Consider the following 57,671-nt stretch of genomic DNA (forward strand, 5'->3'; position numbering starts at 1 on the left):
CCCTAGATGTACCCTCTATTTGGGCAGATATTTGCACAAGATTAAGAATTAGCAAACATGCTAGGCAATTTATATTTACAACTCATAATTCTAGCATTTCTGTTTCTTCTGACTCCGATCAATATATAGTATTAGAGGCTGATGGTAAAAATGGATATATAGCTTCATCAGGTTCCATTGATCAAAAAGTAATCAAAGACAACGTTGTTGGACATTTAGAAGGCGGATATGAAGCGTATAAACTTAAGAGAAAAAAATATGGACTTTAATAAAAGTGCTGCCCGAAGTGCTGCCCAACGAATTTACAAACGAAAAGTAAGTCCCTTAAGAAATTAATCTTAAAGGACTTATTTAGTGCACCCTCAAGGATTCGAACCTTGGACCCACTGATTAAGAGTCAGTTGCTCTACCAACTGAGCTAAGGGTGCGTTCTATAATGGAATGCAAAGATATTAATTTTGTAGATATTTAACAATTCTCTAAAATGGAACATTTTCTCTCAAATTTGTCATATTCTTTTAGAATCGTATGGAAATCGTATGGAAGAAAATAAAGTTCCTGAGTTCCTGTGTTAAGTTGGTGAAGCCGACAGACTCAAACCGAGACCTCCTGAGTGACAGTCTTAATATACCGCCCTATTTTCTACTTGATTTGAATAATTCGTAGCAAAATCGTTGCCAAGTGAAATCAGGAATTGCAATCTACAAAATCAATGAGACTTTTGATTTTATGTTATGACTTTGTGGAAATTGGATGGTGAACACCATATTTGCCATATAGTACTCATCTAAGCAATCTTTATGCATTATAGCTTGAGCCCACTAAATAATCTTGAGTTTTTTTATATTTCTCAAAATTAAATTAAACATATTTAATTCAACTGTATCGGCTTGCTATATAATTGTTTTATCAAACATTATATTAAAATATTAAAAGGTTAATTTTATTAATATTTCGTATATTTATTAATATATTTTCATATTATATTCTTGGCAATAAAGCTTTATCATATAGTTTAAAATTACCGATGAAAAAAACTCTAAAAAAAATTGTCAACTTGCATTAAATGGGGTGAAGAACGGCAGCATGAATGTGTTGCAACCGAAGATCAAGGTTATAGTGAATGCGCTGCTAGCGAAGATCAAGGTTATAACAAATGTGCAGCAACAGCTGACCAAGGCTACAAAAAATGTTGTACTTGGAAACCTTGTTCATGGTTATGTTCAGCTTGGGTATGGGTATCAAACATTGTTTGTGTTGCATGGACCTGGGTATCGAATATTGTTTGTATTGCCTGGACCTGGGTATCGAATATTGTTTGTATTGCCTGGACTTGGATAACGACCTCTATATGTGTTTTATGGGATATTGGAACTTCTGCTATAAATGCGGTTATAGTAACTCTTGAATCTGTTTTAGGTTGGGTCTTATCTGCGATTGGTTTTGTTATTGAATTAATAGAATCTATTCCAGTTATTGGAACCATAATTAAATATATATTTAATTTCATATCAACCGTAGTATCTGTAGTTTTTTCAATAGGTGATACTATCTTAGGTGCAATAGGCATAAGACCAGAAAAGATATTGAGAGTATGTACAATAATTCTTAGAGACGAAAATGGTAATCTGGTCTCTTCAACTGAAGTTGCAAAACAATTATTACAAGTTGCATGTGACATTTATAAAAGAGATTGTAATGTCAGAGTAATACCATCGAAACCATTTCAGTATTTCAGCGGTTTTTCTGAAGCAGAGACAGTTTCTGATGACTGGATTATATTAGACTCTAATAGTAGTGACTCGGATATTTTGGATGTTCGTTGCGATTCATTTAATTCTGCATTTGGAACACCTACATCTTCCTTCCAATTAAAGTCGAGCATTTTATGTTTTTTTGGATCTTGGAGAAGAATATTAGGTTATGGTGCACCAGTAACTTGTTTTATAATTCGAAACATCCCCGATGCTATAGGCTGTCACATTGCTTTTACGGATTATGCAACCATTGAAGGCAGTTTTATTTTCCCGTATTCAAGTCCTCGCACATTAGGACACGAAGTAGGGCACGCATGTATGCTTCCACATTCTTGCGTTAATAATGATAATTCGAATATGATGGCAACACAAGATCAATGCAATCCCTTTTCAACTATACCGCCTGATAGAGTCAACCCAAGAATTAATAATATTCAAGCTTTAGCTATTAGAGCATCAAAGCATGTTACTTATTTTTAAAAAAAATAATTATGGAGAAGGAATACTTAATTAGTCATCCATCGCAATTAAACAACCTTTCTGTATTCCCTTTGAAGCGCAATCAATCAATTGGAAAGATTCGATTAGGTGGAAATATGTTGAACAATCCTAAAGTAGAATTCTTTGAAAACTTATTAAACAAAAACTATTATTCCTGTGGGTGTAGCGAAGGAGCCAAGGGCTTAGTAGTAGGCCTAATATTAGGATTTGGATTTATTATCTATAAGTACATTGAATCTCACATTTCTATAATAAATGCAATTGTTATAATTTTAGTTTCATTTCTAGGTTTTTCTATAATAGGAAAGTCTATTGGATTAATTATTGCGAATAAACGGTTAAAAAACTCAATTTCTGAAATCAAAAGTGTTTGGCCACCTGAAAAAGAACATTATGAAAATATTCACTGTGGATAATTTACTAAAGGCATTCAATGCAAGAATCAAAAACTGGACCTGGTTGGTCTTTAAATAAACGAGATCCAAATATTATTAAGAAGATCCTGCCTCTTCTTGAATTGCAGTATAAATACTATTTTTGTGTTAAAAGTGATGGCTGGGAAAACATACCTAATGGGAAAGTTTTACTAGCAGGCTCTCACAATGGTGGCTTAGGTTCTCCCGATCTTGGTATGTTCATGTATGATTGGTTTTCCCATTTTGGAGTAGAACGTGAATTATATGGATTAATGCACAAAATGGTTTGGAAATTTATGCCATCAGTAGCAGAATCGTTAGAAAAATTTGGAGCAATAGTTGCACATCCTATAGTTGCCAATAAAGCATTTAAGAGGGGAGCATCAGTGCTTGTATACCCCGGTGGTGGAAAAGACGTGTTTCGTCCTTTTCATTTATGGAATAAAATTTTTTTTAACGGTCATAAAGGATTTATAAAACTTGCTTTAAAAGAAGATGTACCTATTATACCAGTAATTTCTGTAGGCGCTCATCATACCTTAATAGTTTTAGGTGATATACTACCTTTATTAAAAGAACTCCATAAAATGGGGATGCCCTGGCCTTTCGGAATAGAACCGGAAGTTGCACCAATCTTTCTTGGTTCACCGTGGGGAGTAGGAATTGGTCCTATGCCAAATATTCCTTGGCCAACAAAAATCTATATTAGAATTTGTAAACCGATTGAGTTACCTAAACCCAAGAAAGGGCAAAAAAACCTCTCATCTGAGAGAGAATATGTGAATGAATGTTATGATCATATCACTACAATTATGCAAAAAGAGCTTGATAAATTGATTGAAGAATCTTCGTATTAGTAATAAAATAATAAGTTATTTATTTGAAATTTTAGTTGCTATTTTAATTTAACTTAATTAATTTTAAAAAAAGAAAAAAATGGGAAGCTTACCCGACCTCTCCGATTTAAAAGATATCCTGAAAGACATTAAATTACGAACAGATTCAGAGATTGATGCTGTTGTTGATGCAAATGCTGACATAAATGCGAACGTTAATGGAACGTTAAACCTTAATACCAGTATGACAGGTGATATCAATAAACCTGTTTCTGTATTGATCTTAGGTGACGAGAAAAAACCGGTATCAGCTTTTATCAAAGGTGACCCCAACAATCCTGTGGCCTTTTCAATGGAATTAATGAATTTGCCTAGGTTTACGGTACAGGACATTAAAGATATGATGAAAGTCAGACTGCATCTTCCCATGTATCAACAAGCATGTTTCAAATTTTTGGGACATGAATTGTTTTCAATTTGTCTTGGTGGAGAAGCTCAAGCAATTACTGAGCCCTATGTTCCTAATTCACATGAACGATGCGAAGTTACGTGTTGTGAGGTTGATACTACTCCCTTCCCTGGTGATAATAAAGAAGTGAAATATAAAGAAGCCGAATGAGGAAAGTAATTTCAAATAATTTAAAAGATAATCTTCGCATTGAAAATGATGTTATAACAATATCTGGAATACCCCCTTATATGAACGGAAATATGATGATATCTAATGAGCAAGATGAAATCTTATTCATTAAGGAAGTTCCCCTCAGCAATAGTACTGATGTAAAAAAAGGATTACAGTTAGATAAAATAGTCTTAAACCGTTCTATCCGCCCCGGGGTAAAAAAAGATTTAAACATACATTTGCCATTACCATCCCAAACCTTACCTGGAGAATATGAAACTTTTATTGATCTAGAAACAACCAAGAAAAAAATAATTATTAAAGTTGAAAAATATTTGAATTATAAGGTTGAACCTTCAAGTTTTTTATTCCAGGGTTTTTCTGCAGGCAAAACATTTACACAAACTTGTACAATTTTTAACGATGGAAATATTCCATTTACTCTACCAACCCTAAATAAAAGCTTGGCTTTTGATATTGATTTCCTTTGTAAAAGTCTTTCTCTGGCATTAGAAGAAAAAGCTGACGAAGGGTTCTCTTCATTAGTAGATGATGCGATTAAAAATGTTCGTAATCATAATTCTATGTTTATTGGCGTTTCCTTAGCGGAAGCAGGTAAAGTGATTGAACCTGGGCAAGAACTTAAAATTAATATTACATTTTCCATTCCCAAGGATTGTAAAATAAATGGTTGTATCAAAGGAAGAGTTCGATTTATTGATCAAATGTTGAATTATAAATTTATTCAATAACTACATTAATTTTTTTCAAAATGGAAAGCACTAAAAATAGCTTTGAAGGTTTATTTTCTCTAGCATCTGATTTGTCTCGTTCAACATTTAATTTTATAATGGATTTCAATGAAAAATCTTTAAATGCAATTAAAGGTACTTCGAATGAAATAATTGAGGAGTTTCCAAATCTTCTGAATTTTCATCGAAATGATGATTGCTCTTGTTGTCCCCCTAAGCATGAGTGCCCACCTCAGTGCTTAGCGGCAATTACCCGTAATGCATACAAAGGAGAAAGAATTGTTGTTCCATTCAAAATAAAAAATGTTCAAAAAGTTAACAAACATTATAGAGTAGGAGTTAGAACTTTAAAAGATGATACAGGAAATACTGCTCCAAGCCAACCAGCCTTAAACAGATCAGAAGTGACCCTCCAACCAGGTGAGTCAGAAATGATTTTTGTCTCAATTGACTTAGTAAAATTTGAGACGGGACACACCTATAATACAAATATTGTAATTAGAGAAAAGGATATAAATCAAAATGTTTGCCTTCACTTAAATGTATTACCCTATTCAAATATTCCTGAGTCAAAACCTTGGAGCGAAAAAAGATTGACTACACATTTTCAAGGTTGGCAATCGCACTTTTATTGTGACTCACCAATAAAAAAAGGGTAAATTAATATGTATAATGAAACAAATTTTATTTCTAAAGAATTAGAAACCTTATTTGAGGAAGTCTCGAGGGCAAATACTGAGATAATTTCCGAAACTACAAAGTTTCTTGGAAATATTGGGAAGATAGATTTTAAGCAACAGGATTTTTCAATCATTCAACAAAAACTAATTTCAGATACTATAAAATCAATTGTAGATCTAAGCGTCAAAAATACAACTAATCTTATTAAAGTCTTTGTCACATTTAGTAAAAATATTAATGAAGCAATCTACACTCCAAATGGGAAGGTAAATTATAATCCAAATACTAGCTCCGCTGATATACCGGCATTTGAAGTTCCAACAACTGCGCCGGCTGGCGGAAAAACAACTATTTCTGTATTAATTACAAATAATGAGGAAAAAGATATACAATGTGTGATAGAAAATTCTAAGTTTGTTAATGAAGTTAACAAATCTTCATTTAATACAAAAATCTCTTTTAAACCGAGTTCATTTATCATAAATAGGGATAATCCCAAGAAAATTGAAGCTGAAATTTCAGTGCCCAAAAATGTGCTTCCAGGAATCTATAGATCTCACGTAAATATAAAAGGATTTGAGAAAACCTATTTTGATATTGTTTTGGAAGTTACTCCTCTTGAGAAAAGCAAAACTGCGAGTAAAAAATCATCTACTAAAGCAAAAAGTTCTTCATCAAAAAATAATACTTCCTCTAAAAAATAATTATTAAGTTATTTTGGGGTAATTAAATAATCAAAGACGGGTTTTTGTTTTTCTAAAGGTTGTAAACTAAGTGACGGTTCTTGGCAATTCCAGTTTTCATTAAAATCCTCCCATAATTCTCTTAATCTATGATTCAGTGGTCCTTCTGTAAGTAAAGTAATCATCAATTGATAAACTTCGTTCAATTCTTTAAATGATCCTTTTATGTTTATTTCATTTTGAGCAATAGCGCCATCGATAGTTATCATACCATTCATTATTTTTTTTAACGTTAGTGAAGAACAAATAAATTCAGTATTTGCTTTACCTTTTTTTTCCTTCGCAACTAATATATAATCATCATCTTTTCTTGCCTTTAAATAAACTTTACAGTTGTCAATATCGATAGTGGTATGTTTTCCTGAAGTAACCTTACATAGTAGTTCAAAGGCATATTGATTTTCATATTTTATGATGTCTACTAATTTACAAATCATTTCAATAAGGATATCTGCATTATTTCTTTTATGTAATTGGACTTCTGGTTGTATCATGTCTATTGATTATTAATGTACATATTCTGCATAAAAAAAAGCATTTTCGAATAATTCTGCTTTCTTACGAAGATTTTGCTTTATTAAGGCATGACCACTTAGCTCTTTTAAAAAAGTAAAATTTTTTGTCTGATTATCAGGTACTATCAATTCTGTTTGAGTTTCAGTATCCATGACTATAAGTATATTGTCTACCTCATCTTTTGCTCTAACAATTAATTGATATGGCGTTTTGATAGTTCTATCGCTGAAGACAGAAGCCATTGCTCCCGGTAAGATCGGATGAAGTTCAGTACTAGTTGACCATTTAATTTGAATATCTATTGTTGCTCCCAAAAATACTTTATTTAAAGTTTTATTATTATAAATAAACAATATTGGAGAGCCTATTCTTGAAAAATCATTATTATTGCTTCTATGCAATACAAAAGTCCAGCTCGCACCTTTAGCATCTGTAGTATTAATTACAAACCACGTCCAGCCAATGTTACCCCAATTGAATCTCCCAAAATTCCTATCGTGGTACCCATACCATTGGTCCGTTACACTGATTCTCTTATTTCCAATCCCAATAATTCCAGCCATTTTATAATCAGGAATAACTCCCCAGCCCATAAATCCTTTACCAAAAGGAGCTAGCTCAGGTATATAAATTGGATCAGAATTGGTTTTTCCTACCAACTTAAATTCAATTTCAGATTGTTTATTGCTTACGTCAAGCTTTGATACATTATGATGAATAGCAAAATTAATATTTTTGCAAATATACTGGAAAGGGAACAGGTTTAAATCCAACTTATCCCATTTTGTATTTCGAGCAAATCCATAAGTCTCCATTATGTTCGGATTAGAAATATTCCCATGAATAAATCCTTTAGGGACTGTTAGAAAAAATGTATCTGTTATATATCCTGTTTCGGGTTTTCCATTAAAACATATATTATATAAAAATCTTACCTTAGTTTTAGGATCGTAAAGGATATAGTGATACCAATCTTTCCAATCATTTGGACAATATGGATCTTTAAATGGTATCTTAAATTCCTCAAGTAAGTATAAAATTTGATTTTCAACGATCATCTTTGAATTGAACCCAGTTCATTTAAAACGTTGCTTGTGGTCTTTGGTTTAGTTGGAGTTCCTTTTACTTTTTTTTTCAAATTTTTCTTACACAACTGATGTATAATATCATTTATTCTAGGAGAAACTTCCATCAACCCCAAAAGAAAAAACAAAAACCAACGTTCGGGTTCATTTCCAATAAAGGAAATGATTTCATCAAAATTCTTATTGTTATGCAACTGGACTTCATTTTCAAATGCAATATCCTCAATGTCGTTTTCGACTAAGTTTAATAGCCACCGCTCCCAAGTTTCCAATATCATAGTTTGGTTACTTTGATTTCCTATCACGTTGCGAATACCTTTATGAATGCCCGCATTAGTAGTAATCCAATGGACAATCTGTGATCCTGACACTATTAAAACTCCATTTTTAAAAAACTTAGTTGTACATAATTTAGTAATGACTGTTTTTGTCTTTTTCTGATCCGCAACATGTATTCCTTTTTCGCAAAGAATAAAAATTAATTCCAAAATCAACCATTTAGCTGGAATAATTTCAATACCAGATAGGCTGGACAAGATTCTACTGACTTGTTCAGAATTATTAGGATAAATGCTTTTATTTGAATTTGATTTAAATAAAGGCAAATCTAGTTGAATAATTTTTTCTATAATTTCTGGTGAGTTAGAAACCCTATCGATTGCAATCTTGACTCTTACCGAACAATTCTGGAAACCTGAAAAAAGAATTGTTGTATAAAAAGATTTTTTTTTAGTAGATATAGCCGGTACAGTGATGCTAAAATTCATTGATGAGGTTGAGCCCGATGCCAAATAAAGATACTGAGGCTGGACTTTGCAATGAATCGGATACAGAACTCCTTTCTCGTCAATCCAATCCTCAACCTTGGGTTGTATTACAGCTGGGGCTACAAACTTACTTTTTATAGAAATCCTCAATAATATTATTGATTGTGTAGAAACAGAAAGCACAATTTCTTTAGCAGGTTGTTCAATTGGAATGAATTTGATCATCAACAGTTGTATCTATTTTAATAATTAGAGGTTTCTATACACAACATAGTTGACCAATTCAGCTATGAAGCGTCTATCTGCAAATTCACATTCCCATTGCTCTTCTGGTTGTATCGAAGATGATCTTAAAAATGTCATTTCATCTAATAATACCTGAGCCTTATGAGCATACTTTTGGGCAAGTTTTTTACCATGCTCGATACTGCCACAACGTTTCATCTCATTTAAAATAAATTCCACATCTTTTTCAGTTTTTTCAGATCTCGGTTTCCTAAGAATATCTTTTATTAACTTGGAATGTATGCCCGAATTAGAGATCACATGATTAAGCATTATTGTTCTTTTTCCCTCGAAAATATCCCCACCAATTTCCTTTCCGTATTTTTCTATTTCCCCAGTTAGATTTAGCAGGTCGTCTTGGATTTGGAACGCAATACCTAATGACATTCCAAATTCAGTTAGAATATGTAAGCTTTTATTAACTTCCATTTCATTCCATAACTTATTTCCAATAATATATCCAATACGACAAGGTTCAGCAATTGTATAATAACAAGTTTTAAATTTACACATCATTATATAATCCGTATCTTTTAGATTAAAGGTGTTATTGGCAATCCAATCTAATTCCATTGCTTGTCCCTCGACACTCTTTCTAGCCATTTGCTCAATTTCATGCATTATATATAAAGCTTTAGAAACACCAATTGATTTCAAGTTTTCAAGCAAAAATCCAAGTGCTAATACATTTGTAGCATTTCCAATATTAATAGCTCTGGGTAAATCAAGCATTCTATGCATAGTCTCCTTACCACGCCTTTTTTCACTATAGTCCTGGCAATCGTCAATCACTAAAAAGGCATTATGATACATTTCGAGTGCAGCACTTGAAATTAGTGCGGATTGTGCCATTCCACCAACCGCGCGGGCAACACTAATACAAATGGCAGGTCTTAAAGCCTTTCCTTTTCTAAAAGGATAATCCAATAAATATTGATATAGAGTGGAGTAGGCATCCTTAATCTTACTTTTTTTAATAGTGAGTTCATGTATTTTTTCAATTACAATATCTCGTGTATAATCTAATGTCTCATTTATTATTGATTCATTATACATAAGAACCTTACTTTGAAATTATGCTTAACCCAATCCCAGGTAATATCTCTTTCCAGTAAAAATCTGAAAACCCAATACGCAAGAAAGTATCTTTTAATTCATTACTAGTGTAGAGACGCAAAAAAAACGGATTTGCAGCTTTCGCATAGTGGATGCTATATGAATTATAAAAATTAGGAAATGGTTCAATTAAAAAAATAAAACCTTTTTTTCCTAAAGCCATATACACATTCTTTGCAAATAAATCTAGATTAGTAAAATAACTACAACTCAATTGGCAGTGTACAATATCAAACTTTCCAAATAATTCAGAGGGTAAATTCTGTACATCGGCTTGAAAGAATGTCATATTAGTCATATGATGTTCTTTTGCATTATTGTAAGCTAAGGTTATCATCTCTTGAGATAAATCCACACATACAACTTCATCTTGCGGGACACTTTTCGCTATAGTTATAGCTTCATATCCAGGGCCACATGCACAATCGAGCAATCGTATGTTTGGTGATAAATATTTCTTCAGTATCTCGAAAGATTTTTTGAATATGTATGATTTATACTCATGTGTCGCCATTTCATATTCTTCGGCACAATAATCAAAATATTTTACTTTTTCATAATCATCCGGAATCTTTTCCATTGGATAATACTTTATGCCCTTCTTAGTAAACTGGCTTTTTTTCTTTTTGAATATTAATCCATGCGGGGTACTCCCAAACTCTTCTAACTTAATTTGTCCATTTTCAGTAAAGATTGTAGCAGGATTTAATACTTTTTTTCCCCATTGGTTTAAGCTTAAAGTAAATATTGGACCCCAAACATCTCTATGTTTATCAAAATTTAACTTCATATTATGAGTATATTTTTTCTTATTATTAAGACTAGTTCAAGAAATATAATATATTATTATAAATAAAAAACGCCATTGAAAACGTATCTTTTATTTAATAAAAATGCAGACCAATCAGTGGACTGAGTTTAGTGTTTCTGGCACACTTCTCAAATCTCTTTCCTGTGTTAGTCTGCAAAACCTTAACGATGACTTTTGTAGAGAAGATAAAATATAACTTATCTGTATAACACGTTCATCAGCGTAAAATCCACTAATTTTATGTGACAGGAATCTGCGCTTCTTAAAAGAAACACATACATAAATTGTAACTATCACTAAAATTACTATAACTTTTATATATCATTTATATCAACATAATCATACTTAACTCTAGCCACTTCCTTAGTATCGTCTAATCCAATTGAAACATTTCCTAGAAAAATTGCTTTATGCCCTTTCTGTAGATAAGCTACTACAACTTTGTCAACTTGAACATTTACATTTGGTGCCGTAGTATAATCATTATCTAGATGTTCTACTAAAATACCCTTTTTATTGGGTGCAGTAGGAATCTCATATAAATTTGTGGGATCTTTAGTCCTAGGTAAAAAAAAGATGTTTTCAGAACAATTTTCCTTTTCCATATTATATAGATAACCTATTTTAAAAAACTAATTTTCTCATGCGCTTCACGTATACTTCAATATAATGTTCGTAGATAGCTGTAAGTGTGAATAGAGAAGAAATGTTATCCCATACACCCTTATTATTTCTATAACTCAGTTTACTAATTGTATTCCCATCAAGCATACGCTCATATTGACTATTCTCATAACCTAGCCATTTGTATGGGACGGTAGGCACTACGTCATTTCTGCTGAAAATATGAAATGGATTTTCTAAACTTTCTATTGCTTGTTTATTACCATATCTAGGCATTCCAAAAGTATAACAACTATGTGTAACGATTGATTTTGGTTTATTGATTAGTGCAAATTCAGAATGTAGGATAGCGGACATAGCACCACCTAATGAGTGACCTGTTACATAAATAGGCACATTATTAAATCCCGAACTATTAATATTTGCAATAATTTTAGAATAACAATCTGAAATAGCTTTATAAAAACCTTTATGAAATTTTATGTCTCTTCCATGAAGTTTTCGGGTAATTCGTAAATTTACTAACCAATCTTGATAATAAAGTTTTTTTGTCCCCCTAATTGCGAGTATTACGAATTTCGGATTTCTAATTCCAACGATTATGACCCATTCAGTTTCTATAATGAAAACATCATTTATTCTCTGCATTGATTAATTCTACAATCCTTAGAAAAAAAATTCGCCATTTCTCAGTAGCAATACCTGCCAGGTTGCTTTTTGTTCCAAACCAGACATAATAGGCAATGGCAGTTGATCTATTAATAAATAGATTAATTCTTTCTTTTTCAGGCATGATGCTAATTTCTTTACTCTTAGTTTGGTTAAACCAAATTGTCTTCAATATTACTGTTCTAAGGGTAGCTAATAATTCAAGTGTATCTTTTTTTACTTGTTGACTAGCTTGATAATCACTGGTACTAAATTTTTTAGTCCATTTAAAAGTGGCTATTGCAACTCCGATACTTATAAATAGTGAAAACGAAGAAATAATAATAGTCACTATATCTTTTGGTTCCATTTTTTATAATTACATTGATTTTTTAAAATTTAAATAATAAAAAAATATATAATAATCAAGTAAATAAATTAATTTCAATGGATTAAGGTCTAAAAGTAAAAAGAACTGAATATTATTGAGTTATGGGGACCCCCAACTAGTAATTTTATATTTTAAACATCTGATATTTTGTATTGATTCAAATTTCGAAAATCACTAATCTTACATTTGTATCTGATTAATCTGAATTATTGTTCAACTCCCCTCGTTTCCATTTGTGAAATTGTTCGGATTATTCAGCTTAATTTTATTAACAAATCATTTTGAAAGGAGAATGAAATGTCTAAAAATCACGCGAAGTTCAGTTCAGTGGCTACAATGGATCATCGTGGTCAACTTGTCATTAATAAAGAAACCCGCAAAGAGGCAAAGATTGAAGGGGGTGAAAAATTTGCAGTATTTACTGCTCCTAGTAATTCACCAGGAAGTTCAAAACTTGTTTTAGTAAAATTGGGAGATGTAATTGATCAAACTCAAGTGGCAAAGTTTGCTGGCTAATTGACCGCAATGAATTTCGTAAAAAGGAGAGTATTTATCAAACTCTCCTTTTTTTATATACAATATTAACTTGACTTTTTATTTCTGTCTATTTACATTAATTTCAGATGGCACTGATAAATCCTATATATCTTGAGAAAATGTTCTTTTTAAAATAGGGGGTCGATTGATGACCCCCGGATTTATAGTTATCGGATTAAGTTGATGAACCCCCGATAATTCGCACCTCATATTTAGTCATAAAGTGCGAGTTATAAACCTGATTTCATTGTAAGGTAAACTCCTACTATTCGTCAACCATCCATGAAACAATTCTCTAATCTGTCAAGAGAGCTTCTGCTAATTTACGTTAGGGTAAGTTATTTGGCGATTCAAGTTACGATTTTTAGTAAACAATAAAAATTAAAACTTTTAGAGGAGGTTACCTTTATGGCACATAGTTTCACTTACTCACATCCTGACAAAATTTTCATTTCAATCCATGAGAACTTACATTTCTTAGTTGATTTAACCAACGGCAAAATTTTATCGAGCCGAAGAAAGGCCGAAATTGCTTTAAAGTCATTTACTTCTAAATTAAAAAGCAATATTCATATTTTAACAGAAAAGCTAATTCTGTATAATAAGTTTCTTTTTATCAAAGTACCTGGTACGGGATATGTTATAGGAGATATCATCAAAAGAAGAGTATTATTTAAAGGTATTGAATTTTCCAAGGCATACGAACACTGGGTAAGGCGAGTTTCGTCAAGACGTAGTAGAAGAACGAGAGAGGAAAGTATTGTGTTAAAACCTTGGGATTTGAATGCATCCCAAAAGATTGCTATGACCTTTACCGAAAAAGAATCTCAAAAGGTAGCAAAAAGATTTAAAGGCCGATATTTATGGGGAGAATATTATGAAGAGAATGACATATATAGTATGTCTTCCTTGAGTGGTAGTGATAATGCAGATTGGAATAACTTATGTGAGCATAATATTTTTCCACGGAAGAACGAGTAGGTGTTGTGCCGTAAATTCAACCGATTTGCTATGTACCGAGCTAGATCATAAATGGAGATTAATGTACATTCATTGCATTTAAGGAAAAATCGTATGCAAATCGTATGCGATAAGATAAAAAGGGTTAGCTATACATGCTAACCTTTTTTATCTTATATGGGTTAATACTCTAGTGAAGGGATGGGATTATATTATTAAGAGTCAGTTGCTCTACCAACTGAGCTAAGGGTGCAAATTAAAGTTATCAAAATAAGAATTGCAGGTTTCTAAAACAATGAATATATATTATTAATATTTGACTTATAACATGCAATCCAAGACTCCATTCAAATTCATTCAAATTTAACCGGTTGTGCTATTAGTTATTACAGTTTTTCGGAACTCATTAATTTGGAATATAAAAAAATAATACTATATTATGTATATGCTAACTTTTAAAACTTAGCAAGAAATAACAAAATTATTATTAGTGATATCTTTTGATAGTCTATAAGTGTTTTTTCCTTTGTTATTTTACTATCCACTTAAAAAATTAAAGAAAGGAGTTAAATTACAAAAAAATAACAATCTTAAATGAGTCATTCACCACACTACTACAATTCCACTCAGAACGGGAATGTTAATCTGGCGCTTAACATTTTAAAAACTTTAATTGTAAAACAATGAAAACCAAAATTATCCAAATTAGTTTTGTTGTTTTCTTTATTTCAGGTTTTGTATTTAGTGTAAATGAGAATTCTTCCGGTTCAAAAATCAACAACGACAATTCTATTAATACTGTATCATCTCCTGCTCATACAGAATTAACGGTTTATGTATCTAGTATACCCGATAAAAATATAAGAGTTTGGACATGTCCAATTATTGGTGGAGAGTTTACTGAGTGTGCTTTCCAAGAAGAAGGTGTATATACGGTCGGTTCAATAGCAAATGGTTTATATAAAATCGTAGCTTGTTGTGATGATTACATCGGTTGTGATACTATTAATATATACGGGCCTAATTTGAAATTCGAATCTTATATTTCATTGACCTCTGCATCTGGATTAGAGTGCGATTCTTTATGTCCTTGTGCATTAGTGTGTGATGTTAGTTCAAGTGGTCCGGATGAAAATTCTTTAAAACTTGAATCTGACTTATCACTGGAGTCCTTTGAATTGTACCAAAACTATCCAAATCCATTTAATCCAAGTACTAGAATTAGATTCACCATTCCGACTGCTGGATATACCTCACTAAAAATTTATGACTCAATGGGAAGGGAAATAGCGACACTAATCTCAGGAAATTTGAAGTCAGGTAATTTTAATTTAGAATTTAATGGGGAAAATTTGCCAAGTGGGGTATATTATTACAAGTTAATTAGCAGCAATTACTCTTCTATTAAAAAAATGATTCTTCTTAAGTAGGAATTGTTAGATTTAAAAATAGATTTATGGAGTAGTCTTTTCGATACTCCTTTTTCAATATATCAAATCCAACGATGGATTGCATTATCGGAGAAAAAGAAACCTTCTTGTCCTGAAAAAGGAATTAATTTATATACTCACTAAAGTTATAACAATACAATTAGATGAATCTAATCCTGCTTTACGATAGATTCTTCGTGCTGTTTTGGCTTTCCATTAGTATGATATTGCGTATTGGACAATTTAAATAGCTCCAAATAAGGTTCACTGAACATTCTATCAAGTTTTCTTGGTTCTCTAAGATCCATCCACAAACCCATATTAGCCTGTTCGATGTATTTATTCCTGTCTACACTGTCGAGATTTTTGTGTGAGGTTATCGCCCAGCAGGTGGAGCTTCCCTGCGCACCAATATCTACACTCCATTTAAGGAATAACTGCCAGAGTCTAAACCAGAACTGGCCGTAATGCTCCGTTATGTATTCCTCATTGCCGAGCCAATTATAATACCATTTTTGTATAGTATGAGAGTAGTGAATGCCAATATTTTCTATATGTGCTGCTTCAAAATTTGCGCTCTGCAAGGAATCAACAAGAAATTTCAATGGAAGTGAAGCATCCGCACCGCTGAAAATATATTCGTTCATAAATAATCCCCAGACAAGGTCCTGCTTATGTTCTCCTTTCGTGAAAGCTCCCGGGTTTGCTCTCAAGCCTGCCTGCTGTAAATAGAATCTCCCGTCGTCTTCGAGCATGTCGTATATCATTTTTATGAAGCCCTTGAACTTCCTTATTCCCACGTGTTCTCCCATCTCGAGACATGAGATACAATCCCATTTCTTTCCTTTCGGAATATCCCTGTAGTCTTTGCGGAGGATCCTAGCCTGGTCATTGTTGATTCCATGATCCTTTATCTGTTTCATTCCCCAGTCATGTCCTTCCTGTGCGATCGTTACACCAGTCGAGTCGGTCCCAAAATATTTTGAAGCGTATGTAACAAGCGTTCCCCAGCCGCATCCGATGTCAAGATATTTCTTACCCGGTTCCATGAAGAGCTTTCTGCAAACCATTTCCATCTTTCTGTCCTGTGCCGTTTCCAGCGATTCTGTTTTGGGATCCATCCAGAATCCGCTTGTATACACCATACGTGGTCCAAGAAATGATGCGAAGAAGTCATTTCCTCTATCATAGTGCTCACGTACAATGCGCTCATCTTGTTTCTTCGAATGGATCGCTACTTCAGGAATAAATCTTGTTACAAAAAATTTTACGTGGTGAGGTGTATAAGTATAATCAAAGTAATTTCCTCTGCATGCCATGAACTCTTCAAAATCTCCGTTTATATCTATCTTGCCGTTTATATAATCTTCTATGAAATGTCCAAAGGAAGGGTTTTTACCAGGTTTATACCGGGAGCGTGTTGATTCTGTTTTGGGAACAATAAAATCTAAAGGGCTTCTTTCCATACTCTTGAATTGATTATGAATCGGACATTATTGTCCCGAACCGTAAGTTTATATTTATATCTCTACTTTTCTACCCAATTCGTACTTCGAAAGCAATTCTTAATTATAAGTTATCAATTGCTTAACATAGCCCGAAAAAAGTGTCCATTAGTGAATTATGTAGAAAGGACACTTCTTTGTTAAAAATTAATATTTATTACACAATCAATTTCTTTCCAGCCAATCAATTATATAATCGGCATCTTCTTTCCATGTGGGCAGAACGAGCACCGAATGGTTTCTCCCCTTAAATTCCTTATAGTCAGTGACAGAACCGTTCTCTTTATTATATTTTTTGTAGTTAGAGTAACTAATAGAAACCGGCAATATTTGATCGGTATCACCGGAGGTTATCAATAATGGTCCATGTGGTTTTTTCCAATCAACTTTTGCTGTTTTTGTAACTGCGTCGCGGTTTATACGTTTTGATTCCGGTACAGCATACTCTTCGTAGGATTCTTTCTGATCTTCGGGTGATTGACCGTTTGCAAAAGCAAAATTCCATTGCTTCTGTGTAAATAGAAAAGTTTTGTTTGCATCGGTGAAATATCCAAGCGGTCCCCATGTGGCTTTATAGAACGAAAGAGCCGTTGGAATTACACCCTGAGGAGGAACTGAATGAATTCCTACCCCGGCAACAACCAGGTCTCTATTAAGAAGGATCTGTGTCAAAAGTCCGCCGTATGAATGTCCGATTGCAATAGGCTTTTCCTCTTGCTCGCTTACTATCTTTGTAAAATGATCTATTAAGTCCTGCATTCTGAGCTTTGCTACGTCCGGGTCGGGCTGACGCTTACGGAGTTCAGCCGGGGATGCGTCTTTAAAAGGCCATGCGGGCACAACCGATTTATATCCCCTACTTTCGAAGTAGGCGGGCCATTCACCCCAGGAATTTTTGGTGACAAAGGCGCCGTGAATGAACACGACCGTTTTTGAGTTGATCTTACCCATTTTTGTTTTCTCCAAGGTTTTAGATTTGATCACTACCTCAGATAATTTAGCTGATTTGGATTTTATTTACCCAGATTTTTTAGGTAACCTGGAAGGGTTTTACAATTCCTTTACATATAGCATAAGGTCCTCCGGGTCATCCGGCAGACGGATAGTTTTCTCGAATTTCATACCCAGTTTCTCGAGTATCTTTATCGACCCGGTGTTGTATTCAACTGTAATAGCCACGATCTTTTTTAATCCCAATTGGTCCGCATGATCCATGGTTGCGATGGCCGCCTCGCTTGCGTACCCATTGCCCTCGTATTCGGGCAGTACCGCAAAACCTATATCTACATCTTCCATAGTATCCCGTTTTATTAATCCGCACATACCGACACACACACCATCGTCTTTCCTCACCATCATATACAGCCCAAACCCGTACTTTTCGTATGGTGGTATCAAAAGTGTCTCTATATATTTCTGTGCCTCTTCAAGACCTGAAATTCCCCTCGAGCCTATATATTTCAGCCATCCCGGGGAATTAACCAGCTTATAAATAAACTCTGAATCACCCGGCTTGAATTTGCGTAATATTAAACGTGTGGTTTCAAGCACAGACATGGTTTTTTGAATTTGATTAAAGGTCATAATAAGTAATATTAATTTTAATAACACTACCCATTAAAAGGAAATGAAAAAAAATAAGAATTTCATTTACAGAGAACTTCCTATTCATAGTGATTTTGAAGGTATAATAGAAAAGGTGTGGGAATTTTCCGTAAAAGAAGATATGCCTGAAAGACCGTTTAAATTAATGTCCGACTTCTTGCCATCTATTATCATTCGATCAAACAACAACGAAGTCTCACTTTTTTTAAAAGGAGCATTCACCAAAAAAACCTTGTTTCCTTCAGAGGGCGGAACTCTTATAAGGTGTATAAGGCTTTATTCACCTCTTATATACCCATTGTTCGGAATAAAATGTTCTGGCCTTAAAAATTCATTTCTACCTGTGTCGGAGCTTTGCGATAATGTAATAGATCCAGTAGAATACTTTCTTCCGGTAAAAAGTAATTTTGATGATCAAATTCGCAATTTCGGGAATGCTATCCTTAAAAAAGAGATCGAACCCGCTGACAAGGTTATTTATAAAGCAGTCCGTGAATTTCTCGACTCTAAGGGGAATATAGATTACTCGGAATATATAAAGAATACCGGGATAGGAGAGAGACAATTCCAGCGACGATTTAAAAATGAGACAGGGCTTACTGCAAGAGAATTCCTAAAAACAATGAAGATAATTAATCTGGCATCAGAGATGGTAAAGAACGATTTTGCAGATAAAGGACTCATTTTCGATTTCGGTTACTTTGACCAGCCTCATTTTAATAAGGCATTTAAGGATATTTTTGGTGACGCCCCCCTTAGATTCCTTGAACGCCAAAAATCTGTTCAATACGAAAGACAATTCTGACAATTTCCTCCCTGACGGAATTTTACAATAGATATTTTACCTGTCTTATTATCTTATATGGTATTATGAATCTTAATTTTTAAGTGATAATGAGCCATTTTCAAAAGATAATTCTTATTTTAATCATGTCATTCACAATGTCAAACCTTATGAAGGATTCTATTGCAAGATCGGGTGATGATGTCTTGTTTAGTACTTTGTATTCCTTATATGAGAATGAGGAGTTCTTCAGATTCAGGAATATGCTCGAAGCTTCAGGATCCGGACTTGAGGACTGGCAGGCTTTGTATTTTGAAACGCTGTATCAGAGTATTAATAACAAACCGGAACTTTCCAATAAATATGCCGAAACTCTTCTTAATACTCACGCAGATGCTGTCCATGATTCTTTGAAAAAAGATATTTACGGGGCAATGATAACAAACTACGTTCATTTGAGGAATTACAAACGCGCAATGGAAGTTACCCAGACCATAATGTCTAAATATGGTAATGATCTGAAACCCGAGGAAAAAGAAGATTATTCCAACACCGGTACAATTTGGGAGATATTAAAAGACGTTCCTCCGCAATCCTCCGAAATAAACGGCGACACTCAGCTTGAATTTGGTAGCAGCTTTGCCGGAAAGACCATTCCTGTTGGTATAAACGGTGTGGAAAATGACTTCATCTTTGATACAGGCGCGAATTTTTCGGTGGTAATGAGGTCCTATGCTGAGAAAGTAGGTATCAAGATCCTTAAAGGTACCTTTAAGGTAAACTCCGTTACGGGCACAAAGATTGATTCGGAAATGGGATATGCTGAGGAAGTGAAGATAGGTAATATAACTTTCCATAATGTGGTTTTCCTTGTATTCCCGGATGAGGCTCTTACATTTTCCGTCGGGCTCAGCATTGAGGCAATAATCGGATTCCCTGTGATCAGGGATATGAGGGAGATTAGGATGTCTGAAAATGGAATGTTCGTTCCGAATAATCCCGGCGCAAAAGCTTACAATAACTTCCTGCTTAATGGTTTCACTCCTGCAATTGAGATGATAAATGGTAATGACTCTCTTACATTTGCTTTTGATACAGGAGCAAAAAGAACAATGTTGTACTACCCATATTATAATTTTTATAAAAAGGAGATAGATGGGAAGTATGAACTTGAAGATATAAAAATTGAAGGCGCAGGTGGTGCTGTAACTTTTAAAGGATTTATAATCGATAAGATGGATCTAAAAACTGCAAATGTATCTTATACTCTCGATGAGGTCAATCTGATCTCAGAACCTATTCATGGCAGAGACACGAAATATTTCGGAAATCTTGGAAGGGATTTTATATGGCAATATTCGTCATACACCATAAACTTTGAAAGTATGTTCATAGACTTTAATTAAGTAATAATCATTTTTCCTGTCTAGTAAAGCCTGGAGTCATCATCCGCGATGGTTCCAGGCTTTTTGCTTCTCAAATCCATTTCTATTATTTTTAAATAAAAAATCATGAAGGGCATTTTAGCTTTTGCGGTCTATAAACCCAAAGAGGGTAAAACAGACGAACTTCTCCCCATCCTTGATAGGCATATCGAGATACTTCGGCAAAAAGATTACATTACTGAAAAAGACGATTATTTGGTTAGAGCTTCCAATGGCTATCTCGTAGAGATATTTGCATGGAAATCTCAGGAATCTATCGACGCAGTACATAAAGATCCTGATATACTGCAGATCTGGAATGAAATGATGGCTCTCGGTGAGTTTGGTTGTATGGAAGACCTCCCTGAGTCGGAAAAAATATTTCCTAATTTTGATATTCTTAAATAATACAAATAACCTTACAATGAAAAACTTATCGATATTTGTGATCATTGCGATGCTGGCACTCGGCATTTCCTCCTGTGGTAATAAAAAAGATGACCCTAATAGCAAGATGGATGATACCGCTCGCAATGAAGCGCCTTCAAATACTGACAACGGTAATACCACCGGTGATAACAATACCGGAAGTCAGGACGCCAAAGAAGAAAAAACAGAAAATACCTCCGATAATAAACCTCTTACTGAAAAAATAGCCGGGGGCTATAAGATTAATTTTCCTAAAGGCGCTACCGAAGTTGAAATAAAAGGAAATATCGACGGATTCAACGGTGTTACCTATTTCATGGATGTTTCAAAGGGGCAAAAGCTGACCGGAAGTATCGAAGCTATCAGCAAAGAGGGAAAAGAACAGAATAATATCCGTTTTTCTCAGATCATCAGTCCTAATGGTGATGGTGACGGTCCTTTCGGACCTACTATTTCCTATGACCTCAATGAAGCAGGTCAATGGCAGCTCATCGTAAGCGAGAACCAGATGTCCGGTGATCCATGGAAAGGGGAGTTCAAAATGAGCATTGGGATTAAATAGTTTGATTGTTGATTTAAAACTTAAAAAGCCCGGGGAAAATAAACTCCTCCGGGCTTTAGTTTATCATGATGTGGGGGAATACAGAAAAAACATTTCTTAATGGTCTGTCTGTATTATAAAGTTACATCATTGGTCATTCCAAATCAAACGGAATATTCTCATAATCATAGTAATTGTATCGTGACTAAATTATGAGCTTCGTTACAATTCCTTAAAAACATTTTTCCCTTTTATTCCCGGACGCGACTTCCACTCAAATTCTTCGATAATAATATACTCACCGTCTGTACCTGTTGAAACTTCGCAAACTGATATTCCTTGATCTATTTTCCCGTCTGTTTGTTTTTGGCAGTAAGCAAACTCCAACTTGCTACCCGATACTGTCCCAACAAGAAAGCCCTTCTCTATTTTACCTCCGCAATACACGGCATATACGGTCTCACCGTCCTGTGAAAAATCAAATATCGTGTCCGAATTGACTACACCGTCCGGATCCGTCTCTACGACGTTCATTCTTTTTCCATCTAGATTATAGCTCATGCTATTATTTACTTGCTATTATTGTATTTTGTTACATATGGGAATAAAAAAACCCGGGGTTTTCCGGGTTTTAAAAGACTTATATATATGATGATTTATTTCCCGTCTGTTGGGGCATCATCATTGTTATTTATTTTCTTGTCGTTTCCTTTTCCTTGATCGTGGTCGTCTGGTGAATCATTATTTTTATCTTTATTACCCTTTGATTCACTCTTGCCATTCTCTTCATCCTTTATTTTCTCTTTTATCTTTTCCCTTATGGTTCCGTTATTAGTCTCTGCGTCTTCTTTTTTCTCCTCACCATTTACCTGGGAATTCTCTTCTTCTTTTTTCTCCATCTCTTCCTTGATCTCTTGTTCCTTGGTCTTGATCTCTGTCTTTATGTCTGTGCCGTCATCTGATTTTACTTTGTCATCGACCGGCGCGGGCTTGTCATCTTCCTGTTTGATCGTACCATCGTCGGACTTAACTTCCTTCACTGTGCCCTCATCTGAGGTTCCGTCTTGTGAATATCCGTTTACTGCCGTGCATAATAGTAATGCAAATACTGCCACGAATGAATATTTAATAAGTTTCATTCTGTTTTCTCCCTTAGTTAATTGTATTTTTTATTTTACTTTTACTGCTTCTACCCAAAATCGGTATTGATTCCAGAAAAACCTTATCTTAGTATCGCCCTCATTCCATTCCCGGTAAACATACGTATGACCCTGGTTTATAGATTCTTCGTGAACTTTGGCGGAGATGTTTTTTCGCCCGAATGGTATGGTTGGGTCTATATAGTCCTTATTAAGATCTTCCGTACCGAATTTCTCTACCAGCTCGTTATAGACTTTGTGATAATCATCTATTGTGGCATCCTCTATATAAAATACAAACCCTGCTTCAGGTATATATGATATACCCGTAAATCCTGCCGCTGAGGCATCTGAACTATTCATATAAATACCTTCATCGTATTGCCATGACTTTGCCGCTTCTACATCCTGCACGTCCACGTTCCAGAGAGTCTGCGCGTTCAATGATCCCGATAGCAGTATAAGCGTTACTATTGCCTGTGTAAATAGTAGTGTTTTCATCTTCCCTAAAGTTATACTTTTATATACGTCTATTTTCTGAAACTTGCTATGACAATTTCTTGTTCCAATTTTAGCGACAGACATTTTAATGTACTGATAATTTACTTGTTTTTGATAGCTGGAATGTCTAGTTTTACATGATTTAATGATTAATTTATGAGTGGGTCTTTGACCCACTTTTTTTTTCCTGAATGGAATCAGAAATAATTGATATTACAAATAGTTGTCTCGCCAACACAGGCTACGAACTCGTTGATATAACCATTAAAGGCGAGAAAAAGAATAGGATCGTTGAGCTCTTTTTAGATAGTGTTGAACCGGTTTCTCTTGATGACCTGGCAAAGATCAGCCGGGACTTAAATGAGACACTTTCCGGTAAAGACGTAAATTCTTTCATATCGAAGCTTATAGTATCTTCTCCGGGTGTTGATAAGCCGTTTAGATTTCCATGGCAAATGAAAAAACACATCGGAAGGACGCTCGATATTGTGATGAATGACGGTACGAAGATGGAGGCGGTACTTAGGGATGTCGGTGATGATGGTGTTCTGGTCCTTGAAAAGGAAATTAAGAAAAGTAAAAAGAAGGATAAGAAATTATCCTCCGAAAATAACGAAGAAGTAAAAATTAAATTCACGGACGTTAAAGAGTCTAAAGTGAAAATCAAATTTTAAATTAAACAGGTAATGAATAAGTCAGATCTAATAGAAGCCTTTTCTATGATGGCTAAAGAAAAGAATATCGATAGGGATATTCTTGAAAGCGTGGTTAAGGATTCTTTCCGCAAAATGATGGAAAAGAAATACGGACCTGAAGCCAATTTTGATGTAATTGTTAATATGGAAAAGGGTAACATTGAGATTTTCCTCTATAAGACGGTCGTAGAAGAGATCGTTGACCCAAATACAGAAATAGATCCCGCAGGCGCGAAAGAGCAGTCGGGTGAAGATTTCGATGTGGGTGATGATTATGTAGAGGAAATGCCTATCGATGATTTCGGCAGAAGGCTCGTGCTCAATCTTAAACAGAATCTCAACCAGAAGATAAGGGAAATCGAAAAGGAAGTTACGTTTAATCAATATAAGGATGTCGTTGGTGAGATTATTGTCGGCGAGGTTTACCAGATAAAGCCGACCTCGATACTGCTTATTCATAACGGAAACGAAATAATCTTCCCGAAATCCGAACAGATTCAGAAAGAGCGTTACAGAAAAGGGGACACAGTTAGGGCTGTTATAAAGAGTGTTGAAAAAAGACAGTCCGGTCCGCCGCTTATTATTGCGTCGCGTACAGACGACCAGTTCCTTGTAAAACTATTTGAACTCGAAATACCTGAGATATATGACGGTATCATTGAAATTAAAGCTATTGCACGCGCTCCGGGTGAAAGAGCAAAGATCGCGGTTATTTCTAATGACGATAGGATCGACGCGGTCGGTGCGTGCGTGGGTATGAAGGGTATGCGTATACACTCTATAGTTAGAGAGCTGAGCAATGAGAACATCGACGTGATAAACTTTACCGATGATCCCGCTCTCTACATCGCAAGAGCTCTGTCACCTGCTAAGCTCCAGGATATTTATCTTGATACAGAAAACAAGGTCGCTAAAATCTATGCGGATGATGACCAGATGAGCCTTATTATTGGTAGGAACGGGCAGAACATAAAGCTTGCCTCCAGACTTACCGGTTATCAAATAGACGTTATCAAAGAGGAAGAAGATGAGGAAGAGGAAGAATCTGATGAGACAGGAGATGATGAAGTAGCGAATGAGGCAGGTGATGAGTCCGAAGAAGAAGTCGAAGAAACCGAAACGGTTGAGGACAGCGCGGAAGAGTCCGACGAAGACGCTGAGGAAAGTGAAGAAGACGAATCAGATGGGGATGAAGAGGAAGAAGAAAGTGATGAAGAGGCCGAAGAGTCCGACGAAGACGACGAAGAGGAAAACGAAGATGAATCGGAAAGCGAAGATGAAGAAGATGAGGATGAAGAGGAAGAAGAAGAAGAAAGTGAAGACGGAGATGATGAAGAAGAAAGCGTAGATGAAGAAGAACAAAAGAAAGAAACTTCAGAAGAGACTGAATAAACACGTTTTTTTGAGATTTGCTTATTATTTTATTATATTATTAGGAATTAAACAAGGATTTTTCATTTAAATGGTCAATACAAAGACACCGGTTGCAAAAAAGAAAAAGCTGATTTCGCTTGTTAAAGAGATTAACAGGTCGAAAGAGGATATTATTAAGTATCTCGACACCATCGGGGTGGACGGCGTTTCCATTAATACCTCGTTGGAGCCGGAGATCGTGGCAAAGGTATATTCACATTTTAAGAAAGATATAGAGGAGCAGGATAAACACCTTAAAAAGGTCGTGGACTTTGTTCAGAGGAATGATATTGCCATTTATGAGGCTGAAGAAAAGCTTAAACAGGAAGAAGAAGAAAAGGTTAAGCGTGAGGAAGAGGAGCGCGTAAGAAAAGCACTCGAAGAAGAGAACAGAAAGAAAGAAGAGGAAAGAAAAAAACAGGAAATAGCCGCCTACCAGGAACGCGAGAAGGCGAAAAAAGAACAGAAGGAACAGGAAAAGAAAGCTCCCGAAACTAAACAGGAAAAAGAAAGACCGGAAAGAAAAGAAGAACAGAGAAAACCGGTTCAGCAAAGAACTGATCATAAGCCAAGGGACAAGGGCGATCAGAAAAGACCTGATGGCAGACCGGATAAGAAAAAGAAAGCAAAGTTTGAAAGAGTTACTATAAAAGATATAAAGCCCCCAAAGAAAAAGCATCCCCAAAGGGGTGATCAAACAAAGCCGTCCGATAAGGCAGGTGGATCTACTCCTGCAAAACCGGGAGAATTTAAAAAAGTTGTCGGCAAAAAGGACAAAGACAAAAAGTTCAAGCCAGAGGACGCCCTCGAAAGAAAGAAAAAACAGAAGTTCACGAAAGGTCATAGAGCTAAAGATATTAGCCAGAGAGAGATTGACGACGCTATCCGTGAGACATTCGCAAAGATTGGAGAAGATGCAAATGCATCCGCCCGTACCATCGCGAGAAGAAGAAAGAAAAAAGAGAGGCTCGAACAGGAGCAAAAAGCTCAGGAGATTGCCGAATCACGCAGAAATGTTATTAAAGTAGCGGAATTCCTTTCTACTGCTGAACTTGCTAATCTCATGAATATTGAGCCTAACGAGATTATCAGGAAGTGTTTTGATCTCGGTATGATGGTATCCATTAACCAGAGATTGGAAAAGGACTTGATAGTGCTTCTTGCTGAAGAGTTTGGTTACATAATAGAGTTTCAGAGCGAATATGAAGAAGACGTACTTGAGGATAGCGATGACTCCGATGATGAATTAAAGGAACGTTCGCCCGTCGTTACTGTTATGGGTCACGTCGATCACGGTAAGACCTCTCTCCTCGACCAGGTGAGAAAGACGAACGTCGTTGCCGGTGAAGCCGGCGGTATTACTCAGCACATTGGTGCATACACCGTTGAGCTTAACAATGGAAAGAGCATTACGTTCCTCGACACTCCGGGTCACGAAGCGTTTACCGCGATGAGAGCCAGGGGAGGTCAGGCGGCGGATATTGTTATCCTTGTTGTTGCCGCAGATGACAGCGTTATGCCCCAGACGGTCGAGGCTATAAATCACGCTCTCGCCGCAAATGTTCCTATCGTCGTCGCAATAAACAAAGTTGATAAACCGGAATCAAATCCGGACAAAATAAAACAACAGCTCTCTGATAAAGGAATCCTTGTTGAAGAGTGGGGCGGTAAATATCAGTCTGTTGAGATATCAGCAAAATTTGGAAAGAACCTCGATACACTCCTAGAAAAAGTTCTTGTTGAGGCGGAGGTTCTTGAACTTAAGGCAAATCCCGATAGGCTTGCTCGCGGTGTTGTTATCGAAGCCAAAATGGACAAAGGAAAAGGTACTGTTGCTACCGTCCTCGTTCAGAAAGGTACACTTCGTATCGGTGACAATTTCATCGCCGGTATTTATCCGGGCAGGGTAAAGGCAATGTTCGACGAGCGTGAACATAAGATCGAGGAAGCCGGTCCTTCCCATGCCGTGCAGATACTCGGTTTCGATGGTATCCCGCAGGCAGGTGACACATTCGTTGCTCTCGAATCTGAAAGAGATATTAAAGAAATAGCTCTAAAAAGACAACAGCTCAAACGCGAGCAGGATTTCAGACAGGTTAGGTTTGTTACTCTCGATGACATCTCCAGGCAGATTCAGGAGGGTAAACAGGTCGAGCTTAATATTATCCTTAAAGCTGATACCGATGGCTCAGCTGAGGCGCTGTCCGATTCACTGCATAAGCTCACTACTTCCGAAACAAAGGTTAATGTTATTCATAAAGCTATCGGTCAGATCACTGAATCCGACATACTTCTTGCCGAAGCCTCCAATGCGGTTATCATCGGATTTAACGTCAGACCAAACCTTAACGCGAGAAAGCTTGCCGAGAAGCATAAAGTTGATGTAAGACTTTATAATATTATATACAACGTTCTTGAAGAAGTTAAACAGGCTCTCGAAGGTATGCTTGCACCGGAGATCTCCGAAAAAGTTACTGCTACAGTCGAGGTCAGGGAGGTGTTCAAGGTTCCGAAGATCGGAAATATTGCTGGATGCTATGTACAGGACGGAAAGATCACCAGGAATACAAAGGTAAGGCTCTTGAGAGACGGATTTGTTATTTTTGACGGAACGATTGCCTCTCTAAAGAGGATCAAGGACGACGTAAGAGAAGTAGAATCCGGTTACGAGTGCGGTATTGGTCTCGAAAATTTCAACGACATCAAAGTTGGTGATATTATCGAAGGCTACGAACTGATCGAGACAAAGAGAAAGCTTACTACTTCCGGAGCATAAAATTTTAATTTACATACGATGTCTATAAGAACCGATAAAGTTGCTGAAGAGATTAAGCACAAGTTGAATACTGCAATGTCACGAGATCTGGCAGAGCTTAATATGGGGCTGGTCACTATTTCGAATGTTATTATGTCTCCCGACCTAAAGCTCGCAAAAGTTTACGTAACATTCCTGGGAAACACCCTCCCCCCGGAGAAATGCGTCGAAAAGCTGAACCTCAGAAAAAGCCACATCAGGTATTTGCTGGGAAAAAGCATCCGGCTCAAATATACACCCGATCTTAAATTCTATTACGACGACACATTCGAATATGCCGACAGGATACAGAAGTTGCTAAACGACATCCATGACGACGACGAAAAAGAATAAAATATTCCCTGTTGTAAATTATGACGACGATGGAAGTGTCGATGTTGCAGCAATGGATGAATCGTATAGCGATGTGATCATTCTTGCCGATAAGCCAAAGGAATGGTCCAGCAACGGCGTATTAAACGTTCTTAAAAAAAAGCTTGGCATAAAAAAAGCGGGACACTCAGGAACACTAGACCCGATGGCTACGGGACTCCTCGTTATATGCACCGGCAAAATGACGAAAAAGATTTCCGGCTTCATCGATTATAATAAAGAGTACGAAGGCATTATAAAGATCGGAGCAAAAACCGAGAGCTTCGATACCGAGACAGAGGAGTATGATCTAACTGACGCATCTCATGTAACAGATGAAGATGTGGAAGCCGTTCGAAAAAAATTTCTCGGCGAGATCATGCAGATACCGCCTATGCATTCTGCGCTCAAGCACAAAGGCAAACCTCTTTACAAGCTCGCGCGCAAAGGAAAAGAGATTGATCGAGAACCCAGAAAGGTTACTGTTTCGGAGTTTGAATTAAAACGCGTTAACGAGAATGAACTTGCGTTTCGCATCTTATGTTCAAAAGGTACTTACATTAGAAGTATTGCAAATGATATCGGTGCTGAACTCGGTGTTGGCGGTTATTTAAAAGAATTAAGACGCACATCCGTAGGTGAATTTTCTCTCGGCGAAATGGATATGGAAATTAACGACATAAGGTTTAGAGTTCTGCCTTCTGAATAGAATATTTGTATTGAAGAACAGCGTCTAATTTAGTAATTTAATTATTCTTTTCGCGAAAGCGAATTTTTGCTCTTAAATATAGATTTTGCGAAACAGAGAGATGGCTGAGTGGTTGAAAGCGGCGGTCTTGAAAACCGTTGAGGCAGCAATGTCTCCGGGGGTTCGAATCCCTCTCTCTCTGCTAAATACCCCTAAATTGGGGTTTTTTTATGTATTATTCTTATGTATTAAAGAGTTTAAAAGACGGAAAATATTATTATGGTCATACCTCCGATCTTCAGACAAGATTGAAATACCATAATTCCGGTAAGGTTAGGTCTACCAAGGGAAGAAAACCTTTTGAAATAATATTTTATGAAGAATTTAAAACTAAATCGGAAGCATCAAAGCGAGAATTATTTTATAAAAGTATTGATGGATACAACTGGCTTAAGGAAAAGAAAATTATATGAGCAATGTCTCCAAGGTTCTCCCGTAGGGACTCCTTCGGAGGAATCCCTCTCTCTCTGCTAAATACCCCTAAATTGGGGTTTTTTTATTCCTGACCAATAAAGAATTTAGAGTAATTTAGCATATTGTTGTAGATTTTTTCCACAGTGATTAAAGCTATTTAACTCAAGATTTTCGAATTCTCACGCTTACTCACCTTTTATTATTAGCTCTAAGGCTATTTTTTTACAATATTTATAGTTTTTATAGTAGATTTGTATTGCTAATTATTTTTAATTAGAATAAATTAGTATCCCTGCTAATATTTCTCCCTTATGTTAGTTCCGGGGCTTTTTATATGCACAATTCTTAACTAAACGGGAACAAGGGTATCATAACATGTCAAAAATTCTTATTGTAGACGATGAACAGCTTTCAAGGGTCATCCTTAAGCAGATCGTTACTAACATCGGGCATGAAGCCGTAGTCGTAGAAAACGGTGAAAAAGCTCTCGAAAGATTAAAGCAGATAAAGTTCGATATAGTTCTTACCGACTTCAGCATGCCTAAAATGAACGGGTTTGAACTTACAAAAAAAGCGCTTGAGATCGATCCGGCGCTTATCGTAATTCTTATTACTGCTTACGGTACTATAAAAGACGCGGTCGAAGCAATTAAACTCGGTGCGTTCGATTATCTCACCAAACCAGTCAATAAAGACGAGCTCGAGCTTGCGCTAAAACGCGGTCTGGAAAGAATATCTCTTGTTAAAGAGGTAACTCTTTTAAGACAAAAGGTAGCAAAGGAAGAGCAGGAGTTTGAATATCTCACCGAGAATAATGATATAAAGAAAATTCTTAACGAAGCGATAAAGCTCGGCGATAGTGATTCGACGATCCTCGTCACCGGTGAGAGCGGAACAGGCAAAGAATATCTCGGACGCTTCATTCACAAAAACAGCCCGCGAGCGAATAACCAGTTCGTTGTTGTCAGCTGTTCCTCTGTGCCGAGCCAGGTGCTCGAGTCACAGCTCTTTGGTCACGTAAAGGGAGCATTCGATGACGCGCACGAGGACCATAAGGGATACTTCGAGATAGCCGATGACGGCACGATATTCCTCGATAATATTTCGGAGCTCGATCCCCAGCTTCAGCTTAAGCTTGTCTCCGTGCTTCAGAATAAACAGTTTACAAGAGTGGGTGACGATAAGGTCGTTTCCACAAACGCTCGCATAGTTGCCGCGTCCAGCAAGAACCTGCAGGACATGATTAAAGAAGGTAAGTTCAGGGAAGACCTTTATTATATACTTAACGTCTTCGAATTCCATCTCCCTGCATTGCAGGATAGACCGGAAGATATTATTCTTTATTTCCTTAAGTTCGTCAATGAGTTCGCTAAGAAGAATAATAAGAAGATAAAGGAGATCTCGCCTGAGATAAAGTCCGCGCTTCTCAGCTATGAGTGGCCCGGAAATATCCGCGAACTCAAAAACACTGCCGAGCGTGTTACTATACTATCCGAGACAGGAAGGATAACCGCCGACCTGCTTCCCGATAAGATGTTCATGACGGACGGGGAGAGCGACGAAAGTGACATACTGCTCACTAACGATTTCAACGAGAACAAAAAGGAGATAATCCGCCAGTTCGAGAAAAAGTTTATCAGTAAGTTCCTCAAGCTCAATCGCGGTAATGTCACGGCAACAGCCCGCGAGATTAATTACCACCCGGTTACCCTAAGGCAGAAGATCATCAGCCTTGGTATAAATCCGAAAGATTTCAAAAAGAAACTCAACTAAGAAGTCTGTTAGACCTTAAGGGAGGTCTTACTAGAAAAAGAAATCCCGCTGTTCTTTTGAATGGCGGGATTTTTTATTAAACCGTTGTCTTTTGAAAATATCTAATTTTTAAAAAGACTATGAAGTATCATAATGACTATAAGCTAGGTCCGTGGCTAAAATTATTGCTGTTAGCGAAACTGAAATTCTTTGGATGGCTTTTCTATTAGACTCGATGAACCCGCTCATGTAGGGATCGTCGCTCACGTCTATCACATGGACTATCGAATGCCTCTCCCTCTGGAATAGCGTGCTCTGTGCCGGCTGAAACGAAAAGTTCAGCGCTATGAGCAGTATTGCTGTAAATATCAGTCTCTTTGCGTCCATAAAAAAAGTTAAGGATTATATGACTCTATAACAATGAACTAACCACGCGAAGTTTCCCCCTCCATTCCTAAATTGCATAACAATAGTTAAATGAGTAATTTATACTTTCTAATCTAAGAGAGGGTTTTGCTCATAGGGTTAATAGCCGGTTTGATCACCGGATTTCTGCTTTCGATGCCCCCCATGGGACCAACCAACTTTGCCATCATGGCAAAAGGGTTCAAAGGCGAAAGAAAAAATGGCATTGCCATCGGCGCGGGCGCGGGGTTTATGGATATGGTCTACATTCTTATATCCTACGGCGGATTTGCCCTCATTATCGGATTGATCCCCGATTCCGTCATCGCTTTCTATGAAAGCAACACTCACATTTTCAAAATTGCTCTTACTTCCGTCGGCTGTATTGTCGTCGTTTATTACGGATTTAAGATAATGCGCACAAAGCTCGAATCTTCCGTCCGCGACAGGAACGTAAACGCCGAGGATTTCGAAAAGCAGATAAAGCACTCTCGCACAGTCCTCGAACTCAACAGGCAGAGGCTCGATAAGTTCCTGCATACGCACCTCTCAGAGAAAGCCCGTGAGAAAGAAAGGCTTTATGAACACTCGGAGGAACACCTGAAAAAGCACCTCGACGAGGACCTTCACGATGAAGTTATCAAATTCAAACGCGACATAGAAAAAGGGGAGAAACAGCTCGAGGAGATTATGAACTCCGCGAACCATTCCCCCGATGACAATTCCCGTATATGGGCTAACTTTATTACCGGCTGTGTGATGTGTGTGTCATCTATTACTCTTCCGGCGTCATGGTTTCTTATAGTGAGCTACCTCAAAGGCTATAAAATAATCGGTACGGATTTCCCCTCCGGTCTCGCGTACGGGCTTGGAGTATGGGCGGGATCCGTCGCGTGGTTTTACATTCTTGTGACGAGTATATCCAAAAATGTCCATAAGATAAGCCCCGGGGCTCTCAATAAGATCAATATTGCCGTAGGTATAATACTCTTCGGACTGGGCTTTTTCCTTCTCTATAAAGTTTTCGACTACGCATTATCTTGATTGTTACATCACCCGTTTTTATTATTTGTTATATCTCCATAAAATTAAAAAAAGCTTGGTATTACCTGATACAATATGGTTGTTGATAAGAAAATATGCGGTTACTGCCAGTCCCCGATAAAGAACGAGGCGGAGACAGTGGTCTGTCCCGGGTGCGGAACGCCTTACCATAAGGACTGCTGGAAAGAGAATAAAGGCTGTGCTGTTTACGGATGCAATGAAAAGGCAGTTTACACGCAGGAGTCGAGCGTCGGTGACATGTATGTTAATATTGAGTACCTAATCAACGAGAGAAGGTTTGCCGATGCCATCACCGAAGCCAAACGCATCATCGAAAGCGACGGCGACAGCATTAAAGCAAAGCGCTATTACAATAAAGCGGTGTCACTCATCAATACGAAGATAAAACTCCTGAACGAAGCTGAGAATGCTTTTACGAAAGGGGATTACCGTAGTGCGGAGATATACTATTCCAATGCGGTACAGTTCCTTGATGATGAAGAGAGGAAGATGAATGATGCGCGCATCGCCGCCGTCAGGGAAAAGGTCCCCCAGGAAATTAAACGGAGAAAGATAAATAACTTTATAACGGGCTTTGTTGTCGTGCTGATACTTGTTGCGATCGCGTACGCTGCGTACTATTTCGTAGTTCTGAAAGAGGACAGGGATTTTGCTGAGATAGAAAGAAAAGATAATACTGAAGATGTGAAAGAGATGGAGATGCAATTATCCGCCTACCAGCGGTTCGCCATGAAGTACCGTGACGGGCGGAATTATGATAAAGCCATGGATAAGGTAAGTTACTTCTCCGGGATACTTGCCGACAGCCTCGCATCGAGTGACTGGCGCGGAGCGATGCGGTACCTCAAAAAAATAGATAAGGACAGGAGCGCAAAAACATACAGCGACGTTTACAGAAAAATATACTCCTCTGCTTCATCCGAATTCAGCGAGAACGTTTCCACTGCAAAAAAGCTTAACTCGATGAAAAAGTACATCGAAGCCAAAAATATGATGGAGCAGGCTCTGGACATAATCAAGGAATTCCCCGATTCTAAAATTGCCGAGCAAAGAGAAAAGCTGAATTCCAATATTATGATACTCTCGGATAAGGCAGCATCTATGATGAAGTATGAGAATATACAGGTCGAGATACAGGAAAAATTGGATGAACTGAAGAAATATGGTGGTGAAGCCGATACGAAATCGGATGCCACTACGGTACTAAACATCACTATCGAGGAAAAACTAAATAATTCCACATTTTTAGCCAAATCGAGTGAAAAAGGGTCCCTTTTGGCAGTAAAAGCGGGTGATTTAGGCTTTAAAGTGGGAGAATTCGTTAGCATAGACGCAACAAAGACCGGGACCGTGGACATCGAGACCTCCGACGGCAAAGAAATGACCATCCCCCTATATACCCCTGTAAAAGAAGAACTTGGTCTCACCAACATTTCCCCGGACAGGTATGAAAGGGAATCCATCCTCCAGAGACTGGAATATTTGAAGTCCCAGCGAAGTAGATTGGACAGCATTTTGAGCGCAAAATTGCTCTGAAAATGACCCCTTGATCCACCCCAAATCACATCACCTGGAGGACGCTAAATAACAGTTCTGTATAAGAATTAAGCACTGGTTTGGTATTGCATTAAATCGTAAATATAGGTAATTTGATGCTTATCCCTTTTTCAGGGTGAAGTACGTTCGGGTAGGTAGCGAAGCGGTCAAACGCAACAGACTGTAAATCTGTCGACAAATGTCTTCGGAGGTTCGAATCCTTCCCTACCCACGACATACTATTTTCTTTTGCGAAAAATTTTTGCGGTGGTAACTCAATTGGTAGAGTCACAGCCTTCCAAGCTGTTGGTTGCGGGTTCGAGTCCCGTCCGCCGCTCGAGAAAAGTTTTTTGAAAGTGAAGTTCTTTTTCTAAAAAAGGAATTGCAATTGCTGATGTAGCTCAGTTGGTAGAGCACTTCCTTGGTAAGGAAGAGGTCACCGGTTCAATCCCGGTCATCAGCTCGAAAGAAAAAATTCTTACGGGTGTAGCTCAATTGGTAGAGTAGCGGTCTCCAAAACCGTTGGTTGGGGGTTCGAGTCCCTCCTCCCGTGCGAAAGAAGTTTTAGAGTTTAATAATTTTTAATCCGGTATATGAAGGATAAAATCTTAGGTTATTTCACGGACGTTTACAAAGAAATGAGAAAGGTCACCTGGCCTAAAAAGCAGGAGCTTATCGATTCGACAAAAATAGTGCTTGTGACTATGGTATTGTTTGCGATTTTTGTTTACCTGATAGATAAGGGAATTAGTGAAATATTAAACGTGATATTCTAATGGTCGAAGAAAAAGATAACATAGAAAACGAAGAGACAACTGACGAGAAAGATCTCAACGAAGTAGAGCAGGACGATTCACAGGAAGAGTCCAATGACCCGCTCATGGAAGAAGTGAAAGAAGAAATGCAGGAGGCAGAGCGCGAAGAAAAAGAGCACGAAGAGGTATTTGAGCAGGCGGCAATTGACAAGGAAAGAGACGACAGCGAGAGCGTAGAGGAACAACTCGAGCAAAAGATGGAAGAGGAATACACCGACACCGGAAACGAAGCCGCTCCCACTGAGCAGGTGGAGGATTCACAGGAAGAGGAAGAGTCGGAAGAAGAGAAAGACGAGCAAAAGAAGGAAGAAGTCGAGCAAGTGGAAGAATCTATGGAAGGCTCCGCCGAAGGATCGGACAAAGAGAAAAAAGACGAGAACGTCATCGATATAGATGACGAGAGATACAGATGGTATGCTGTCAGGATAATCTCCGGACACGAAAACAAGGTAAAGGCATACCTCGACAGCGAGATAAAGACAGAAGGCTACGATGACAGGATAAAGAACGTTCTTATTCCGCTGGAAAAAGTGTTCGAAGTGAAGGGCGGAAAGAAAAAGGTAAAGTATAAGAACTTCCTGCCGGGATATATACTCATTCAGGCAGAGCTGGACGACAAGATAAGGAATTTCATTTCACAGGCGCCGTCCATAATCAACATGGTTGGCTCGAAGAGTGTTCAGGGAACGAAGCTCGAACCGATCCCGCTAAAGAAGAATGAAGTTAAGAGGATTGCTTCACTGCTGAGCGAGGAGTCGGAAACCGAGAAGATAGATCTTCACCTGAATGTGGGCGACCCGGTAAAGGTTACCAGCGGACCGTTCAACAATTTCAGCGGAAACGTGCTGGAGATAAACACGGAGAAGATGAAGGTAAAGGTCATGGTGAGCATATTTGGAAGAAAGACACCTATAGAGCTGGAGTTCACTCAAATTGAAAAAGAAAAATAACACATAACTTTTATATAATAATTCATGGCAAAAAAGATAGACGGCTACATTAAGCTGCAGATACCTGCAGGACAGGCAACAATGGCGCCACCGGTCGGACCGGCGCTCGGTCAGAGAGGTGTGAACGGTATGGAGTTCTGCAAGCAGTTTAATGCAAGGACACAGGACAAACAGGGTCTGATTATCCCTGTGGTTATCACGGTATTCTCCGATAAGTCATTCACATTCATTACAAAGACTCCTCCGGCGGCAGTATTATTGCTCAGAGCCGCAGGTCTTCCAAAAGGTTCTGGCGAGCCTAATAAGACTAAAGTAGGAAAAGTGAACGAAGGTCATCTCCGCGAGATAGCAGAGACTAAGATGAAAGACCTTAACGCGAGAGACGTTGAGCACGCAATGAACATGATCGCAGGTACTGCGCGAAGCATGGGCATCACAGTCGAGAAATAACTGAGAGATAAAAAAGAAAAATTTTAATCTGTATATAAGATGAAACTCACAAAGAATCAAAAAGCTGTAAAAGAATTATTCGATCCGGAAAAAATGTATTCCGTCGATGAAGCGGTAACTATATTAAAGAAATCCGCAAAAGCAAAGTTCGACGAATCGGTCGAAGTAGCGATGAAGCTCGGTGTGGACCCAAAACACGCGGACCAGGTGGTAAGAGGAACTGTATCCCTTCCAAACGGAACGGGTAAAAGCGTCAGGGTGCTGGTGATCGCAAAAGAAGACAAGCATGAGGAAGCTAAAGAAGCTGGTGCAGACCACGTGGGATTCGAAGATTATCTGAATAAGATAAAAGAAGGCTGGACGGACATCGATGTCATTATCGCGACACCGGATTCGATGGCAGAGCTTGGAAAGCTCGGTAAAGTTTTGGGACCGAGAGGTCTTATGCCTAACCCCAAGAGCGGAACCGTAACTCCAAAGGTGGGCGAGGCAGTAAAAGAAGTTAAAGCAGGTAAAATAGATTTTAGAGTTGATAAAGCAGGTATCGTACATTCAGCAGTCGGAAAGGCTTCATTTGCAGAAGACAAACTGGCAGAGAATATTTCGACATTCATTAGCACGATCATAAAACTGAAACCTGCGGCAGCAAAAGGCACGTATGTAAAGTCAATTTATGTTTCGACCACGATGGGACCGGGAGTTCAGATAGACCCGGCGCAGACAGCAGGTAAAAAGGCTGCCTAATGTAGTGAGCCGGTGAATAACCGGTTATTAAATAGCTTACGCACTCAGTATAATTATATGGTATCTTGTCAGAACCTCGCTTCACGCTCCCGACAGGTACCGCTGATTTCACAAACAAAGTAAAAATGGATAAACAGCAAAAAGCAGATCTGACCAACGAGCTGAAAGACATGTTTGACAATGCAGGCGCGCTGTACATGACCGATTTTACGGGCATGACGGTAGCCGATGTAGAACAGTTACGTGACGAATTCTACAAAGCTAACGTAAAATACAGAGTAGTAAAGAACACGCTTGCCTTACGCGCTTTAAAAGAGTCCGATAAGTATTCCGAATTTTCGGATAAGTTCGCGGAGTTTCTAAAAGGTCCTACAAGCATCGCATTTTCGGATGACGACCCGATAGCTCCCGCAAAGATCCTGAAAAAGTTCTTCGACGATAAGGAAAGGCCTGTCTTTAAGATGGCGATGGTCGAGAACGAATTTTACGGGTCGGACAAACTAAAGCAGTTAGCGTCTTTACAGTCCAAAGAGGAACTAATTGGCGGCATAATTTATTGTATAAATTATCCAATAACCGGTATCGTTGGCGCTATAAATTCGACTATGCGAGACTTATTCAGTGTGATCGAAGAAGTTGCAAAGAAACAAAACAATTAAAAATTTTAAAATTATTAATTTAATAGAGGAATAAAAAATGTCAGTAGAAGAATTGGTAGACGCGATATCGAAGCTTACCCTTTCGGAAGCATCGGATCTTAAAAAAGCGCTCGAAGAGAAATTTGACGTGCAAGCAGCAGCTCCTATTATGATGGGTGGTATGATGCCTGCAGGTGACGGTGGCGCAGGTGCGGCAGCAGAAGAGAAGACGGAATTCACCGTTGAGCTCGTAGAAGCAGGCGCGCAAAAGATCAACGTTATCAAAGCAGTTAAGGCTGCAACCGGTCTTGGATTAACTGAAGCTAAGCAATTAGTTGAAGGTGCGCCAAAACCTGTAAAGGAAAATGTATCTAAGGAAGAAGCCGAGAAGCTGAAAGCTGAATTAGAAGCTGCAGGCGCAAAGGTAGAACTTAAGTAAATTTCCTAAACAGAAAATATATCCAAAACATCCAAATTGAATTTATTTCTTTTTATAATATGAATAGTCCCGTCCCGGAAAACCGGGAACGGGATTGTTCATTAATTTCATCGGAGGAATAAACATGCCAACAAGCGAAGTAAAGATGGGACTGCCTCCCATCAATGATAAGAATGATAGGCTAACATTTTCAAAGTCAAGGATAACGAGTGATCCCGAAGATCTGTTAAACGTTCAGGTACAATCCTATTTGGATTTCCTCCAGGAGAACGTTCCCGCGAATAAGAGAAAATCCGTCGGATTACAGAAAGTATTCGAAGACAACTTTCCTATTACGGACTCGAGAGAGACCGCAATACTGGAATTCGTAGAGTATTATGTTGAGAAACCACCATACACTATTATAGAGTGCCAGGAGCAGGGACTGACCTATTCGGTTCCTATCAAAGTAAAGCTCAGGTTATCGACAAAACCAAACGCCGCCGCGAAAGAGTATAACTACGTTCTGGAACAGGACGTGTATCTCGGAAATCTTCCTTACATGACACAAAGAGGAAGCTTCATCATCAATGGCGCCGAGAGGGTTATCGTGAGCCAGCTCCACAGGTCGCCGGGTGTTGTATTCGGCGAATCCACGCACGCAAACGGTACGAAGCTGTTTTCTGCGAGGGTTATTCCTTACAAAGGTTCATGGGTGGAATTTACGACAGACATTAACGACCTGCTTTACGCATACGTAGATAGAAAGAAGAAATTCTACTTCTCTACACTGCTAAAGGCTCTGGGCTTTAACGAAAAAACTCAGATGCTCGAGCTGTTCGGACTGGTCGAGACGATCAATATTAACAACAACAATTACCTCGATTATGAGAATAGGGTGGTTGTCGAGAATGTTATAAATAAAGAGACGGGCGACGATCTCGAAATTCACGAGAACACTGCTTTATCGAAAGAGCAGTTGGTCGAAATAATGAACGCGAAGATAAAGGAACTGAAGGTGCTCAAACCTGATGCTACCGACGGTGAGATTATCATCTATAATACTATAATGAGCGATGACGAAGAAAGCGATATACTTGTAGAAAAAGCCGCGGAGATTGATAAGATCGGCGGAAAGAAATCCCGCATGATGATGGAAACCGATGCAGAGACAGCAAAGAGCTACATCGAAAAGCTGTTCTTTAACCCGAAGAAATACGATCTCGGAAGCGTCGGAAGATACAAAATAAATTACAAGCTGGGTCTGAAGATCGACCCGCATATCACTATATTAACTCTCGAAGATATAGTAGAGATAATCAGCTATATCAGGGACCTCGTCGATAATAAGATGACTGTGGATGACATTGATCACCTTGGAAATAGAAGAGTAAGGACGGTTGCCGAGCAGTTAGCACAGCAATTCGGACTTGGTCTGTCCAGAATGATAAGGACTATCAGGGAAAAGATGAGCATACATGACGAGGACAGCCTTACCCCGTCGAGACTGATAAGCGCGAGACCAATAACCAGCGCGCTGGCATCATTCTTCGGAACAAGCCAGCTGTCGCAGTTCATGGATCAAACGAATCCTCTCTCCGAAATGACACACAAGAGAAGGATCAGCGCACTCGGACCGGGCGGTCTGTCCAGGGAGAGAGCAGGCTTCGAAGTTCGTGACGTTCACTATACTCACTACGGACGTCTCTGTCCTATCGAAACCCCGGAAGGTCCTAACATCGGACTCATCTCCTCGCTTTGTATTCACGCGAGGGTGAATGATCTCGGATTCATCGAGACTCCGTACAGAAAAGTAGTAAACGGAAAAGTAACAAACGAAATAGAATACCTTTCGGCGGAAATAGAAGACCTTTTCAAGATCGCGCAGGCAAATGAGCCGGTGGATAACAAAGGTAACTTCCTGAACGAAAAGGTAAGAGCAAGATTCAGAGGGGACTTCCCGACACTTGGGCACGAAGAAGTGGAATACATGGACATTGCGACCAACCAGATCGTGAGCGCGGCGGCGGCATTGATACCGTTCCTCGAGCATGATGACGCTAATAGAGCGCTGATGGGAAGCAATATGCAGAGGCAGGCAGTTCCTCTGCTCAGACCGCAGGCACCGTTCGTCGGAACCGGCTTTGAGGAGATTGTAGCCAGGGATTCAAGATCGATGATAGCTGCGGAAGCCGACGGTGTTGTTGAGTATGTATCGGCTGACAGGATAATAGTTAAATACAGTATAAGAGAAGATTCGGAGGAGAACCTGCTGAATTTTGAAGACGCGCAGAGAGTAGAATACAGACTGACAAAGTTCCTCAGAACCAACCAGGACACTTCGATTAACCAGAGACCGATTGTAATTGAAGGTCAAAGGGTTAAGAAAGGCGACATTCTTGCTGACGGTTCATCTACGGACAATGGCGAGCTGGCGCTCGGAAGGAACGTGCTCGTTGCATTCATGCCGTGGAGAGGATATAACTATGAGGATGCTATTATCATCAGCGAAAGGATAGTGTCCAAAGACGTTTACACATCCGTTCACATCGAAGAATTCAGCCTCGAGGTAAGAGATACCAAGAGGGGAGAGGAAGAGCTTACTAAGGAGATCCCGAACGTAAGTGAAGAAGCTACGAAAGACCTTGACGAGAACGGTATTATAAGAATAGGTGCTGAAGTAAAAGAAGGCGACATCCTTATCGGTAAGGTCACCCCGAAGGGCGAAACCGAGCCGACACCGGAAGAAAAGCTCCTTAGAGCGATATTCGGTGATAAAGCCGGCGACGTTAAAGACGCATCTCTCAAAGCTCCTCCCGGACTCAAGGGTATAGTAATCAATAGAAAGCTATTCTCCAGAAAGACCAGGGATACCGAGAGCAAGAGAGAAGAAAAGAAGAAAATTGACAGGTACGAGTCAAACCGAAAAGAAGAGATAAAGGAAGCTACGGAGAAATTCGCCGAGAAGCTCGGTATCCTGCTGAATGGAAAAGACTCCACAGGTGTAAGGGATGCAAAGGGTAACATGGCGATCAGGAGCGGGGTGCATTTTAAGAAGGACACCTTCACCACGATGCTCGAAAAGAAAACACACGACCTGAACGACTTCGATTACGACAGCGAATGGGTAGCCAATAAGAGATCCAATGAAATGCTTCCGGATATCTATAAGAACTATAAGTACAAGATTAACGAGATAGAAGAGAAGTACAAAAGATTAAAAGTAAAAGTAACGCTTGGTGACGAACTGCCAACGGGTGTAGTTAAGCTGGCAAAGGTATACGTAGCGAAAAAGAGGAAGCTCTCGGTCGGTGATAAGATGGCTGGTAGGCACGGAAACAAGGGTGTTGTCGCAAAGATAGTACCCGTGGAAGACATGCCGTTTATGCCGGACGGAACCCCGATAGATATCCTGCTTAATCCGCTTGGTGTGCCGTCGAGGATGAACCTTGGTCAGTTGTATGAAACAGCCCTCGGATGGGCGGCAAACGTCCTCGGTGTGAAATTCGCTACACCGATATTCGACGGAGCTACAGTGGAAGAGATAGAGAAGAACCTCGAAGCAGCGGGTCTTCCTACCAATTCCAGAACTGAGCTATTCGACGGAAGAACGGGCGAGAAGTTCGACCAGAGGGTTACTATAGGTTATATTTATATGCTCAAACTCTCGCACCTTGTCGATGATAAGATACACGCAAGGTCGATTGGACCATACTCACTTATCACTCAACAGCCACTGGGAGGTAAAGCCCAGTTCGGCGGACAGAGGTTTGGAGAGATGGAATGCTGGGCACTGCAGGGCTACGGCGCTGCGAACGTATTGCAGGAAATGCTTACGGTTAAAAGTGACGATGTTCAGGGAAGAAGCAAGGTATATGAATCGATCATTAAAGGGGACAACCTGCCCGAACCGGGTACTCCGGAATCCTTCAACGTACTGCTGAAGGAACTGCAGGGATTATGTCTCGATATAAATCTCGAATGATAACGGTGTATTATATCAGGAAAAGAAAAAAACAAACTAAATTTTAAAACCGGAGTCAACATGGCAATTAAACAAGAAAGAAAACCAAAAAGATTTAATAAGGTCTCGATAAACCTTGCTTCGACCGAATCTATCACCGCAAGTTCATACGGTGAGGTGACAAAGCCGGAAACGATCAACTATAGAACGTTCAAACCGGACAAGGACGGTTTATTCTGCGAGAAGATATTCGGACCGGTAAAAGACTGGGAATGTCACTGCGGTAAATACAAAGGCATAAGATACAAAGGTATTGTCTGCGACAGGTGCGGTGTGGAAGTAAATATGAAGAGCGTAAGAAGGGAAAGAATGGGGCACATTGCTTTGTCCGTTCCCGTGGTTCACATATGGTACTTCAGGTCGCTTCCTTCAAAGATCAGCCACTTGCTGGGTATTTCCAATAAAGACCTCGAAAAGATAATTTACTATGAGACATACGTAGTAGTAAATCCGGGTAAGACAAAGTACAAGAGATTGGAATTCATTACCGAGGAAGAATATAACGAAGTGATGGACTCGATGAGCGAGGAAGAACTCGACCTGCCCAACGACGATCCTAAGAAGTTCTATGCGGATCAGGGCGGTGTTGCGGTTAAGGAACTGCTCAGAAGCGTACCGATAGAAGAAGAGATCGTAAGATTAAGAGAAGAATTGAAGGACAGCCCTTCAGCTCTGAAGAAGAACGAGAATATTAAGAGGCTCAGAGTACTTGAAGCATTCAGAAAATCTGAAGACGAAAGACCGAATAAACCCGAATGGATGGTGCTGGATGTAGTACCGGTTATTCCGCCGGAACTCAGACCGCTCGTACCGCTGGAAGGCGGAAGGTTCGCGACAAGTGACCTTAATGACCTTTACAGAAGGGTTATCATCAGGAATAACAGGCTCAAAAGGCTGATGGAGATCAAAGCTCCGGAAGTTATTCTCAGGAACGAAAAGAGAATGCTTCAGGAAGCGGTCGACGCATTGCTGGATAACTCTAGAAGAGTAACCGCAGTTAAGGCTGAGAATAGGGCGCTTAAGTCACTCTCCGACATCCTTAAAGGAAAACAGGGAAGGTTCAGACAGAATCTTCTCGGTAAGAGGGTTGACTATTCCGGACGTTCGGTTATCGTTGTAGGTCCTGAATTGAAGCTTCACCAGTGCGGTCTGCCAAAGGACATTGCGCTGGAGCTCTTCAAGCCGTTCGTAATAAGAAGATTAATAGACAGGGATTACGTCAAGACTGTTAAGAGCGCTAAGAAGCTCATCGACAGAAGAACCCCGGAAGTATGGGACATTTTGGAAAACGTTATCGACGGACATCCTGTATTGCTAAATAGAGCCCCAACCCTCCACAGGCTCAGTATCCAGGCATTCCAGCCGGTGCTGATCGAGGGTAAGGCGATCACACTTCACCCGCTCGTATGTACTGCGTTTAACGCTGACTTTGACGGTGACCAGATGGCAGTTCACGTTCCGCTTTCATATGATGCACAGCTCGAAGCCGGTATTTTGATGCTTTCATCTCACAATATCCTTTCACCTGCAAACGGCGCGCCTAGTATCGTACCTAACCAGGAAATGATCCTCGGATGTTATTATGTAACGAAAGAAATGAAGGGCGATAAGGGCGAAGGTATGACGTTCGCTTCACCTGAGGAAGTACTGCTCGCTTACGATCTTAGACAGGTTGGACTTCACGCGGCAATAAAAGTAAGGAACAAAGGTGAGATAATTGAGACGACGGTAGGACGCGTGATATTTAATCAGATAGTTCCGGAAGGAGTGCCGTACATAAACGAACTTCTGAGAAAGAAAAAGATCTATGAAATAATCAGTATGATATATAAGACGGTCGGAAACCTGAGAACTGCGCAGTTCCTGGACGACCTCAAGGAGATTGGATTTAAATATTCGACTATCGGCGGACTTTCCGTAAATATCGACGACATCGAGATCCCGAATAACAAGTGGGAGATCATCGACGAAGCCCAGAAGAGGGTGGACGTTATCGAAAAGTCTAAGAGAAGAGGTATTATCTCCGAGAACGAAAGGTATAACAAGGTTATTGATATTTGGACACACGTTAGAGATGAAGTTAAGAGGGAGCTTATGACGAACCTTACAAGGTCGAAACAGGGCTTTAACTCTCTTCATATGATGATAGACTCCGGCGCGAGAGGTTCAGCCGATCAGGTTAGCCAGCTTGCGGGTATGAGGGGTCTTATGCAGAAACCGCAGAAATCGTTAACAGGTCAGGCAGGCGAGATCATCGAAAACCCTATCCTTGCTAACTTTAAGGAAGGGCTGTCGATCCTCGAATACTTTATCTCGACTCACGGAGCGAGAAAAGGTCTTGCCGATACGGCGCTAAAGACTGCGGACGCGGGTTACTTGACAAGAAGGCTTGTTGACGTAGCTCAGGACGCTATCATTTCTGAAGTCGATTGCGGTACGATTAGAGGTGTTGAAACCGAAGCGTTGAAAGAAGGTGAAGATATTAAGGAAACACTTGCGGAAAGGATACTCGGAAGGGTAGCAACCCACGACGTGGTTCATCCGCTTACAAAAGAGATCATTGTAAAAGCAGGCGAGGAAATTACTGAAGAAAAAACGGAAATAATTTCCGATTCGCCGTTAGAATCTGTTGAAATAAGATCGGTACTTACATGTGAATCCAAGCGTGGTGTTTGCGCTAAGTGTTACGGCAGAAATCTGGCAACAGGTAAGATGGTAGAGGTTGGCGAGGCAGTAGGTATTATCGCCGCCCAGTCTATCGGTGAGCCGGGTACACAGCTTACACTTAGAACGTTCCACATCGGTGGTACTGCAAGTAAGATCATCGCTCAGTCACAGGTTGCTACTAAGTTTGAAGGTAAGACGAAATTTGAAAACTTAAGGATAGTTGAATATAAATCTGCTGTGGGTACGACATCCATGTCTCTCAGCAGGAACGGTGTTATAAATATTGTTGATGACTCTGGATCTGTATTAACACGTTATCATGTGCCTTACGGTTCTAACCTGATGGTATCGGATAAGCAGGCGGTTAAGAAGAACCAGATGCTTTACGAATGGGATCCGTACAACTCTGTTATCGTTGCGGAAAACGATGGTAGCGTAAGATACCTCGATATGGAAGAGGGCAAGCAGTATGAACTTATCAAAGACGAGCAGACAGGACACTATCAAAAGACAGTGGTCGAGAGCCGTGATAAGACAAAGAGCCCGGCTATCCAGATCGTGGACGGAAATGACAAGGTATTGAGTACTTACCTCATTCCGGCAAAAGCTAACCTGCTGGTAGATGACGGCACCGAAGTAAAAGCCGGTACTATCCTTGTTAAGATTCCTAGAGAATCCGGTAAGACCAGGGACATCACCGGTGGTCTGCCGAGAGTAACTGAGTTATTCGAAGCGAGAAGTCCTAACGATCCTGCAAAGATCGCTGAGATCGACGGTAAGGTCGAAATCGGTAAACTGACCAGGGGAAGCAGGGAGCTGAGAATACACTCACTCGACGGAAGTAAGGTAGTTGATTATAAAGTGCCTATCGGAAAGCACATCCTTGTTAGAGACGGCGACATCGTTAAATCAGGTGAACCGTTGACAGGCGGTGCGTTCGACCCTATAGATATTCTAAAGATACAGGGTGTATCATCTGTTCAGGAATATCTTGTAAATGAGATCCAGGAAGTTTATAGGATCCAGGGTGTGAAGATAAACGATAAGCACATCGAAGTTATTGTGAAGCAGATGCTTCAGAAGGTAAAAATAACCGATCCGGGTGATACGAGATTCCTCGAAGGTGATATCGTTCACAAGAATCTCTTCACCGATGCAAATAACGAGCTGAAAGGAAAGGTTATAGTAACCGACGTAGGCGGAAGCAATGTAAAGATAGGCGATACATTAACCAAGAAAGAAGCTAAGGACATCAAGGCAGAACTTAAGAAAAAGGACAAAGAACAGATTAAGACAAGAGATGCAATGCCTGCAACAGCAGACGCGATACTTCTCGGTATCACTCAGACTTCACTCACCACGGACAGCTTTATCTCTGCGGCATCGTTCCAGGAGACCACCAGGGTACTCACCGATGCGGCTATCAAGGGTAAAGTCGACCATCTGCTGGGCTTGAAGGAAAACGTGATCATCGGACAGCTTATACCTGCCGGTACAGGACTCAAGAAATACCGTGACCTGATCGTAATGAAGGAAAGGGAATCAGGCGCAGAACCTGTAGAAATTGAGGTCGAAGCCGAAGAAGAGAAGGTAGAAGCATAAAAAACGTAATTTAGTCATATTTAAGCCATCCTGTTGCAAAATGGGATGGCTTTTTTTGTACTCCTCCCAAAGCTCACCACCGACCTAAAAATATAAATTTCATAGAAATAATGTTTGACTTTTAAAAGAAATTAGTTATTTTTGTATATTAAGTGGGGAAAAGTGGGGAGATGTGGAGACCCTTCCCTTAAATTTCCGCTAAAACAAGCATTTTTTAATGTTTCAAGGACACGCAATATGCAATCTTGACGCGAAGTCCAGGCTCATGATTCCTGCTAAATTCAGGAAATACATGACGCCTGAGGCTGATAATAAGCTTATCCTTACAAGGGGTATGGATAAGTGTCTGCTCGTCTATCCACAGGACGAGTGGGATAAGGTAAAAAATGCTCTCAGCGGATACAATTCATTTAACCGGGATCAGCGTTATTTCATTCGTGAATTTTTTATGTATGTAAATGAATGCGAACTTGATTCCCAGAACAGGATATTAATTCCGCCTCAATTGATGGAATATGCGGGACTTCAAAAAGAAATAGTAATGCTGGGACTGATGGATAAGATGGAGATCTGGAATCCGAAGACGAAAGAAGAATATGATAAGTCGCAAACGCAGACCTATGAAGAGATCGCGGAGAAAGTCTCGGAGATAATCGAAGCCAAGAATGGCGGAACCTCCACATAGGATGCATGGTGGGATGTATAAGGATGAATTCCATACACCCGTTCTTTTAAATGAAGCCATAGAATATCTACTCAACCCTGAATTTAAGAATTATGTGATAGCGGATTGCACGCTCGGCGGCGGCGGATACTCGCAATTGATCTGCGAAAGAACCTCCCCCGCTAGCAAAGTGATCTGCATAGACAAAGACCTGAACGCGATAGCCCACGCAAAGAAAAAGCTGACCCGGTTTAAAGATAAGACAGTCTTCGTCAACGGTAACTTCGGTGAGCTAAAGGAACTGTTAAGCAAGGAAGGTATAGAGAAGGTTTCGGGGATTGTGATGGACCTGGGGCTTTCATCCTACCAGCTGGAAGCGGAAGAGGGGTTTAGTTTTATGAGGGATACGGCGCTGGACATGAGGGCGTACAAGGAGGATGAGATAACCGCGGGAGAGGTAGTGAACGGGTACGTGGAAGATGAGTTGATGAGGGTGTTCGAGGGGTACGGAGAGATAGGGGACGCGAGGAGGCTCGTGAAAGCGATAGAGACCAGGCGCAGGAGTAAAGAGATTCGGACGACGTTTGACCTGGTGGGGATAGTGGATGATGAATACAGGATAGACAAGAAGAACAGGGCAAATTTTTTGGCGAAGATATTCCAGGCTTTAAGGATAGAAGTGAATGCGGAGATGAGAAATCTCGAGCAGGTTTTGGAAGATTCGGTAGAACTTCTGGAGCAGGGAGGCAGGCTGGTAGCAGTCTCTTACCATTCACTGGAGGACAGGATAGTAAAGAATTTCCTGAAAGACAAATCGAAGAGAGAGAAAGTTTCAAAGTATAAGAAAGCAGAAGTTACGGGAGCGGAGCCGGTGTTTAAGATATTGACGAAGAAAGCAGTTACACCGGGTTACGAGGAAGTAAAGCATAACACCAGAGCAAGGAGCGCAAAGCTCAGAGCCGGAGAAAGGCTTTAAAAACGAGGATATTTTAAATGAGAAGGAAGCAGTCGCTAGCGGAGGAAAAGCAAAAGGTGAAGATATCGGTCTTCTACGCACTACTGTCACTGACCCTCATCGCAATTCTTATAGTCTTTTACATAAATAACATAATAGCATCGAACAACCTGTCCGTCGAGACGAACAAGCTCAAAGGAGAAATAAACGACGTGAAGCAGACGAATGATTTTTTGATGACGGAGGTGGAGAAGCTGAGCAGTTTTGAGAGGATAAAGCAGGTAGCGGAAGAGAGGCTCAACATGGTGTATTCGGATTCGGTGATAGACGAGGGAAAAGTAATAATCTTAAAAAAATCGGACCTGGAATCAAACTAATACTATTTTTTGAAGGACAGCTTCAAAATATCAAAAGATCCAAACCAGAAGTACAACAGAAGAGTAAATTTCTTTGCGATCATCTTCTGCCTGCTCTTTACGGCGGTGGTGGTAAAGCTATTCGTGATCCAGATAATGGAATCGGAGAAATACAAGATCGCCGCAAAGAAGCAATACGAAACAAAGATAGTATTGTATCCTTCGAGAGGACTGATATTCGACAGGAACATGAACCTGCTGGTGTCAAACTCTTACAGGGTGTCCCTTGCGGTCGATCCGAACATGGTAGAGGATCCGGATAAGCTGGCTGACATACTAGCGGGGAAATTTCACAAGGACAGGAAAGAATATCTCGATAAGATAACGGCGGAGAACACTTCCTTTATCTATCTCGAAAGGAAAGTAGATCCGGAGAATGTAGGCGGTCTGGACACACTTGAATATCCCGGACTGATAGTTCTCAATGAGCCGACAAGAGTTTACAATTACGGTTATCTCGGTTCTCAGGTACTCGGATTCACGAATAACGAGAACAGGGGACAGATGGGTATCGAGCTGTCGCTCAATGATAAGCTAGCGGGTAAGGACGGATTTATGATAATGCAGAAGGACGGAAAGGGCAACACCCGTCCGGCATTGAACTATCCGCGCAAGGAGCCGGTAAAAGGAAACAACGTAGTTCTCACGATAGACATCAACATACAGAGGATCGTCGAAGAGGAACTGGCAAAGGGTGTAAAGGAATTCCAGGCAGACGGCGGTAAGGTGGTTGTTCTGTCCACGCAAACGGGAGAGATACTCGGAATGAGTTCGTATCCGACATTCGACCCAAACAACATCACCTCAGCCGACACGGTAGGAATGAAGAATAAGGTACTCTCCGATATATATGAGCCGGGGTCAACATTCAAACTAATCACGGCGGCCGGCTCTTTAGAAGAAAATCTTGTGGACGTATCCACGATCATAAATACGCAGGGCGGAGGCGACTTAACGGTTAAGGATGAACACGGAGCGAGCAGTATGACCTTCCAGCAGGTACTGGAGCAGTCGAGCAACGTAGGTATGATGAAAACAGCCAGGATGCTGGGACCGGAAAGAATTTATAAATACGCCAGGGATTTCGGAATCGGTATTTATACCGGTGTCGAATTGCCGGGTGAGAACAAAGGTCTTTTGAAGAGACCGGTGGATTTTACGGGACAGACGCTGGAATACATGGCAATAGGCTACCAGGTAATGATAAACGAGATGCAATTGGCAACAGCATACGGAACGATAGCAAACAACGGGATGATGATGGCTCCTTACATTGTTAAGAGGGAGCTGGGGCTCGACGGAAAGGTAGTATTCGAGAATAAGCCGACACAGGTAAGGCAGGTCGTTTCGCAATTAACAGCGCAGAAAATAAACATGCTATTATACGGCGCGGTACAGAGAGGAACGGGTAAGGTTGCCCAGATAGAAGGCGTGAACGTATCGGGTAAGACGGGAACGGCCCAGAGGCTGGTGAACGGTTCATACTCGAGCGCGTCGCACAACGCTTCATTCGTCGGGTTCTTCCCATCAGAAAACCCGGTGATACTCATTGCCGTGGTAATAGATAACCCAAAATCAGGGCAGTTTTACGGAGGACATGTATCAGCTCCAATATTCAAAAATATCGCAACCAGGATAATCGGTTACAAAGGTTTGTCCGACTATTCAAGCACACAACTGATAAACGCAAACTATGAGAAGCTAAACCAGGACGAATATCAATTTGCATCGCTGACAGAAAACGAGATGTACCTTCCCAACCTGGTAAACCTGAGGGAGAAAGATGCTATAGATATTCTGACCGAGAAGGGAATACAATATGAGCTGGTGAAGGAAGTAACAGACATGAAGACGACCGATAATACCGGTTATGAGTTTATAGTCGCGGACCAGTTCCCGGCGGCGAACACGTTAATAAATCTAAAGGCGGGCGAGAAGATAAAGATACACGTTATCAGGAAGAAGCCCGGAGAAAAAAATCTATATAAAGTACCGGACGTAACCAATCAGAGTTTGAGAAAGGCGATAAACACTATGGTCAACGCGGGATTCAGGGTGCACATAAGCGGAAGCGGTAAGGTGGTTGGGCAGGACCCCAAACCGGAATCCCAGGAGCTGTATAAGACGGAAGTCACGCTTTTTTGCGAGAACGAATAATTTTTATGAATGATGAAGTTTTCAGAGTTATCTGATAAAAGTTCTTTGAAACCTGTCGAGATCAGGGATGATTTTGAAGTAAAAGGTCTGGCGTACGATTCGAGAAAAGTAAAAGAAGGATACATCTTCTTTGCCATAATAGGATACGAGGATGATGGAAATAAGTACATAAAGGACGCGCTGGCAAACGGCGCAGGGGCTGTGATAACCGAGAGGATAGAGGGCAATGAATACGCGGGGGAACTGGAAAACGGCAATAGAAAGAAGATCCACGAAGCGCAGGACATCAGGAAAGTAATGGCGGAGATGAGCCGGGAGTTTTACGGTAACCCGGCAGAGCGGATAAAAGTTATCGGCGTAACCGGAACAAACGGCAAGACAACGATAACATACCTGATGAAAGCGGTGCTCGAAAAAGCCGGAAGTAAAACGGGATTGATAGGGACGATAAGTTACGATGCAGGCGGTGAAAAAATGGGGTCCACGCTTACGACACCCGACTCGATAGAGATCTTCGGAATGCTGAGGGAGATGGCTGATAACGAGATGAAGTATTGTGTGATGGAGGTTTCGTCGATAGCACTGGAGCTAAAGAGAGTTTACGGGTTGGATTTTACGGCAGGTATATTCACGAACCTGAGCAGTGAGCACCTGGACCTGCATTCGAACATGGAGAATTACTTTAACGCAAAGAAGATATTATTCGACGGGTTAAGAAAAGAGAGTTTCGCGGTCTCGAACGCGGACGATGAATACGGGAAAGCAATACTAGACGACACAAAGGCAAAGAAGATATTTTATTCGATAGATAAAGAGAGTGATTACAGAGCGGAAGACATAAAGCTGGGAATAGACGGACTTGAATTTAAAGCAGTAACAAAAGAGGGAGAGTTTAAAATGAAAAGCGGATTAACAGGACGGTTCAACGTATCGAACATGTTAGCCGTAATGGCGACGGCAAATGCTCTGCGGGTAGATATGGAAATCATCCGTGAGGCAGTTGCCGATTTTCGTGATGTAGACGGCAGATTCACCCGCATAAAGCTTCCAAACGGAGCATATGCAGTGGTGGATTATTCTCATACCTCCGATTCATTAAAGAACGCTGTCGAGGCGGCGAGAGAGATCGTGGAAGAGCAGGGTGAAGGAAGAGTTGTAACGGTATTCGGATGCGGAGGCAACAGGGACAGGACGAAGCGTCCGGTCATGGGAAAATACGCAACGAGTTTATCGGATTATTCCATTATTACCTCCGACAATCCAAGATTCGAAGAACCAATGGCTATAATTAACGAAATACTTTCGGGTGTGGAGACGGAAGGAAATTTTGAAGTGGATGAAGACAGGGAAGAAGCGATAAGGAAAGCGATAGAGTATTCGAAGAAGGGTGACCTGGTACTGATCTGCGGTAAGGGACACGAGACATACCAGGAAGTAAGAGGAGTGAAGACGCATTTCGATGATAAGGAGATGGTAGCGAAATATTCAAATCTTGCAAAATGATAAAGCTTGATGACTTTTTAAGCTTAAAAGGAAGCAAGATATACAATAGAGTTTGTTTTAGGAGAACAAATATCACCGGTGTAGGTATTGACTCGCGCACCATAAAAAAAAGCGAGGCGTTCTTTGCGATTAAAGGTGAAAGTACCGACGGCCATAAGTACCTCGAGCAAGTAGTAAAGAAAGGAGTAAATCTTGTTGTCATTTGTTCGAGGAACCGGGCGCAATTTGAAAAAACGTTAAGTAAAACCCCTTACGTTACTGTGCCCGATACTATTTCTGCCCTGGGAGAGTTAGCCCACAACCACAAATTAAAGTTCAAAACCCCCTTTTTGGCTATAGGTGGCAGTAACGGGAAAACAACAACCAAGGATCTGGTTAGCGCGGTACTTTCATCTAAATTTAAAGTTCTCAAGACCGAGGGAAATTTTAACAATCACATAGGACTCCCTCTAACGATCCTGAGAATTAATTCCAAACACGAGTTCGCGGTGCTCGAAGTCGGAAGCAACCACTTCGGCGAGATAGAGTACCTTAATAAGATAGCCGAACCTGATTACGGATTAGTAACAAATATCGGCAAGGAGCATTTAGAGTTCTTTAAAAATGAAAGAGGAGTAGCAAAAGCAGAGTTCGAGCTTTATGATTACTTGAGGAGAGAAGAAGACGGCGTTTGTTTTATGAACATGGATGATAAGTACATAAGAGAATACGCTAAGAAACTGGGAAAGAAGAAAAAGTTCACCTACTCCTACGGATACAAGACGGATGTCACGGGAAAGTTCGTAAAGTTCAGCAAGGATTTCGAGCCGGTGATAAGAGTGAAAGGGATGGGAAAGGATTTTGAGGTAAAGATAGCGACATTCGGTAAGCATTCGATCTACAACGGGCTGGCGGCGGCGGCAGTAGGATTATATTTTGGGGTTTCTACTGCGGGAATAAAGAGGGCGCTGGGAAATTTCAAACCGGCGAGTTCAAAGCGAATGGAAGTAGTAAAACACAAAGGAATGATATTTATTAACGATGCATATAACAGCAACCCAAACTCAGTGCAAATGGGATTAGAGACACTCAAAGAGTACAACGGAAAAGGCAATAAGTATATATTGCTGGCTGATATGCTGGAGCTGGGTAAGTCGAGTAAGAAAGAGCATTCGGATATCGGGAAGCTGGTAAAGAAAATGGGATTTAAGCATTTGTACACATACGGGGAAGAGTCTTTCAATACGTTCAAGTCAGCAAAGGGAGTGCAGAACAATTTTTATTTCGAGCTGAAAGGGGACATGGCTGAAATGCTGAATGCGGTTTTGAGGAAAGGGGATGTTGTTTACATAAAGGGATCCAGGGGAATGAAAATGGAAGACGTGTTAATCAGCATTATAAACTAAAGGGGATAAATGCTCTATTATCTGGCGGAATACATCAACGCGACATACAGTCCACCAGGATTCGATGTGTTCCAGTTCATCACATTCAGAGCGGCACTATCGGCGATAACTGCGCTTCTCATTGGTTTTTTTGTAGGACCTAAGATAATAAAGATCCTGCAAAAAAAGCAGATCGGTGAAGCGAAGAAGGAAGACGGGCCGGAATTTCACTGGTCGAAAGCCGGTACACCGACGATGGGCGGTCTGATAATACTTATATCCTCGCTGGTACCCGTTCTTTTATGGGGAAACCTGGGCAACATTTATGTTTTGATAATCCTTTTTGTGACTATTTCACTGGGCGTGGTGGGATTTACGGATGATTATTTGAAAGTGATCAAGCATTACAAGAAGGGGCTGGTTGCGAAGTATAAGCTGCTGGGGCAGTTTTTGGTGGGGCTGGTGATGGCGCTGGTGATATATTTCGCGCCTCAGTTCGATAGTATTAATACGATAACGACGATACCGTTTTTAAAGGGTGTGGAATTCGATTTCTCGATCTTTTATATACCTATAATAATCTTCATTATTATAGCGACGTCAAACGCGGTAAACCTGACAGACGGACTGGATGGACTAGCAACGGGGACGGTGGGAATTGTGGTGCTAACGCTCGGAATAATTGCTTATGTGTCAGGGAACATTCTAACGGCTGATTACCTCGACATCATTTATCTCAAGGGTGCCGGTGAACTTTCGGTATTTTGCACTGCTTTAGCCGGCGCTGCTCTTGGGTTTTTATGGTTTAATGCTTATCCCGCCCAGGTCTTTATGGGTGACACAGGTTCGTTGGCACTGGGCGGGGCAGTCGGGGCTCTAAGTATACTGGTGAAGAAGGAATTCCTCCTGCCGATATTGGGAGGGATCTTCTTCGTCGAAGCACTAACGGTGATATTACAGAGATATTATTTCAAGTACACGAAGAAGAAGTACGGCGAGGGGAGAAGGATATTCAAAATGGCACCTGTGCATCACCATTTCGAAATGACGGGTGTACCGGAGCCGAAGATCGTGATGAGGTTTTACATTATTGCCGTAATACTTGCTATAGTCACACTGGCAACATTTAAGTTGAGATAGAAAAAATTGAAGTTAGACGAGATAAGAAATAGTTCTTTTACAATTTTGGGAGCAGGGAGGAGCGGAATAGGAATCGCGAAGCTTCTTAAAAAGGCAGGCGCGAAAGTCTTTCTCAGCGACTCTAATCCCCCCGAAAAACTTGCTTACCTGGATGCGGGACTGCTGGAAAAGGAAGGAATTGAATACGAGATAGGCGAACACAGTGAAAAGGTTTTCGACAACGATGTTTTTATCAAGAGCCCGGGGATACCGCCGGACAGCGCAGTGATAACAGGTGCTGTCAGCAGAGGCAAAAAGGTTGTGAGTGAGATAGAAGCGGGGTACTGGTTTTGTGAAGCTCCCATAATAGCAATAACGGGAACGAACGGTAAGACGACGACAACAGTACTGACCGGGGAAATGCTTAAGAACGCGGGCAAGGACGTGAAAGTCTGCGGGAATGTCGGGCTGGCTTTTTCGGAGGTGATACCGGAAGTAACAAAGGATTCGGTGGTGGTGCTGGAAGTAAGCAGTTTCCAGCTGGACAGTATAGAAGAGTTTAAGCCGAGAGCGGCAGTGTTCTTAAATTTTAAAGATGATCACCTGGACTGGCATAAGACGAGAGAAAATTACATGAATGCCAAGATGAAGATAACGATGAACCAGAATGAGAGCGACCTATTCGTTTACAATGAAGATGACGCAGAAATTATAAAGAATCTGGGGAACTTGAGAGCAAGGAAAGCAGGATTTGGAATGATAAAGGGAGAGAGCGATGAAGGGTGTTATTTAGAAGGAGAAACAATTTATTACTATAATAAAGAAATGAACGAAGCGGTAATAAATACAAACGAGATTTTCATTAAGGGACTCCATAATGTTTACAACTCGATGGCGGGAATAATCTCTGCCATCGAGTTTGGAGTGAGCTTCGATGTAATTAGAGAAACATTAAGAACCTTTAAAGGTGTCGAACACAGGATAGAGTTTGTGAGGGAATTAAACGGAGTAAGGTTTTACAACGATTCCAAGGCAACGAACGTGGAATCGACAAAGATGGCGCTGATGAGCTTCGATAACAACATTGTACTGATATTAGGGGGGTACGGAAGCGCAAACTTCGATGAAATAAAGAGTATCGTGAAAGACAGAGTTAAAAAAATAATAGCGGTAGGAGATTCAAAGGAATTTGTGAAGGAGAATTTTGGCGAATTAACGGATGTGAGCGGTACATTTGAGGATGCAGTAACGAAAGCACATAGTGAAGCACAGCCGGGTGATGTGGTATTGCTTTCACCGGCATACAAGAGCTTCGATATGTTCAACAATTTCGAAGAAAGAGGAAGAGAATTTAAAAGAATAGTTAACTCATTATAGTAATGAACGAAGAAAGAGGAAAAATAGACATCTGGATATTACTGCCTGTACTATTCCTACTTATATTCAGCATTGGGGCGGTTTACAGCGCGAGCTCCTCTTTTGCGTTGGATGAGTTTTCGGACCCAATGTATTTATTCAAACAGCATGCGTTAAGAGTTATAGTATCGATCTTTTTTATTTTCCTTTTTGCGAAAATAGATTACAGATATCTACAGGACGCGGCAAAGCCGTTGATAATAGTTTCCATACTGCTCCTGCTGTATATATTTATCGGCGGTCAAAGCAGTGTAAAAGGCGCGGCAAGATGGATATTCATAGGCCCGTTCAGCTTTCAACCTTCGGACCTGGCAAAGTTCACACTGCTCATTTACATATCCGCGTTACTGGTTAAAAAGAAAGATTACGCGTGGATGCTTTACAGAGGATATCTGCCGATATTATTCTATCTATTGCTTGTAACGGGACTTGTGGCGCTACAGCCTAACTTCTCGACTTCGCTGATAATTTTTGGAACGGGAATACTGATATTGTTTAATTCGAATGTGAAGAAGAAGCACATTATGTACACGATAGTTGCTCTAATACCGCTCGGAATAATATTCGTTCTTTCCAAGGCATACATTATAGACAGGATAACATCGCATGCGGAATATACCGGGGGCGGTGATTCGAATTACCAGCTGTACCAGGCGATAATAGGATTCGGTAACGGCGGGCTATTCGGAATCGGACCAGGAAATTCACTACAAAGGGAATTCTTCCTGCCGGAAGCGCATGGTGACTTTATTTACTCTATTATAGGTGAAGAATACGGATTTATAGGAACTATGGCAGTGCTTATGCTTTTCATGGTGATAATGTTCAGAGGATTTAAAGTGTCGAAGGAGATAAAGGACGATTTTGGAAGATATGTTTCTTTCGGTATAACGGCGGTAATAACAGCTTATGCCGTAATAAACATGTTCGTTTCAACGGGGATCGCTCCGACGACGGGTGTGCCGATGCCTTTTATAAGCTACGGAGGTACGGCGATGATAATTAATTCGATAGCGATAGGAATACTGCTGAACATTTCCTCATTCAGGAATGAGCCGAAGACGACGTTTGCGGAAGAACCCGAAGGGGAGGTACTCAACATTTAATGAAAGTACTTTTTGCCTGCGGAGGAACCGGAGGGCACATATACCCGGCGATAGCGATCGCCG

At 39.9% G+C, this 57,671-nt stretch carries 57 protein-coding genes and 6 tRNA genes (2 of these 63 running past the window's edge); 47 read left to right on the forward strand and 16 right to left on the reverse strand.

What is annotated here, in order from left to right; genetic code table 11:
• Positions 1-269, forward strand: the final stretch of a protein-coding gene (locus H6614_02365; protein MCB9242501.1) for an AAA family ATPase. Its footprint begins 2,374 nt before the window's first position; the window shows 269 of its 2,643 coding nt (coding positions 2,375-2,643); the start codon falls outside the window, past its left edge; its stop codon occupies positions 267-269.
• 86 nt (positions 270-355) lie between these two features.
• Here H6614_02365 and H6614_02370 read toward each other — a convergent pair.
• Positions 356-428: transfer RNA gene (locus tag H6614_02370), tRNA-Lys, on the reverse strand.
• 621 nt (positions 429-1,049) lie between these two features.
• Here H6614_02370 and H6614_02375 point away from each other — a divergent pair.
• From H6614_02375 to H6614_02405, 7 genes are all read left to right on the forward strand, one after another.
• Positions 1,050-2,237 carry a hypothetical protein gene (locus H6614_02375; protein MCB9242502.1) on the forward strand — a complete coding sequence of 396 codons (1,188 nt, stop codon included), beginning with the start codon at positions 1,050-1,052 and terminating at the stop codon, positions 2,235-2,237.
• Between the two features lie 11 nt (positions 2,238-2,248).
• On the forward strand, positions 2,249-2,674 hold the full coding sequence (locus tag H6614_02380) for a hypothetical protein (protein ID MCB9242503.1): 426 nt from the start codon (positions 2,249-2,251) through the stop codon (positions 2,672-2,674).
• A gap of 17 nt (positions 2,675-2,691) precedes the next feature.
• Positions 2,692-3,531: an acyltransferase family protein gene (locus H6614_02385; protein MCB9242504.1), complete on the forward strand. Its 840-nt coding sequence runs from the start codon at positions 2,692-2,694 to the stop codon at positions 3,529-3,531.
• A 79-nt stretch (positions 3,532-3,610) separates the two neighbouring features.
• Positions 3,611-4,129, forward strand: coding sequence for a hypothetical protein (locus H6614_02390; protein MCB9242505.1), 519 nt, complete (start codon positions 3,611-3,613; stop codon positions 4,127-4,129).
• A complete protein-coding gene (locus tag H6614_02395; protein ID MCB9242506.1) occupies positions 4,126-4,884 on the forward strand; it encodes a hypothetical protein in 759 nt (252 codons plus the stop codon). The genes H6614_02390 and H6614_02395 overlap by 4 nt, the downstream gene beginning before the upstream one ends.
• Before the next feature lie 20 nt (positions 4,885-4,904).
• Positions 4,905-5,543: a hypothetical protein gene (locus tag H6614_02400; protein MCB9242507.1), complete on the forward strand. Its 639-nt coding sequence runs from the start codon at positions 4,905-4,907 to the stop codon at positions 5,541-5,543.
• Positions 5,544-5,549: 6 nt separating this feature from the next.
• Positions 5,550-6,269 carry a hypothetical protein gene (locus H6614_02405; GenBank protein ID MCB9242508.1) on the forward strand — a complete coding sequence of 240 codons (720 nt, stop codon included), beginning with the start codon at positions 5,550-5,552 and terminating at the stop codon, positions 6,267-6,269.
• An 8-nt stretch (positions 6,270-6,277) separates the two neighbouring features.
• On the opposite strand, the gene H6614_02410 is transcribed toward H6614_02405, so the two are convergent.
• The 8 genes from H6614_02410 to H6614_02445 all read right to left on the reverse strand — a co-directional run bounded on the left by H6614_02410 (position 6,278) and on the right by H6614_02445 (position 12,530).
• Positions 6,278-6,802 (reverse strand): hypothetical protein, encoded by a 525-nt coding sequence (locus tag H6614_02410; GenBank protein MCB9242509.1) that lies wholly within the window; start codon positions 6,800-6,802, stop codon positions 6,278-6,280.
• A 12-nt stretch (positions 6,803-6,814) separates the two neighbouring features.
• Complete coding sequence (locus H6614_02415; GenBank protein ID MCB9242510.1) at positions 6,815-7,882, reverse strand: hypothetical protein; 1,068 nt, start codon at positions 7,880-7,882, stop codon at positions 6,815-6,817.
• Positions 7,879-8,901, reverse strand: a complete 1,023-nt coding sequence (locus H6614_02420; protein ID MCB9242511.1) for a hypothetical protein — start codon at positions 8,899-8,901, stop codon at positions 7,879-7,881. Before H6614_02420 ends, H6614_02415 begins: the two co-directional genes overlap by 4 nt.
• 24 nt (positions 8,902-8,925) lie before the next feature.
• Positions 8,926-10,017 carry a polyprenyl synthetase family protein gene (locus H6614_02425; protein MCB9242512.1) on the reverse strand — a complete coding sequence of 364 codons (1,092 nt, stop codon included), beginning with the start codon at positions 10,015-10,017 and terminating at the stop codon, positions 8,926-8,928.
• 7 nt (positions 10,018-10,024) lie between these two features.
• Positions 10,025-10,867: a class I SAM-dependent methyltransferase gene (locus tag H6614_02430; protein ID MCB9242513.1), complete on the reverse strand. Its 843-nt coding sequence runs from the start codon at positions 10,865-10,867 to the stop codon at positions 10,025-10,027.
• Between the two features lie 335 nt (positions 10,868-11,202).
• Positions 11,203-11,493: a hypothetical protein gene (locus H6614_02435; GenBank protein ID MCB9242514.1), complete on the reverse strand. Its 291-nt coding sequence runs from the start codon at positions 11,491-11,493 to the stop codon at positions 11,203-11,205.
• Positions 11,494-11,512: 19 nt separating this feature from the next.
• Positions 11,513-12,160 (reverse strand): lipase family protein, encoded by a 648-nt coding sequence (locus tag H6614_02440; protein MCB9242515.1) that lies wholly within the window; start codon positions 12,158-12,160, stop codon positions 11,513-11,515.
• Positions 12,144-12,530: a hypothetical protein gene (locus tag H6614_02445; protein MCB9242516.1), complete on the reverse strand. Its 387-nt coding sequence runs from the start codon at positions 12,528-12,530 to the stop codon at positions 12,144-12,146. The genes H6614_02440 and H6614_02445 overlap by 17 nt, the downstream gene beginning before the upstream one ends.
• A 318-nt stretch (positions 12,531-12,848) precedes the next feature.
• Between H6614_02445 and H6614_02450 the strand changes: the two genes are divergently transcribed.
• The 3 genes from H6614_02450 (at position 12,849) to H6614_02460 (ending at position 15,478) form a co-directional block, all read left to right on the forward strand.
• Complete coding sequence (locus H6614_02450; protein ID MCB9242517.1) at positions 12,849-13,067, forward strand: AbrB/MazE/SpoVT family DNA-binding domain-containing protein; 219 nt, start codon at positions 12,849-12,851, stop codon at positions 13,065-13,067.
• 429 nt (positions 13,068-13,496) lie between these two features.
• Entirely contained in the window at positions 13,497-14,069 is a 573-nt protein-coding gene (locus H6614_02455; GenBank protein ID MCB9242518.1) for a hypothetical protein, read from the forward strand.
• A 662-nt stretch (positions 14,070-14,731) separates the two neighbouring features.
• The gene (locus tag H6614_02460) at positions 14,732-15,478 is read left to right on the forward strand and encodes a T9SS type A sorting domain-containing protein (protein ID MCB9242519.1); all 747 of its coding nucleotides are present in this window, start codon (positions 14,732-14,734) and stop codon (positions 15,476-15,478) included.
• 170 nt (positions 15,479-15,648) lie between these two features.
• On the opposite strand, the gene H6614_02465 is transcribed toward H6614_02460, so the two are convergent.
• The 3 genes from H6614_02465 to H6614_02475 all read right to left on the reverse strand — a co-directional run bounded on the left by H6614_02465 (position 15,649) and on the right by H6614_02475 (position 18,540).
• Entirely contained in the window at positions 15,649-16,944 is a 1,296-nt protein-coding gene (locus H6614_02465) for a class I SAM-dependent methyltransferase (GenBank protein MCB9242520.1), read from the reverse strand.
• Positions 16,945-17,148: 204 nt separating this feature from the next.
• Positions 17,149-17,934, reverse strand: a complete 786-nt coding sequence (locus tag H6614_02470; protein MCB9242521.1) for an alpha/beta hydrolase — start codon at positions 17,932-17,934, stop codon at positions 17,149-17,151.
• A 99-nt stretch (positions 17,935-18,033) separates the two neighbouring features.
• Positions 18,034-18,540 (reverse strand): GNAT family N-acetyltransferase, encoded by a 507-nt coding sequence (locus H6614_02475; GenBank protein ID MCB9242522.1) that lies wholly within the window; start codon positions 18,538-18,540, stop codon positions 18,034-18,036.
• 70 nt (positions 18,541-18,610) lie between these two features.
• Here H6614_02475 and H6614_02480 point away from each other — a divergent pair, with 70 nt between their 5' ends.
• The 4 genes from H6614_02480 (at position 18,611) to H6614_02495 (ending at position 21,787) form a co-directional block, all read left to right on the forward strand.
• Positions 18,611-19,393: an AraC family transcriptional regulator gene (locus H6614_02480; protein ID MCB9242523.1), complete on the forward strand. Its 783-nt coding sequence runs from the start codon at positions 18,611-18,613 to the stop codon at positions 19,391-19,393.
• Positions 19,394-19,482: 89 nt separating this feature from the next.
• Positions 19,483-20,778: a retropepsin-like domain-containing protein gene (locus tag H6614_02485; protein MCB9242524.1), complete on the forward strand. Its 1,296-nt coding sequence runs from the start codon at positions 19,483-19,485 to the stop codon at positions 20,776-20,778.
• A gap of 105 nt (positions 20,779-20,883) precedes the next feature.
• Entirely contained in the window at positions 20,884-21,204 is a 321-nt protein-coding gene (locus H6614_02490; GenBank protein ID MCB9242525.1) for a hypothetical protein, read from the forward strand.
• 16 nt (positions 21,205-21,220) lie between these two features.
• The gene (locus tag H6614_02495) at positions 21,221-21,787 is read left to right on the forward strand and encodes a hypothetical protein (GenBank protein MCB9242526.1); all 567 of its coding nucleotides are present in this window, start codon (positions 21,221-21,223) and stop codon (positions 21,785-21,787) included.
• Between the two features lie 201 nt (positions 21,788-21,988).
• On the opposite strand, the gene H6614_02500 is transcribed toward H6614_02495, so the two are convergent.
• The 3 genes from H6614_02500 to H6614_02510 all read right to left on the reverse strand — a co-directional run bounded on the left by H6614_02500 (position 21,989) and on the right by H6614_02510 (position 23,406).
• Entirely contained in the window at positions 21,989-22,327 is a 339-nt protein-coding gene (locus tag H6614_02500; GenBank protein ID MCB9242527.1) for a hypothetical protein, read from the reverse strand.
• 95 nt (positions 22,328-22,422) lie between these two features.
• Entirely contained in the window at positions 22,423-22,905 is a 483-nt protein-coding gene (locus H6614_02505) for a hypothetical protein (protein ID MCB9242528.1), read from the reverse strand.
• Positions 22,906-22,935: 30 nt separating this feature from the next.
• Positions 22,936-23,406 carry a hypothetical protein gene (locus tag H6614_02510; GenBank protein MCB9242529.1) on the reverse strand — a complete coding sequence of 157 codons (471 nt, stop codon included), beginning with the start codon at positions 23,404-23,406 and terminating at the stop codon, positions 22,936-22,938.
• A 191-nt stretch (positions 23,407-23,597) separates the two neighbouring features.
• Between H6614_02510 and H6614_02515 the strand changes: the two genes are divergently transcribed.
• From H6614_02515 to H6614_02550, 8 genes are all read left to right on the forward strand, one after another.
• Positions 23,598-24,080 (forward strand): hypothetical protein, encoded by a 483-nt coding sequence (locus H6614_02515; GenBank protein ID MCB9242530.1) that lies wholly within the window; start codon positions 23,598-23,600, stop codon positions 24,078-24,080.
• 12 nt (positions 24,081-24,092) lie between these two features.
• A complete protein-coding gene (nusA, locus tag H6614_02520) occupies positions 24,093-25,493 on the forward strand; it encodes a transcription termination factor NusA (GenBank protein ID MCB9242531.1) in 1,401 nt (466 codons plus the stop codon).
• A gap of 70 nt (positions 25,494-25,563) precedes the next feature.
• Positions 25,564-28,290 (forward strand): translation initiation factor IF-2, encoded by a 2,727-nt coding sequence (gene infB, locus H6614_02525; protein MCB9242532.1) that lies wholly within the window; start codon positions 25,564-25,566, stop codon positions 28,288-28,290.
• 18 nt (positions 28,291-28,308) lie between these two features.
• Entirely contained in the window at positions 28,309-28,662 is a 354-nt protein-coding gene (gene rbfA, locus H6614_02530) for a 30S ribosome-binding factor RbfA (GenBank protein MCB9242533.1), read from the forward strand.
• 52 nt (positions 28,663-28,714) lie between these two features.
• Positions 28,715-29,389, forward strand: a complete 675-nt coding sequence (gene truB, locus H6614_02535) for a tRNA pseudouridine(55) synthase TruB (GenBank protein ID MCB9242534.1) — start codon at positions 28,715-28,717, stop codon at positions 29,387-29,389.
• Positions 29,390-29,483: 94 nt separating this feature from the next.
• Positions 29,484-29,570 (forward strand) — tRNA-Ser (locus H6614_02540).
• 28 nt (positions 29,571-29,598) lie between these two features.
• Positions 29,599-29,841, forward strand: coding sequence for a GIY-YIG nuclease family protein (locus H6614_02545; protein MCB9242535.1), 243 nt, complete (start codon positions 29,599-29,601; stop codon positions 29,839-29,841).
• A 376-nt stretch (positions 29,842-30,217) separates the two neighbouring features.
• On the forward strand, positions 30,218-31,615 hold the full coding sequence (locus H6614_02550) for a sigma-54-dependent Fis family transcriptional regulator (GenBank protein ID MCB9242536.1): 1,398 nt from the start codon (positions 30,218-30,220) through the stop codon (positions 31,613-31,615).
• A gap of 117 nt (positions 31,616-31,732) precedes the next feature.
• Here H6614_02550 and H6614_02555 read toward each other — a convergent pair whose 3' ends face one another.
• Complete coding sequence (locus tag H6614_02555) at positions 31,733-31,981, reverse strand: hypothetical protein (protein ID MCB9242537.1); 249 nt, start codon at positions 31,979-31,981, stop codon at positions 31,733-31,735.
• 126 nt (positions 31,982-32,107) lie between these two features.
• On the opposite strand from H6614_02555, the gene H6614_02560 reads away from it, so the two are divergent.
• The 24 genes from H6614_02560 to murG form a co-directional block, all read left to right on the forward strand.
• On the forward strand, positions 32,108-33,043 hold the full coding sequence (locus tag H6614_02560) for a LysE family transporter (GenBank protein ID MCB9242538.1): 936 nt from the start codon (positions 32,108-32,110) through the stop codon (positions 33,041-33,043).
• A 75-nt stretch (positions 33,044-33,118) separates the two neighbouring features.
• Entirely contained in the window at positions 33,119-34,600 is a 1,482-nt protein-coding gene (locus H6614_02565) for a hypothetical protein (GenBank protein MCB9242539.1), read from the forward strand.
• 149 nt (positions 34,601-34,749) lie between these two features.
• A tRNA-Tyr gene (locus tag H6614_02570) sits at positions 34,750-34,832 on the forward strand.
• 32 nt (positions 34,833-34,864) lie between these two features.
• A tRNA-Gly gene (locus H6614_02575) sits at positions 34,865-34,937 on the forward strand.
• 53 nt (positions 34,938-34,990) lie between these two features.
• A tRNA-Thr gene (locus H6614_02580) sits at positions 34,991-35,063 on the forward strand.
• A gap of 17 nt (positions 35,064-35,080) precedes the next feature.
• Positions 35,081-35,153 (forward strand) — tRNA-Trp (locus H6614_02585).
• Positions 35,154-35,193: 40 nt separating this feature from the next.
• Positions 35,194-35,376, forward strand: coding sequence for a preprotein translocase subunit SecE (secE, locus tag H6614_02590; protein MCB9242540.1), 183 nt, complete (start codon positions 35,194-35,196; stop codon positions 35,374-35,376).
• A gap of 428 nt (positions 35,377-35,804) precedes the next feature.
• Positions 35,805-36,365: a transcription termination/antitermination factor NusG gene (gene nusG / locus H6614_02595; GenBank protein MCB9242541.1), complete on the forward strand. Its 561-nt coding sequence runs from the start codon at positions 35,805-35,807 to the stop codon at positions 36,363-36,365.
• A 24-nt stretch (positions 36,366-36,389) separates the two neighbouring features.
• Positions 36,390-36,815: a 50S ribosomal protein L11 gene (rplK, locus tag H6614_02600; GenBank protein MCB9242542.1), complete on the forward strand. Its 426-nt coding sequence runs from the start codon at positions 36,390-36,392 to the stop codon at positions 36,813-36,815.
• 39 nt (positions 36,816-36,854) lie between these two features.
• On the forward strand, positions 36,855-37,559 hold the full coding sequence (locus H6614_02605; protein ID MCB9242543.1) for a 50S ribosomal protein L1: 705 nt from the start codon (positions 36,855-36,857) through the stop codon (positions 37,557-37,559).
• A 65-nt stretch (positions 37,560-37,624) separates the two neighbouring features.
• Entirely contained in the window at positions 37,625-38,218 is a 594-nt protein-coding gene (locus H6614_02610) for a 50S ribosomal protein L10 (protein ID MCB9242544.1), read from the forward strand.
• A gap of 37 nt (positions 38,219-38,255) precedes the next feature.
• Positions 38,256-38,636, forward strand: a complete 381-nt coding sequence (rplL, locus tag H6614_02615; protein MCB9242545.1) for a 50S ribosomal protein L7/L12 — start codon at positions 38,256-38,258, stop codon at positions 38,634-38,636.
• Between the two features lie 145 nt (positions 38,637-38,781).
• Positions 38,782-42,600, forward strand: coding sequence for a DNA-directed RNA polymerase subunit beta (gene rpoB, locus H6614_02620; protein MCB9242546.1), 3,819 nt, complete (start codon positions 38,782-38,784; stop codon positions 42,598-42,600).
• A 60-nt stretch (positions 42,601-42,660) separates the two neighbouring features.
• Complete coding sequence (gene rpoC, locus H6614_02625) at positions 42,661-46,908, forward strand: DNA-directed RNA polymerase subunit beta' (protein MCB9242547.1); 4,248 nt, start codon at positions 42,661-42,663, stop codon at positions 46,906-46,908.
• Between the two features lie 217 nt (positions 46,909-47,125).
• The gene (mraZ, locus tag H6614_02630) at positions 47,126-47,593 is read left to right on the forward strand and encodes a division/cell wall cluster transcriptional repressor MraZ (GenBank protein ID MCB9242548.1); all 468 of its coding nucleotides are present in this window, start codon (positions 47,126-47,128) and stop codon (positions 47,591-47,593) included.
• Positions 47,574-48,548 carry a 16S rRNA (cytosine(1402)-N(4))-methyltransferase RsmH gene (gene rsmH / locus H6614_02635; GenBank protein MCB9242549.1) on the forward strand — a complete coding sequence of 325 codons (975 nt, stop codon included), beginning with the start codon at positions 47,574-47,576 and terminating at the stop codon, positions 48,546-48,548. Before mraZ ends, rsmH begins: the two co-directional genes overlap by 20 nt.
• A gap of 17 nt (positions 48,549-48,565) precedes the next feature.
• Positions 48,566-48,904, forward strand: a complete 339-nt coding sequence (locus H6614_02640) for a septum formation initiator family protein (GenBank protein ID MCB9242550.1) — start codon at positions 48,566-48,568, stop codon at positions 48,902-48,904.
• A 9-nt stretch (positions 48,905-48,913) separates the two neighbouring features.
• Complete coding sequence (locus tag H6614_02645) at positions 48,914-51,100, forward strand: PASTA domain-containing protein (protein ID MCB9242551.1); 2,187 nt, start codon at positions 48,914-48,916, stop codon at positions 51,098-51,100.
• Positions 51,101-51,109: 9 nt separating this feature from the next.
• The gene (locus H6614_02650; GenBank protein MCB9242552.1) at positions 51,110-52,603 is read left to right on the forward strand and encodes a UDP-N-acetylmuramoyl-L-alanyl-D-glutamate--2,6-diaminopimelate ligase; all 1,494 of its coding nucleotides are present in this window, start codon (positions 51,110-51,112) and stop codon (positions 52,601-52,603) included.
• The gene (locus H6614_02655; protein MCB9242553.1) at positions 52,600-53,988 is read left to right on the forward strand and encodes a UDP-N-acetylmuramoyl-tripeptide--D-alanyl-D-alanine ligase; all 1,389 of its coding nucleotides are present in this window, start codon (positions 52,600-52,602) and stop codon (positions 53,986-53,988) included. The genes H6614_02650 and H6614_02655 overlap by 4 nt, the downstream gene beginning before the upstream one ends.
• Before the next feature lie 9 nt (positions 53,989-53,997).
• Positions 53,998-55,107, forward strand: a complete 1,110-nt coding sequence (locus H6614_02660; GenBank protein MCB9242554.1) for a phospho-N-acetylmuramoyl-pentapeptide-transferase — start codon at positions 53,998-54,000, stop codon at positions 55,105-55,107.
• A 6-nt stretch (positions 55,108-55,113) separates the two neighbouring features.
• Positions 55,114-56,463: a UDP-N-acetylmuramoyl-L-alanine--D-glutamate ligase gene (locus H6614_02665; GenBank protein ID MCB9242555.1), complete on the forward strand. Its 1,350-nt coding sequence runs from the start codon at positions 55,114-55,116 to the stop codon at positions 56,461-56,463.
• 2 nt (positions 56,464-56,465) lie between these two features.
• On the forward strand, positions 56,466-57,608 hold the full coding sequence (locus H6614_02670; protein MCB9242556.1) for a cell division protein FtsW: 1,143 nt from the start codon (positions 56,466-56,468) through the stop codon (positions 57,606-57,608).
• Positions 57,608-57,671: the 5' portion of an undecaprenyldiphospho-muramoylpentapeptide beta-N-acetylglucosaminyltransferase gene (gene murG, locus H6614_02675; GenBank protein MCB9242557.1), read on the forward strand. It continues 1,022 nt past the right edge of the window; 64 of the gene's 1,086 nt are visible here — the first part of the coding sequence; its start codon is at positions 57,608-57,610; its stop codon lies beyond the right edge, outside the window. The genes H6614_02670 and murG overlap by 1 nt, the downstream gene beginning before the upstream one ends.

It is taken from the genome of Ignavibacteriales bacterium (assembly GCA_020635255.1).
Taxonomy (GTDB): domain Bacteria; phylum Bacteroidota; class Ignavibacteria; order Tepidaquicellales; family Tepidaquicellaceae; genus JAEYVS01.

Bases quoted from the DNA above. Each gene is read 5' to 3' on its own strand.
- H6614_02380 (MCB9242503.1), top strand. From the start codon at position 2,249: ATGGAGAAGGAATACTTAATTAGTCATCCATCGCAATTAAACAACCTT.
- H6614_02385 (MCB9242504.1), top strand. From the start codon at position 2,692: ATGCAAGAATCAAAAACTGGACCTGGTTGGTCTTTAAATAAACGAGAT.
- H6614_02390 (MCB9242505.1), top strand. From the start codon at position 3,611: ATGGGAAGCTTACCCGACCTCTCCGATTTAAAAGATATCCTGAAAGAC.
- H6614_02395 (MCB9242506.1), top strand. From the start codon at position 4,126: ATGAGGAAAGTAATTTCAAATAATTTAAAAGATAATCTTCGCATTGAA.
- H6614_02400 (MCB9242507.1), top strand. From the start codon at position 4,905: ATGGAAAGCACTAAAAATAGCTTTGAAGGTTTATTTTCTCTAGCATCT.
- H6614_02405 (MCB9242508.1), top strand. From the start codon at position 5,550: ATGTATAATGAAACAAATTTTATTTCTAAAGAATTAGAAACCTTATTT.
- H6614_02410 (MCB9242509.1), bottom strand. From the start codon at position 6,802: ATGATACAACCAGAAGTCCAATTACATAAAAGAAATAATGCAGATATC.
- H6614_02415 (MCB9242510.1), bottom strand. From the start codon at position 7,882: ATGATCGTTGAAAATCAAATTTTATACTTACTTGAGGAATTTAAGATA.
- H6614_02420 (MCB9242511.1), bottom strand. From the start codon at position 8,901: ATGATCAAATTCATTCCAATTGAACAACCTGCTAAAGAAATTGTGCTT.
- H6614_02425 (MCB9242512.1), bottom strand. From the start codon at position 10,017: ATGTATAATGAATCAATAATAAATGAGACATTAGATTATACACGAGAT.
- H6614_02430 (MCB9242513.1), bottom strand. From the start codon at position 10,867: ATGAAGTTAAATTTTGATAAACATAGAGATGTTTGGGGTCCAATATTT.
- H6614_02435 (MCB9242514.1), bottom strand. From the start codon at position 11,493: ATGGAAAAGGAAAATTGTTCTGAAAACATCTTTTTTTTACCTAGGACT.
- H6614_02440 (MCB9242515.1), bottom strand. From the start codon at position 12,160: ATGCAGAGAATAAATGATGTTTTCATTATAGAAACTGAATGGGTCATA.
- H6614_02445 (MCB9242516.1), bottom strand. From the start codon at position 12,530: ATGGAACCAAAAGATATAGTGACTATTATTATTTCTTCGTTTTCACTA.
- H6614_02450 (MCB9242517.1), top strand. From the start codon at position 12,849: ATGTCTAAAAATCACGCGAAGTTCAGTTCAGTGGCTACAATGGATCAT.
- H6614_02455 (MCB9242518.1), top strand. From the start codon at position 13,497: ATGGCACATAGTTTCACTTACTCACATCCTGACAAAATTTTCATTTCA.
- H6614_02460 (MCB9242519.1), top strand. From the start codon at position 14,732: ATGAAAACCAAAATTATCCAAATTAGTTTTGTTGTTTTCTTTATTTCA.
- H6614_02465 (MCB9242520.1), bottom strand. From the start codon at position 16,944: ATGGAAAGAAGCCCTTTAGATTTTATTGTTCCCAAAACAGAATCAACA.
- H6614_02470 (MCB9242521.1), bottom strand. From the start codon at position 17,934: ATGGGTAAGATCAACTCAAAAACGGTCGTGTTCATTCACGGCGCCTTT.
- H6614_02475 (MCB9242522.1), bottom strand. From the start codon at position 18,540: ATGTCTGTGCTTGAAACCACACGTTTAATATTACGCAAATTCAAGCCG.
- H6614_02480 (MCB9242523.1), top strand. From the start codon at position 18,611: ATGAAAAAAAATAAGAATTTCATTTACAGAGAACTTCCTATTCATAGT.
- H6614_02485 (MCB9242524.1), top strand. From the start codon at position 19,483: ATGAGCCATTTTCAAAAGATAATTCTTATTTTAATCATGTCATTCACA.
- H6614_02490 (MCB9242525.1), top strand. From the start codon at position 20,884: ATGAAGGGCATTTTAGCTTTTGCGGTCTATAAACCCAAAGAGGGTAAA.
- H6614_02495 (MCB9242526.1), top strand. From the start codon at position 21,221: ATGAAAAACTTATCGATATTTGTGATCATTGCGATGCTGGCACTCGGC.
- H6614_02500 (MCB9242527.1), bottom strand. From the start codon at position 22,327: ATGAGCTATAATCTAGATGGAAAAAGAATGAACGTCGTAGAGACGGAT.
- H6614_02505 (MCB9242528.1), bottom strand. From the start codon at position 22,905: ATGAAACTTATTAAATATTCATTCGTGGCAGTATTTGCATTACTATTA.
- H6614_02510 (MCB9242529.1), bottom strand. From the start codon at position 23,406: ATGAAAACACTACTATTTACACAGGCAATAGTAACGCTTATACTGCTA.
- H6614_02515 (MCB9242530.1), top strand. From the start codon at position 23,598: ATGGAATCAGAAATAATTGATATTACAAATAGTTGTCTCGCCAACACA.
- nusA (MCB9242531.1), top strand. From the start codon at position 24,093: ATGAATAAGTCAGATCTAATAGAAGCCTTTTCTATGATGGCTAAAGAA.
- infB (MCB9242532.1), top strand. From the start codon at position 25,564: ATGGTCAATACAAAGACACCGGTTGCAAAAAAGAAAAAGCTGATTTCG.
- rbfA (MCB9242533.1), top strand. From the start codon at position 28,309: ATGTCTATAAGAACCGATAAAGTTGCTGAAGAGATTAAGCACAAGTTG.
- truB (MCB9242534.1), top strand. From the start codon at position 28,715: ATGGATGAATCGTATAGCGATGTGATCATTCTTGCCGATAAGCCAAAG.
- H6614_02545 (MCB9242535.1), top strand. From the start codon at position 29,599: ATGTATTATTCTTATGTATTAAAGAGTTTAAAAGACGGAAAATATTAT.
- H6614_02550 (MCB9242536.1), top strand. From the start codon at position 30,218: ATGTCAAAAATTCTTATTGTAGACGATGAACAGCTTTCAAGGGTCATC.
- H6614_02555 (MCB9242537.1), bottom strand. From the start codon at position 31,981: ATGGACGCAAAGAGACTGATATTTACAGCAATACTGCTCATAGCGCTG.
- H6614_02565 (MCB9242539.1), top strand. From the start codon at position 33,119: ATGGTTGTTGATAAGAAAATATGCGGTTACTGCCAGTCCCCGATAAAG.
- secE (MCB9242540.1), top strand. From the start codon at position 35,194: ATGAAGGATAAAATCTTAGGTTATTTCACGGACGTTTACAAAGAAATG.
- rplK (MCB9242542.1), top strand. From the start codon at position 36,390: ATGGCAAAAAAGATAGACGGCTACATTAAGCTGCAGATACCTGCAGGA.
- H6614_02605 (MCB9242543.1), top strand. From the start codon at position 36,855: ATGAAACTCACAAAGAATCAAAAAGCTGTAAAAGAATTATTCGATCCG.
- rplL (MCB9242545.1), top strand. From the start codon at position 38,256: ATGTCAGTAGAAGAATTGGTAGACGCGATATCGAAGCTTACCCTTTCG.
- rpoB (MCB9242546.1), top strand. From the start codon at position 38,782: ATGGGACTGCCTCCCATCAATGATAAGAATGATAGGCTAACATTTTCA.
- rpoC (MCB9242547.1), top strand. From the start codon at position 42,661: ATGGCAATTAAACAAGAAAGAAAACCAAAAAGATTTAATAAGGTCTCG.
- mraZ (MCB9242548.1), top strand. From the start codon at position 47,126: ATGTTTCAAGGACACGCAATATGCAATCTTGACGCGAAGTCCAGGCTC.
- rsmH (MCB9242549.1), top strand. From the start codon at position 47,574: ATGGCGGAACCTCCACATAGGATGCATGGTGGGATGTATAAGGATGAA.
- H6614_02640 (MCB9242550.1), top strand. From the start codon at position 48,566: ATGAGAAGGAAGCAGTCGCTAGCGGAGGAAAAGCAAAAGGTGAAGATA.
- H6614_02650 (MCB9242552.1), top strand. From the start codon at position 51,110: ATGATGAAGTTTTCAGAGTTATCTGATAAAAGTTCTTTGAAACCTGTC.
- H6614_02655 (MCB9242553.1), top strand. From the start codon at position 52,600: ATGATAAAGCTTGATGACTTTTTAAGCTTAAAAGGAAGCAAGATATAC.
- H6614_02660 (MCB9242554.1), top strand. From the start codon at position 53,998: ATGCTCTATTATCTGGCGGAATACATCAACGCGACATACAGTCCACCA.
- H6614_02670 (MCB9242556.1), top strand. From the start codon at position 56,466: ATGAACGAAGAAAGAGGAAAAATAGACATCTGGATATTACTGCCTGTA.